Genomic DNA, 55,015 nt, shown 5'->3' with positions numbered 1-55,015 from the left:
GGCTCGATACAGAGGCCGCACGCTTGAAGGCTATGTCGTGTCGAACGGTGGCCAACGTGCCGCGCTTGAGGCTTCAAGGGAGTACTTGCAGACAATCTGCGAGAACGACGACAGTGGTGCAAACCTGCTTTTCTACGGCACGTCTGGAACGGGTAAGACGCACCTTGCCATAGGAATCGCGCAGGCGTTGATCGAGCACGGCGGCTCTGCGCTCTATACGCGAGCGTCTCGGATCGCTCAGCGAATCAAAGAGACCTACGGACGCCAGTCGGATCGAAACGAGCGCGAGGTGTACGAGTCCTTTGCTACGCCTGACCTTCTTGTCATAGATGAAGTCGGCAGGCAGTTCGGGACCGATGCCGAGAAGCTGATGCTTTTCGAGGTGATCAACTCACGCTACGAGGCGCTGAAGGCGACGATCGTCATCAGCAATCTCTCTGGTGAAGCCTTGATGGACTACTTGGGCGAGGCGGCGATGGACCGGCTTCGCGAAGGAGGCCGTTCTGTGCTCTTCGACTGGACGAGCTATCGACGCCGAGGATATTGAATTACACGAGACCCCTTCGCGGGTCTCTTTTTGCATGGAGGCTTCGATGAACTGGAAGCTTTTTGTGCCGCTCGGGCTGTTTGCTGCGGGCGCTGTCGGCGGGTACATGTACGCGTCGCACGAGTACGGCGAGGAGATCGCCAATGTCAAACTTCAGGCCGCGATTGTTCGCGCAAACGATGGGAGAAAGGCTTATGAAAAACTTGTTGCTGCGCAAAACGCGCTTGATGCTTCTCGGCGCGATGCTGTGCGCCTCTCTGACGACCTTGACCGGGTGCAGCGTGCCTACAAAGATCGTGAGCGACGAGCCTCTGCCGACGCCTGCCGAGTGGAACGAGCCGCAGTCTCCGCGTGCGAAAAGCTACTCCTTGAAGGCGCAGGCTTGGTTGAAGGAGGTGGACGCATACTTCAAGACGTATCCGCGATTCACGACGCCAGAGTAACCCTGAACAAATGACCCCCCGTCTGGATGTTCAAACGGGGGCTATGGCGTATCTGTTGGGGATTAGGCGCGGTCTTCAAGGCGGGCAGCGATTTCGTCGCGTTCGTCGCAAAGCGCCAGGAATGCCTTGACAAGGCTTCGCCATTCTACTTTTTTCCCGGCTGCGTAAGCGTCAGCAGCCTCGTCGCTCTTGAGATCGATGGCGAGTTCGAGCTGTTCTAGGGCTTTTTCGAGTTCGCGGCGGCTGGTGTTGTTCGTCATGATTGTCTCCGGTGTTTGTGTTTCGGTAAGGTCATGTTCGCTCTGCACATCGGAGACATCAAGTTGGAATTAAACTTTCTTGCTGTGAATCATTCTTTCATGTCGGCAGGATCGCGTCTGCCCACTGCTGCATGACTGGGCGACGTTGCTCAAGGAGGTCGGAGCGTTGGTAGGCTTGCACGACCTTGTCGCCCCGGACGTGCGCAAGTGCACGCTCTGCAAGGGCCTCATGTATGAAGTTCTCCTCGCACCAGTCTCGGAACGTTGATCTGAAGCCGTGCATCGTAAAGGCCTCACCGGTCGCCTTGCGGATAAAAGCCCGGGGGCTGTCGATGACCATTTCCTTACTTGATCGAGGCGCAGGGAAGAGAAGCTCAGACTTGTGTTCACAACGCTCGAGGACTGCTAGCGCCTGACGGGAAAGCGGAACACGGTGTTCAAGCCCGCACTTCATCCTGGAGGCGGGGATCGTCCAGATCGCGTGCTGGATGTCGATCTCGTCCCAACGTGCACACAGGAATTCCTGCACGCGTGTAGCTGTAAGAATGCCAAAAAGCACTGCGCGAGATACGACAGAAGTCTTTTTCGCCGTCTCCGGTGCAAAACTTTTCAGAATTTCAAGAGGCATTGCCTCATGGTGCTTGACTTCGTGGACTTTTGAGATCGGCGGCAGGAAGAAAGCTAGCCCGTCTTTCCAAGTGGCAGGGTTTGTTTGTATGAGTTCTTCAGCGATTGCTTGAGAGAAGAGACTTTCGAGGCGGCCTCGTAGGCGGCTGGCTGTCTCTGGCTTTTCTGTCCAGATCGGTTTGAGGACTTCGAGGATGTCTCCTCGCGTGATGTCCTTTACGCGAAGAGCACCGAGAACCGGGACGGCATAGGTTTCGATTGTGGACACCCACTGCGATGCGTGCTTTTCGTTTTTCCAGCGCTTGACGTTTTGAATGGTCGCGATTGCACCAGGATAGAACTCTTTGAAAGTGATGCTTTCTCGGGCGTCTTCTTCTGAAAGCTTTGATGATGACGGATCGATGCCGTCGGCCGCCATTGAGAGAATTTTTGCTGCCCGCGCTTTTGCAGACGTGATTGAAATGCGCGAGGCGCCACCGATCGACAAGTCTTTCCGTGTCCCCGCGAATCGGTAGCGGACAACCCACTGCCGGGAAGACTCAGAACGCACGAGAAGCATCAACCCACCGCCGAGCGAGTACCGGCCGGGTGGCAGCGTCATGAAATTTTTCGACGTGACTTGATCTTTCATATCTACCTTTGGGCGGTGAATCGCGTAAGACCCACCAGAGACCCACCGAAAAAAGACCCACCAAAAGACCCACCTCCACAGTCTATCGCATGGCGTAATATGTCGCAATCTGGCGGATTTTGGCGGAATCGACGAAAGTAGAATTCTGGAATGCGCTTGGTACTCAAGGTAAATAAAGAAAAACCCCGGAGCCTGAGAGGCTTCGGGGTCTGTGTTCTGGCGGAAGGGGAGGGATTCGAACCCTCGATACGGAATTTCCGTATGCCGCCTTTCCAGGGCGGTACATTCAACCACTCTGCCACCCTTCCAAGATGGAGCGAGCTGACGGTTTCGTCAGAGAGCGCAATTGTACAGTATATTTTTAAAGTCGTGTGAACTTTTTTCGGCTCCTGCCTCAAGGGCGTGCGGGAGGACGGTGATGGGAATCAAGATCTGCAACCTGTGCTGCGGTCACGGACATGTGTTCGAGGGATGGTTTCGCTCCGATGAGGAGCTGGAGGCGGACCTGAAGGAAGGCCGCATCGAGTGTCCCGTGTGCGGAGATCCGTGCGTTGCCAAGCGCCCGAGCGCTCCCAACTTTGTCAGAGTGCAGGGGACGACGAGGACGGACGTTGCGGCCGACGTCGCCGCCCGCGGCTGGGAGAGGGCCCGCGAAATGCAGGCGGACGCCATGAAGGTGCTGCGTGAGGCCGCCGCGATGGCCGAGGACGTCGGCGAGCGCTTTCCCGAAACTGTGAGAGACATTCATGACGGGCGCGCCGAGAGGCGCCTGGTGAAGGGCACCTGTTCGGGCGAGGAGGCTCAGGCGTTGCATGAGGAGGGCATTCCCGTGATGCCTCTCCCTGATGCGGTCTCTAGGCGGCTCAACTGAGCTCCTTTTCTGCAGCGCAGCGCGGCGTTGTACAATGCCGATACCCTTTCAAAACACTCTTTGACTTCGGAGACAGACATGCCCCAGCAAGCCCGTGACGCTGAATTCGCGCCTCACGCCGCCATCGACCTTCGCGACCAGAACAGCATGTTCCTTGCGCTCGAGGAGCTCGGAATCGCCTGCATGCAGGACGCCTGGATCCGCAGCAACGACCCCGGCCACAAGGATGCGGCCGCCGTCCACGAGCAGGCCGAGGAATTCCTCGCCGACATCCTGATGCTTCTTTCGACGGGCGGTGACGAGTCCCGCATCGTGCAGAACGGCTGGGCGGGCGCCGAGCTTGCGAAGCACCTGCGCACCTCGCTTCGTCAGGAACTTGCCGCCGAGACGGCCGCTCAGGGTCTTGAGGGCGGCACGGACGCCATGTCCGATGAGGCCGTGATCCGTCTTGCGCTCTCCTGCTATCTCAAGGACCTCGAGCTTCTGACGGCGCGCGATGCGCATGAGAAGATGCTCGGCCGCAAGATCGAGCCCAAGGAGTACATCGACTTCATGATCGGCTGGAGCGGTGTTTTCAGTGGTGCAAAGCCCTCTCTTGAGCTCCCGATGGCATTCATGATCTTCAAGGGTGCGCAAAAACACTGAGGAAAAAATCACGCGCACCATTTGCGCGCAAAACCTTGAAAACGATAGACTGACAGGCAGATCGGCGAGTTTGAGAGCGCCGGGCCCGTCAATATGGCCTGGGATCCGCACCTACCGGATCCTTCAGGCCATTTTTTCGTGTTCCGGAAAGACGCTTGAAGCCGACGAAATCCCCCCAAAGCCAACCCGGAGAAAAACATGGAAACAGGAACGGGAGTCAACGCACTGACAATCGTCTTTGCCGCGCTCTGTATCTTTGCCATTGCTTACCGCTTCTACGGTCTCTTCATCGCGACCAAGGTCCTCAGCCTCAATGAAGCCCGCAAGACGCCTGCCGTCAAGTACAGCGACGGGCAGGACTATGTCCCGACCAACAAGTACGTGCTCTTTGGCCACCATTTCGCAGCCATTGCGGCAGCCGGCCCGCTTCTCGGCCCAGTTCTCGCAGCGCAGTTCGGCTACATGCCGGGCCTGCTCTGGATTCTGATCGGCTGCGTGCTCGCAGGCGGCGTGCACGACATGGTCGTGCTCTTCTGCTCCGTGCGCCACCGCGGCCGCTCGCTCGCCTACATCGCGACGCAGGAGATCGACAGGACGACGGGCTTCGTCGCCTCGTGGGCCGTCCTCGCGATTCTGATCCTGACGCTCGCGGGCCTCTCGATCGCCGTGGTCAACGCCATGCACAACTCGCTCTGGTCGACCTACACGGTCGCCGCGACGATTCCCATCGCCATTCTGATGGGCCTCTACATGCAGATCTGGCGCAAGGGCGACGTGGTCGGCGCGACGGTCATCGGCGTCGTGCTCCTCTTCCTCTGCATCCTTTCCGGTCCGTGGGTCGCCGCCCATCCCGAATACTTCGGCTGGCTCGACATCGACCGCAAGGCGATGAGCATCCTCATCCCGATCTACGGCTTCTTCGCCTCCGTTCTTCCCGTGTGGCTCCTGCTGCTGCCGCGCGACTACCTCTCCACCTTCCTCAAGATCGGCACGATCGGCGCCCTCGCCATCGGCATCGCCTTCGTGATGCCGAACTTCCAGATGCCGGCCTTCACGGACTTCATCCACGGCGGCGGCCCGATCGTGGGCGGTCCCGTCATTCCGTTCATCTTCATCACGATCGCCTGCGGCGCGCTCTCGGGCTTCCACGCCACGATCGGCACGGGTACGACCCCGAAGATGGTCGGCAACGAACGCGACGTGCTCTTCGTGGGCTACGGCGCCATGCTGATGGAAGGCTTCGTGGCCATCATGGCCCTTGTCGCCGCCTGCGTGCTGGTGCCCGCCGACTACTTCGCCATCAATGCGCCCGCCGAGAAGTTCCAGGCGCTCGGCATGGCCGTGCAGGAGCTTCCGCGCCTTGAAGCCGAGGTTCAGGAAAGTCTGATGGCCCGTCCGGGCGGCAGCGTCTCGCTCGCCGTCGGCATGGCCCACATCTTCTCCAAGATCCCGTTCATGGAACACCTGATGGCCTACTGGTACCACTTCGCCATCATGTTCGAAGCCGTCTTCATTCTGACGGCCGTGGACGCCGGCACCCGCGTCGGCCGCTTCTTCCTTCAGGAAATGATCGGCAAGGTCATCCCGAAGTTTGCGGACAAGGAATGGGTTCCGGGTGTGATCATCACCTCGGTGCTCTTCACGGGCTCCTGGGGATATCTCGTTTACTCGGGCGACATCGGCTCCATCTGGCCGCTCTTCGGCATCTGCAACCAGCTGCTCGCCAGCGTGACGCTTCTGATCGGCACCACCGTGATCCTGCGCATGAACAAGGCGAAGTACGCCTGGATCACGGGCGTGCCCGGCCTCTTCATGACCGTCATCACGTTTTGGGCGGGCATCTGGCTCATCGTCAACCAGTACCTGCCAGGCGGCAAGATCCTGCTTGCCACGCTCTCCGTGATCGTCATGCTCCTCATGCTCTTCGTGATCTACGGCACGCTGCGCCGCTGGTTCGCGCTCCTTGCGATCCACACGACGACGAAGGACGAGTACGGCGAAGACGTGAAGGTCGTGGTTCAGGAATAATCCTCCAGACTTCCGCTTCGTGAAGCATGCAGGCCCGCCGGTCGAAGGACTGGCGGGCCTGCTTTTGGAGAGTCCGATTTTCGGTAAACTGTGGTCACCTATCATTCGGGTCCCGCCATTCCGGAGGGACCTTCCAGCATTCGGGAGACAGCACCGTGCCGAGCAATCAGTACGAGACCCTGATGCGCCACGTATACGAACACGGCACGCACAAGTCCGACCGCACAGGCACCGGCACGCGATCCGTCTTCGGCTACCAGATGCGCTTCAATCTGGCGGAAGGCTTTCCGCTTGTCACGACGAAGAAGCTTCACCTTCGCTCGATCATTCACGAACTGCTCTGGTTCCTTCAGGGCAGCTCCAACATCAAGTACTTGCACGACAACGGCGTGACGATCTGGGACGAGTGGGCCGACGAGAACGGCGACCTCGGCCCCGTCTACGGCGTCCAGTGGCGCAGCTGGCCCGCACCCGACGGCAGCCACGTCGACCAGATCGAGAACCTGATGCAGCAGCTCAGGACCAATCCCGACAGCCGCCGCATGATCGTGTGCGCCTGGAATCCGGGCCTCGTGGACCAGATGGCGCTTCCGCCCTGCCACTGCCTTTTCCAGTTCTACGTGGCCGACGGCAGGCTCTCCTGCCAGCTCTACCAGCGCTCCTGCGACATCTTCCTCGGCGTGCCCTTCAACATCGCGAGCTACGCGCTGCTCACGCACATGGTGGCGCAGCAGGCGGGCCTCGAGGTCGGAGACTTCGTCTGGACGGGCGGCGACTGCCACCTCTATGACAATCACATGGAGCAGACCGAGCTTCAGCTCTCCCGCGAGCCGCGTCCCTATCCGCAGCTCGTGATCAGGCGCAAGCCCGACTCCATCTTCGACTACAGGTTCGAGGACTTCGAAATCACCGGCTACGATCCGTGGCCCCACATCAAGGCGCCCGTCGCCGTCTGAGGAGAGACTCATGAAGATCGCACTCATCGTCGCAGCCGCACGCAACGGCGTCATCGGCAGCGGCAACAAGATGCTCTGGCGCGTGCCCGAGGACTTCGCCCACTTCAAGCGCACCACGATGGGCCATCCCATCGTCATGGGCCGCAAGACCTGGGAGTCCATCGGCCGTCCGCTTCCCGGCCGCCGCAACGTGGTCGTCACGCGCAATGCGGACTACCGCGCCGAAGGCGCCGAAGTGGTTCCTTCCCTCGAGGAGGCCTTCAGGACGCTCGCTGACACGGACACCGTCTTCGTGATCGGCGGCGGCGAGATTTACCGTCAGGCTCTTCCGTCGGCCGACGTCGTGTGGCTGACGAAGATCGACGCCGACTTCGAGGGCGACACGACCTTCCCCGAGCTCCCCGAGTCCGAATGGACCACCGAGGTGCTCGAAATGCTCGAGCCGACCGAGTCCCGCTCCTTCGAGGTGACCTTCTGCCGCTGCGAACGCCGCGCCTGACGACCTCCTGAGGACGGACGCAGGAAAAGACAGGGCCCGCATGGAACGCAGCTTCCACGCGGGCCTTTTCATGCGAATGAAGACCTCATGCACGGGGTTGTGGGTAAGTTATCCACAGAAAATGTGCATAAAGGTTGAAAAAGCGGGGTCTTCTACGGGGATAACCCTGCAAAATATGATTGATGCAGTTTGCATAAATTTTGTGCAAACGTGGGTTGTCCACAGGAGTTTCGTGCTGAAAAATTAGAAGGCCTGAAATCGCCTGAAAAAGTGTAACGAAAAAGCCGCTGTTTTCAGACGAAAACAGCGGCTTTGGAATGGCTGGTGCGGTAGGCAGGATTCGAACCCACGACCCTCTGGTTCGTAGCCAGATACTCTATCCAACTGAGCTACTACCGCACACTTGTGTTCTACAGAGTTGATGGTGCGGTAGGCAGGATTCGAACCCACGACCCTCTGGTTCGTAGCCAGATACTCTATCCAACTGAGCTACTACCGCGTCAAAACTGTAGGAGCAGAATATTAGCGAACCCGAAGAAAAAAGGCAAGGCTTTTTGTGAAAATACCGCAAATGTGGTATCTGTTTCCTTCCTGTTCAGTCGATTTGCTTGCGGGACAGTCTTTTCGGACGGGCATGAAAAAAGGCCCCCGAAGCGGATGCTTCAGGGACCTTGATCAGGGTTCGGACCGGCCGGAGGTCAGTCCTCGCGGCGCCTGATGACGGTGACGTATTCGCCCGCCGCCTCGTCCGTGTTTTGGCTCACGAGCTCGTGGCCCGTCTGGCGGCAGAATTCCGCCAGATCGGCCAGGCTGTGCCTGTCGGTGCTGACGACGCGCAGGAGGGTGCCGCCCGCCATCTTGGCGAGGGCCTTCTTGGCGCGCAGCACCGGCATCGGGCAGTTGAGGCCGGGCAGGCAGAGGTCGACGACTTCGAGCGTTTCGGTCATCGTGCGTCCTCAGAGCTTGGCTTCGACCCAGGCCTGAACGTCGGCGAGCGCGGCGTCGAGGCCTTCGGCGCTCTGGGCGCCGGCCATGGCCATGTCGGGCTTGCCGCCGCCCTTGCCGCCGAGCTTCTGCGCGACGGAGTTGACGAGTTCGCCGGCCTTGACGCGGTCGGTGAGGTCGCGGCTGACGCCCGCGGCGAGCTGGACGCGGCCTTCGGCGCTGACGGCGGCGAGGACGGCCACGGCGGTGCCGAGCTTGTCCTTGACCTTGTCCATTGTTTCGCGCAGGGCCTTGGCGTCGGCGCCGTCCATGCGGGCGGCGAGGACCTTGATGCCCTTCACCTCGATGGCCTTTTCAAGGAGCGTGTCGCCCATGCGGTTGGCCATCTGGCTCTTGAGCTGTTCGAGCTGCTTTTCGAGGGCCTTGACGTTGGCCATCATGTCGTCGATCTTGGACGGCAGGTCGCAGGCCTTGACGTTGAAGCGGAAGGCGGCCTGGCCGAGGAGGGCGGCGTTCTTCTGGGCTTCGGCAAGGGCGTTCATGCCCGTGACGGCCTCGATGCGGCGGATGCCGGCGGCAACGCCCGCTTCGCCGAGGATCTTGAAGGAGCCGATGTCGCCCGTGCGCACGACGTGCGTGCCGCCGCAGAGCTCGACGGAGTTGCCGATCGTCTCAACGCGGACGATGTCGCCGTACTTTTCGCCGAAGAGCATCGTGGCGCCGGTCTTGCGGGCTTCTTCAAGCGGCAGGACTTCGGCCTTCGTGGCCGTGTTGGCGAGGATCTGCTCGTTGACGAGGTCTTCGACGCGGGCGATCTGCTCGGTCGTCATGGCCTGGCTGTGGGAGAAGTCGAAGCGCAGCTCGGTCGGGGAGACGAGGGAGCCCTTCTGTTCGACGTGCTCGCCGAGGACCTTACGCAGGGCCTGCTGGAGAAGGTGGGTCGCTGAGTGGTTGCGCTGCGTGGCGTGGCGGCGGTCGGCGTCGACCGTCAGGCGGAACTTGTCGCCCACGGCGATGCGGCCTTCCTCGACGTGGCAGGAGTGGCCCGTGACCTTGCCCTTGACGCGGATCGTGTCGAGCACGCCGGCGAGGGAGGCGTCGTTGCGACAGTGGCCGCGGTCGCCGACCTGGCCGCCCTGTTCGGCATAGAACGGGGTGCGGTCGAAGACGACGATGCAGTCGTCGCCCGCTTCGGCGAGTTCGACGGCCTGCCCGTCCTTGTAGACGGCGAGAACCGTGGCTTCGTTCTCTTCGAGCGTTTCGTAGCCGGTGAAGACCGTGTCGGCGCCCGTGTATTCGAGGCCGGCGGCCATCTTGAACTTGGCGCTGGCGCGGGCGGCCTCGCGCTGGCGGGCCATGGCGGCGTCAAAGCCGTCGAAGTCGATCTTGACGTCGCGTTCGCGGCAGACGTCGCCCGTCAGGTCGGCGGGGAAGCCGTAAGTGTCGTGCAGCTTGAAGACGACTTCGCCGTCAAGCACGCCGTCCTTGGAGCCGGCAATGGCGGCGTCGAGGATTTCCATGCCCTTGGAGAGCGTGAGGAAGAAGCGGCGTTCCTCTTCTTCGATGACCTTCTCGATGCGCGGATTGTTGATTTCCGGATAGGCTTCGGCCATTTCGGCGCGAACGGCGTCGACGAGCTTGTAGAAGAAGGGCTTGCGGGCGCCGAGCTTGTAGCCGTGGCGGATGGCGCGGCGGCAGATGCGGCGCAGCACGTAGGCGCGGCCTTCGTTGCCCGGGACGATGCCGTCGGCGACGGAGAACGTGCAGGCGCGGATGTGGTCAGCGATCACCTTGAGGGACGGGGATTCCGGATCGACGGCTTCGCCGCTCGTCTCCTCAAGGACGCGCTTGACGCTGGCGAGCAGGTTCTTGAAGAGGTCGATGTCGTAGTTGTTGTGCACGCCCTGGAGAACGGCGGCAATGCGCTCAAGACCCATGCCCGTGTCGACGGAGGGCTTCGGAAGCTTGTGCATGACGCCGCGCTCGTCGCGGTTGAACTGCATGAAAACGAGGTTCCAGATCTCGATGTAGCGGTCGCCGTCTTCCTCGGGGCTCCCCGGAGGGCCGCCCTGGATCTTGTCGCCGTGGTCGTAGAAGATTTCGGTGCAGGGACCACACGGCCCCGTGTCGCCCATCATCCAGAAGTTGTCGGACATGTAGCGGGCGCCCTTGTTGTCGCCGATGCGGACGATGCGCTCGGCGGGAACGCCGACTTCCTCGTGCCAGATGTTGTAGGCCTCGTCGTCCTCGGCATAGACCGTGACCCAGAGCTTTTCGGCGGGCAACATGAAGTGCTTCGTCAGGAGCTCCCAGGCGAAGTTGATGGCGTCATGCTTGAAGTAGTCGCCGAACGAGAAGTTGCCGAGCATCTCGAAGAACGTGTGGTGGCGGGCGGTGTAGCCGACGTTGTCAAGGTCGTTGTGCTTGCCGCCGGCGCGGATGCACTTCTGGGACGTCGTGGCGCGGGTGTACGGGCGCTTGTCGAAGCCGAGGAACACGTCCTTGAACTGGTTCATGCCGGCGTTCGTGAAGAGAAGCGTCGGGTCATGGGCGGGGACGACCGGGCTCGAGGCGACGATCGTGTGGCCCTTGCTTTCGTAGAAGTTCAGAAAGGTGCGGCGAATGTCTGCGACTTTCATAAATGGGTTTTCGGGACTCCCTGTCAGGCGGCGTGCGCCTGGTCAGGGCCGTTCCATCTCCTATAGGTTTTTGTCAATTCGGTGCCGTGCAGCTGCATCCGGAGGCGGGATGCTCCGGCCGGCGGCGGGAACGGAGGTCGGTCTGCCTGTGGCGGCGACGGCGAGCTCCGAGGCGGCCCGCTCTGGCTGACGGCCGGCAGTGCCGGCCGCGGCATGAACGGTGTGTCGGGAGCCTTCGTGAAGACTCGGGACGAAAACTCATATTTTACCCCCATCGCATGGGTTCGGCCCTGCAACTCCCTGTCGGAATGCGGATTTTCATGCCCTGAGGGTCGAAACGGGGGCCGGATCGTGCAAAAAGGAGACGCCCGCCTCACGGGAGGCGGGCGTCGGAGGGTGCGGGCGTCGTCTCCGGGCGTCCTGAGACGCCCGGCGGGACGCGCCGTGCCGGGCCGCTTAGGCGATGCGGGAGTAGCCGCCCGCGCGGGTGGATTCGCGCAGGTAGCGGTCGAAGTGCATCGCGACGGCGCGCACGAAGATCTTGCCCTTGGCGGAGACGACGAGGCGGTCGTCGTAGAGCTCGACGAGCTCGTGCTTCACGTAGGGCTTCATCTTGCCGAGCTCGTAGGCGAACGTTTCGTCGAACTTGATGCCGAAGCGTTCCTCGACGTCGCGCTTGCGGAGCTCGAAGTTGCACATGATCGTCATGATCACGTAGCGGCGCATTTCGTCGTCGGCGTTGAGCAGGTAGCCGCGGTTCGTGGCGAGGCGGCCCTCGCGGATGGCGGCGTAGTAGTCCTCAAGCTCGCGCGGGTTGCAGGCGTAGGCGCTGCCGATCTTGGAGATGCTCGAGACGCCGAGGGCGATCATGTCGCATTCGGCCTTTGTCGAGTAGCCCTGGAAGTTGCGCTGCAGGGAGCCTTCCTTCTGGGCTACGGAGAGTTCGTCGGTCTCCTTGGCGAAGTGGTCCATGCCGATGTAGCGGTAGCCGTTGGCCGTCAGGCGCTTGATGGCGTCGAACATGATGTTGACCTTTTCGACCGTATCGGGAAGGTCGGCGGGCAGGATGCGGCGCTGCGGCTTGAAGTGGTTCGGCAGGTGGGCGTAGTGATAGAGCGCGATGCGGTCGGGGGAGAGCTCGAGCACCTGGTCGATCGTCTTCTCGAACGTGCCGCGGTTCTGCTTGGGCAGGCCGTAGATGAGGTCCATGTTGATGGACTCGAAGCCGTTTTCGCGGGCGGCCTCCATCGTGGCCTTCGTCATCTCGAAGGGCTGGATGCGGTTCACGGCCTTCTGGACGTCGGGGTTGAAGTCCTGGACGCCGAGGGACATGCGGTTGAGGCCCAGATCGTGCAGGTGCTTGACCTTGTCGGCGTCGCAGGTGCGCGGGTCAACCTCGATCGAGAACTCGCCGCCCTGGGCGAGCGGGAAGCGCTTCGTGAGCGTCTCCATCATGAGCGTGAGCTCGTCGTTCGTGAGGAAGGTCGGCGTGCCGCCGCCGAAGTGGAGCTGCTCGAGCTCGGTGGAGCCCGTGACGGCCTCTTTCACGAGGTCGGCTTCGCGGCCGATCATCTCGATGTACTCGGCGCTGCGGGAGTGGTCGCGCGTGACGATCTTGTTGCAGCCGCAGTAGAAGCAGACGTCGTTGCAGAAGGGAACGTGCACGTAGAGCGAGAGGTCGGCGGGCTCCTTCGCGTCAGCGCGGCCGGCGAGGGCCTTGCGGTAGTCTTCGGCACCGAAGCTCGCGTTGAATCGGTCGGCGGTCGGATACGACGTGTAGCGGGGGGCGGGCACGTCGAATTTGCGCAGGAGGTCCATTTCGGGCAGTTCAACGCCGCTGGTTGCAGGATTCGTCATCTGAGGATTTTCCTTGGTCTGTGACTTAAGTTAAACTTCCTGATATTATTGAGGCCGTAGATCGCTTTTCTTTGACTCACGTCAACAAGCGCTCGCGTCGGAAGTGCTGTGTGACGGCACTTCGACGACAGAAAGGGTCCGTGCTTCAGGATGCATGTGGGCATTCTAGACGCGGCAGATTATTTCTAGATTATTGAACGCGAGAACGCGGCCGCGGACTGGGCGGCCGGCGGTCTTGGTTTCATCGAGGGGAGTGGCCTGACTTCGGGCCTTCCTCAGCAACGGGGGCAAGATGAATATCACGACACTGCGCATTGGCTGTTCGAACTGCAACCTGAGAGAGGTCTGCATGCCGCTCGGCCTTACGCTCAAGGATATGGAGACGGTGGAGGAGCTTGTCTCCGCCCGCCGCCGCATCCGTCGCGGCGAGGCGCTCTACCGTGCCGGCGACTACTTCAACAATCTCTATGTGGTTCGCCTCGGCTTCCTGAAGAGCACCGTCATGAGCAGCGACGGTCGCGAGCAGGTCACCAACTTCTTCATGGCCGGCGAGATGATCGGCCTTGATGGCATTTCGAGCAACGTCTACTCCTGCGACGTCGTCGCGCTCGAGGACACGGAGGTCTGCGTCCTCCCCTTCGACCGCGTCGAACAGGCGACGACCACGATCCAGACGATGGGCAAGCACTTCCAGAAGCTGCTCTCTCGCGAAATCGTGCGCCAGCACGGCGTGATGCTGCTGCTCGGCTCCATGCACGCCGAGGAGCGTCTTGCCGCCTTCCTCCTGTCGCTCTCCCAGCGCTTCGAAAACCGCGGCTACTCCCGCAGCGAGTTCGTGCTGCGCATGACGCGCGCCGAAATCGGCTCCTACCTCGGCCTCAAGCTCGAGACCGTGAGCCGCGTGCTCTCGCGCTTCTCCCATGACGGCCTCATCGAGGTCAACCAGAAGCACGTCCGCATCTTCGACCCCGAGGGCCTGCGCGCCATCGTCTCGGCGGTCGACCTCGACCACTCGCCCTCGCCCGTCACGGCCTCGCCCATGAAGATCCAGAAGGCCTGATGGCCACGCCCTGCAGGACATGAAGAAGCCCGCCTTTCCTGATGGAAATGGCGGGCTTTTGAGTCTTCATTCGGGCCCTCATTCAGGCCCTTCCTGAGACTTCAGACGTCGGGTGCGTGCCTCAGAGCGACGGGCGCACCAGGTCGAGCCTGTCGGTGCACAGGCCGTCGACGCCCCACGAGAAGAGCTCGCGGGCGCGGCGCGGATCGTTCACCGTGTAGCAGAAGAGCCAGTAGCCCAGGGCCTTCACCTCGCGTGCGAATTCAGGCGTCAGGCGGCGCTGGTTGCAGTGAAGCGCCACGCACTTCATCTCCTCGAGCACCTCGCGCCAGTTTTCGGGCAGCTCGTCGACGAGGAAGCCGCGCGGAATGTTGGGGGCGGTCTCCATCGCGCCGCGAAGGGCTTCGGGCTTGAAGGACGAGAAGAGCGGAGCATCGGGCACGATGCCCGCCTGAGTGGCGCCGCCCTCGCGCACGAGGTCGGCATAGAGCTCGCCCGTCAGGCGGCCGACGACGCGGCCCGTCTCGAGCTCGGCGCCCTTGGCAGGCTTGATCTCGATGTTGAGCCAGACGCGGTTGGCGCGGCACCAGCGGACGGCCTGCTCGAAGCCTGCGGGAGGCACGCCCGTGTACTGCGGCGCAAACCAGCTGCCCGCGTCAAGCGACCTGATCTCGAGGCTCGTGAGCTCGGGCACGGAGCGTGTGTCGCGGATCGTGCGGCCGAAGCGCTCGTCGTGCATCAGGACGGGAACGCCGTCCTTGGCGAGCATGGCGTCCGTCTCGAAGGCGTGGAAGCCGTGGTGAAGACCGGCGCGGAAACCCTCGAGGGTGTTTTCAGGCGCCATCGTGCCCGCACCGCGGTGGGCGGAGACGCGGGCATAGGGCCAGGGATGAACGGATTGCATGATGATGTGTCCTCATGTCGGGGCGACGGTCGGGATCCGCCGCCTTTTTCAACAAGGCAATTGTAGGCTCGCCAACGATTTTCATAGTGGTGAATACCTAGGGCGAAAACCCTAATATGCGCTCGAAACGCCTGTGATAGAGGTTGTTGCGGGTGCGCCTAAAACAAAGTGCCTAGTTTTGCCATTTCCCGTCCATAGCGTATATGCTTGGAACAACTTCATCTCTCAGAGGAGAAATCAATATGATTCAACGTCGCACTCTTATCGGTGCCATCGGCGCGGTGGCACTCTCCAGTGCCTCCTATTTCCCGATGACAGCCTGTGCGGCCATGCCTCGGGGTGAAGGTTCGGATCCGATCCGCATCGTCGTGCCGTACCCGCCGGGAGGTCCTCTCGACGTCTCCGCCCGCACGATCGCGGAAGCCGTCGTCGACACGCTCGGCAACGTCATCGTCGACAACCGTCCCGGTGCGGGCGGCGGCGTCGGCATGGGCTACGTCAAGCGTCGTCCCGGCGACGGCCGCACGCTTGTCGTGGGCGCGGTCGCCACGCATGCGATCAACCCGCATCTCTACAAGCGCCTGCCCTATGACGCGAAGAAGGACTTCAAGGCCGTGACGCTCATCGCCCACGTGCCCAACGTCCTCGTCGTCACGCCCGAGTTCTCGCAGAAGACGGGCGTCAAGACGGTCCAGAATCTCGTCGAATACGCGAAGAAGAACCCCGGCAAGCTCAACTACGCCTCCGGCGGCAACGGCAGCGCGGGCCACATGGCCGGCGAATGGCTCAAGCAGATCAAGGACATCGACATGGTCCACGTCCCGTTCGCGGGTGCCGCCGCCGCGCAGCTCTCCGTGCTCGCGGGTCAGACCGACCTGATCTTCGACAACCTCGCGAGCGCCACCGCCAACATCCGCGCGGGCAAGCTCCTGCCGCTCGCCGTCACGACGAATGTGCGCGCAAAGGCGCTGCCCGACGTCCCGACGATGCAGGAGGCGGGTGTCCCCGACTTCGACATCTCCACGTGGTACGGCCTCTTCGTGCCCGCCTCCACGCCCGACGACGTGGTCGCGCACCTCAACAAGGCGATCACGGGAGCCCTCAGGTCCGCGCCCGTTCAGGAAAGGCTTGAAAAGCTCGGCGGCGTCGCCTCTCCGACAACGCCCGAAGAGTTCCAGGAGCTCGTGACAAGCGAAAGCGAGAAGTACGCAAGGCTTGTCAAGCTTTCCGGCGCACGCGTCGACTGACGCAGGGCGCAGCTCGAATGGAAGGCCTCGAATCCCAAGGAATCGAGGCCTTTTTTCTCATTCGCTAGAATCAAGGCTCGCTGTTCAACGAAAACAATGACTAACGCACGGCGCAGCCGCGCGGCCCGGACGGCCGTGCGGCTGACGCAGACCCCTTGAAATGATGATCAAAAACAAAAAGGACTTCTGGGCAGGCATATTCTTCATCGCTTTCGGCGCCGGCGCCGCGGCCGTTGCCCAGGAGAATGCGCTCGGCACGCTCTCGCGCATGGGGCCCGGCTTCTTCCCGACGGCCCTTGGCGTCATTCTGGCCCTGCTCGGCTGCTGCCTGAGCCTTCGCGCTCTGCTCTTCTCCGGTTATGGCGACGGCTCCCTCGAAGGCGTCAACTGGGGCGTACTCGGATTCATCCTCGGCAGCGTCGCGGTCTTCGCCGTCTCGCTCCTCGAGCTCGGCGTCCTGCTCTCCATCGCCCTCATGATCGTGATCTCGTCGCTTGCCAGCGGACGCTTCCGTGCAAGGGAGGTGGCGGTGCTCACGGTCTTCATGTGCCTTCTCTGCTGGGTGATCTTCATCTTCGGCGTGGGCCTTCAGGTGCCGGTTCTGCCGGCCTTCCTCTGAGGGAGGTGCGCACATGGATCTCGTCTCCAACCTGCTGCTCGGCTTTCAGAACGCCGTCACGCTTCAGAATCTTCTCTACTGCTTCACGGGCGTCTCCGTGGGCACGCTCATCGGCGTGCTGCCCGGCATGGGGCCCGTTGCCACCGTGGCGATGCTCCTGCCGATCACGTACGCGCTCGACCCGTCGGCCGCCCTCATCATGCTTGCGGGCATCTACTACGGCGCCCAGTACGGCGGCTCCACGACGGCCGTCCTCGTCAACATTCCGGGCGAGGCCGCCGCAGTGGTGACCTGCATCGACGGCCACAGCATGGCCAAGAAGGGTCGCGCGGGCGCGGCGCTCGGCATTGCGGCCATAGGCAGCTTCATCGCGGGCACCTTCGCCACGATGCTGATCGCGGCCTTCGCGCCGCCCCTGACCGAGCTCGCCTTCGAGTTCGGCCCCGCCGAGTACTTCAGCCTGATGGTGCTCGGCCTCGTGGGCGCCGTGGTGCTCGCCAACGGCTCGCTTCTCAAGGCCGTCTGCATGATCTTCGTGGGCCTCATCCTCGGCCTCGTGGGCTCGGACATCAATTCGGGCGCGCTGCGCTACACGTTCGGCGTCGACGAGCTGATGGACGGCATCGACTTCGTGGCGATCTCGATGGGCATCTACGGCTTCGCGGAGATCATGAAGAACCTCGAGATCAGCCAGACGCGCAGCCTCGTGCCCGTCAAGGTCGAGAGCGTGCTCCCGACGAAGGAGGACCTCAAGGTGTCGGCGGGCCCGATCGCCCGAGGAACGCTGCTCGGATCCTTCCTCGGCATCCTGCCGGGCGGCGGCGCGCTTCTCTCGTCCTTTGCGTCCTACACCCTCGAGAAGAAGCTCGCGGGCGAACGCGCAGAACCCGCCTTCGGACAGGGCAACATCCGCGGCGTGGCGGGCCCCGAGTCCGCCAACAACGCGGGCGCCCAGACGAGCTTCATCCCGATGCTCACGCTCGGCATCCCGTCCAACGCCGTCATGGCGCTCATGATCGGCGCCATGATGATCCATGACATTACGCCTGGCCCCCAGGTGATGAACACCGACCCCGAACTCTTCTGGGGCCTCATCGTCTCTATGTGGATCGGCAACCTCATCCTGATCGTCCTCAACCTGCCGATGATCGGCGTCTGGGTGCAGCTCCTGCGCGTGCCGTACCGCTGGCTCTATCCCGCGATCCTCGCCTTCTGCTGCATCGGCGTCTACTCGATCAACAACAACGTCTTCGACGTGTGGATGACGATCGGCTTCGGTGCGCTGGGCTATCTCTTCAACAAGCTCGGCTGCGAAAGCGCGCCCCTCATTCTGGGCTTCATCCTCGGTCCCATGATGGAGGAGAACATGCGCCGCGCGCTTCTGCTCTCGAGGGGCGACATGAGCTGCTTCCTCACGAGCCCGCTCTCGGCGGCGTTCCTTGCGCTGAGCGTCCTTCTGCTGCTTCTCGTGCTCGCCCCGGCCGTGCGCTCGGGCCGCGAGACGGCCTTCAGGGAGGACTAGCTTCGGTCGAGACATGAACGAGCACGACGAACCTGAGGCAAGGGGGCCGGCGGAATGATCCGCCGGCCCCCTGCCGTTTTCAGGGCGAAAAAAATCCCCGCGTCCTTTCGGAACGCGGGGCAAACCCTCATTGTTAGCGGTATCCAACCGATTCAGGAGACTCAGCACTTGCGTGCTTCGTTGAGTAGAAGATTACAGGCAGAGGGCTCCGGGATGTTTTTCCTTGAGTCATTGTCCGTAAGAGAATGTAATTCCCGTTTTCGGTTGAAATTTGCTCGAATTGCTGGACATCAGGTGTTTTCGACGTCCGGCTGCGCAAAACTTTGTTGCGCGGCGGGGATTCGTGAAACAAGCTGTCCGATCGTCAGAGGTCGTAGCTCACCCTGGCGTCGTGCACGAGGGCCATGGCGTTCGGAGCGATTTCGCCTGCGGTGAAGCCCGCTTCGAGGCCCTCGGCGGAGAGGCCGTGGAAGTAGACGGCGGCGAGCACGGACTCGACCATGTCGTAGCCCTGGGCGAACATGGCGCCGATCATGCCGGCGAGGACGTCGCCCGAGCCGCCCGTGGCGAGCATGGGGCTGCCGGTCGGGTTGATCCAGGTGCGGGAGCTGCGCATCGAGATGACGGTGCCCGCGCCTTTGAGGACGACGATGGCGCCAGTCTGGACGGCGAGCTCGCGGCAGGCGGCGACGCGGTCGGCGGTGACGCCGGCGGTGTCGCGGCGCAGCAGGCGGGCGGCTTCGCCCGGGTGCGGCGTGAGGACGGTCGGGGCGCGGCGGGCGAGCACCATGTCCTGAAGCTTGATGTCGGCGGCGATGATGTTGAGCGCGTCGGCGTCAAGGATGAGCGGCTTCTGGCAGTTGAGGGCCTCGATGACGCGGGCCTTCGCTTCGGCGGAGGTGCCAAGGCCGCAGCCGAGGACGATCGCGTCGAAGTCCTCAAGATTGACGGGCTTGGTCGCGAACATAATTTCCGGATAGACCATGTCGACGTGCGGCGCATGCTCGGCGCGGCATTCGAGCGTGACGCGGCCGGCGCCCGAGATCAGGGCGGCGCGGGCGGCGAGGATCGAGGCGCCGATCATGCCGTCGGTGCCGCCGATGACGGCCACGCTGCCGTAGTCGCCCTTGTGGGAGTTCTTGACGCGGGGACGAAGAACGCGCGGGAATTCGTCGGTGCCGATCACGGAGAGCGGGGAGAGCGGAACGGAGACGTCGAGCTCGTTGAGGACGATCTCGCCGGCGGCGTCGGCGCCTTCGCACATGTAGAGGCCGGATTTGACGCAGAGGAACGTGATCGTCACGTCGGCGCTGCAGCCGGGATAGCTGCCGGTCCAGTGACCCGTGACGGGGTTGAGACCGGACGGAATGTCGAGCGAGACCTTGAGGGCCTGGCGTTCGTTGAACCAGAGGACGGCGTCGAGGCAGTCACCCGTGATCGGCTTGGCAAGGCCCGTGCCGAAGAGACCGTCGACGACGCAGTCGGCCTTTTCCGTCATGTACGGATCGTCATAAGTCGTGCCGCCGGCCTGCGTCCAGCGTTCGAGCTGGGCGAGTGCGAGGGCGGAGGTCGGGCGGCGGCCGCCCGGGAGCACCACGTTCACGACGGCGCCCTTCTCACGGAGCTCGCAGGCGCAGGCAAGGGCGTCGCCGCCGTTGTTGCCCGGACCGACGAGCAGGGTGACTCGGCGCTGTTCGACGCCGGCATCCTCGAGACGCTTCATGATGAGTTCGGCGGCGGCCGCGCCGGCGCGCTTCATCAGCGTATCGGCGCCGAGCTGGTTGGCGGCGCGCATTTCCAGATTCTGCAGTTCGTCTGCGGTGAGAATGGTAAGGCTCATGATCGGGTTCCTTGGGTCCTGAAAGGAAAATGTGCGGGTTATTGTACTCGCACATTATTGATGTTGACGAATGGCCGCGGCGCCCGCACGCGGCACAGGAGGCTTCTCAAAGGCCGCCTTATCCAACGGGCCGTAAAACCTCTCCATTCATGGGGAGGATATAAGGCCCCAATGGGCATTTGGTTGAAAAACACGCATTCCTGAAGGAAGTGTGCCATGATGTTCGTATGAAGATCACCTGCGCCTTTCAATACGAACTCTACGTTGACGAGACCCGACGTGCGGCCTTGAGTCGAAACGCCGGTTGCCGCAGGTTTGTCTTCAACAAGGCGTTGGAGATCCAAAACGAGCGCAAGTCCAAAGGTGAAAAGCTTCTCACTTACAAGGAGCTCGCTCACGAGTTGGTGCTCTGGAAAAAAAACAACCCGAGACCGCCTTTCTTCGAGAGGCGATGTCCCAACCGCTCCAGCAGGCCCTGCGCGATCTCGATCGCGCCATCGGCGACAGCTTCCGTCCAATAGCGATCCGGCACACAAAGGGTGGCCGAAGTTCAAGGCGAAAGACATCGGTGACGGCTTTCGGATTCCGCAATTTGCTCCTGAACACATCGACGATGCCAACGGGCGAGTCAAGCTCCCAAAGATCGGTTGGATTCGATACCGCAGAACGCGTCCCATCGCGTTCGAGTGTGCGGACGGGATGCTCGTTCCCGGTGTCGTGAAGCAGATTCACGTCAGGAAGGACTGCGGCCACTGGTTCGTGATCTTCACGGTTGAGTTCGAAGTCAAGGTCCCCGACATGAAGGCGCTCGATGTTGGAATCGACGTCGGCGTCGTGCATGCCGTCGCGACGAACGACGGACGATTCTACGATCTCGACACGGCGAAGATTCGCTCGATCGAGAAACGCATTGCGGGCTTGAAACGCAAGCTTTCGCTCAACCAGGAGTCGCGAAAGAAACTCGCGAAGTTGGGACTGGCGGAGCCTTTTGACAAGAAGTAGCCGAGTTGCAAGCGGCGTCGGCTCAAGGAGAAGCTTCAAAAGTTATATCGAAAGATTCGTTGCATTCGACAGGATTTCAACAGGAAGACGGCGCATGCGCTCGCGCAGGAGTACGGCTGCGTGTACGTCGAGGACCTGAAGGTGAAGAACATGACGGCGTCCGTCAAGGGCACCGTTGAGAACCCCGGCAAAAATGTGAAGCAGAAAAGCGGGCTCAACCGCGCCATCCTGCGCACGGGGTTCTACAGTCTTCGCCAAGCAATCGAATGGCAACTTCTGAAAATGGGTGGTGTGGTGATTCCCGTCGATCCGAGAGGGACGAGCATCACCTGCCCGCACTGTCAGACCAGGGACAAACGCAACCGCCCGACTCAGGCGATTTTCAAGTGCGTCAACGAAAGTTGCGGCTTCAAAGCGAATGCCGACGTGGTGGGCGCCCTGAACGTGTTGAGGAAGGGCCGGACAGGCCCGAGTGCACACAACAAAAAGCACATCGCCCATGTAGTGAGTATTGGGGAGCAAGGCTTTCGGCCGGAGGACTCGATGCCATCAATGGGAGCCATCCTCAAGCCACGCGATCGCGTGGCCCAAGGAATCCCCGCCCTTTAGGACGGAGGAGGAAGTCAAGCGCCGAATCGCCGCCATGAGAGGCGTTCGGAGAAGGGGTTCTCGCGTCCGAGGACGCCGTCGGAGACGACGTCCGCCACGGCCGTGCAGAAGTCGGCGCCGTGGATGCCGCCCGCAATGCTCAGGTGCAGCCCCGGCATGCCGGAGGCGCCTGCGACGGGCAGGCCGTCGGGGCTCGAGAGCACGGTGTGCGAGAGATAGCGCCCCTGAGACCAGTCGGTGGCGGCGGGGAAGAGCTTCACGCCCATTTCCCAGAGCGCCTTGTACTCCTTGTCGACGGGGCAGTGCTCCTGGGCGCCGAGATGCCAGCGGCCCATGATGCGCACGAACGTGTCGAGCGGCAGTGCGATGCGTCCCTCGGGCGTCCTCACGGCATGGCGCATCACGCAGGCGTCGCCCGAGAGGCTCACGTTGAGCACGGAGCGGGTGACGGGCGCAAGCGGCACGCCGCCGTAGGCATGTTCGGGAAGAATTTCAAGGGCGCCCGTGCCGCAGGCGACGACGACGGCGTCGGCCCTGACGGGCTCGTCCGCCGCCACGCCGCAGATGCGGCCGTTGTCGGAGATGAGGCCCGTCGCCTTCCTGCTGCAGAGGATCTTCACTCCCGCTTCGGCGAGGTGTTCCCTGAGCTGCTTGGCGTAGTAGCTCACGGACCAGGTGGTCGCGCGCGAGAATGAGAAGCTCCCGACGTCCGTGGCCGCATAGAGCGAGGGCTCGATGGCAGTGACGTCCTCAAGCGTCGCGGGGGACGCTTCGCCGGCCTCGGGCGAGACGATGATCGTGCCCGCGCTTTCCTGAAGAATGAAGCCGTGCTCCTGCGCCTCGGCCCTGAGCATCGACGTCGAGGCCTCGGAGAGCTCCGCGGCGAGCGCGTCCCTCGCCTCGCATCGCGCGGGCTCGCGGCATGCGGTCATGGCGGAGATGAAGCTCGGGTGGCGAACGGCCGCGCCGCTGCCGTAGACGAGTTCCGAGGTGTTCGAGGCGAGCGCCTTGAGGCGCGCAAGACGTCCTGCCGGACGTGCGATCGGCGCGGGTGCGGGGTCGCCGAGAACGGCGCCCGCACAGTAGCTCGCGCCCTGGCAGGGCGCGCGCTGGGCTTCGATGACGGTGACGTCGGCACCTTTTCTGACGAGGGACAGGGCGGTCTGCAGGCCCGTGAGGCCCGCTCCAACGACTGCGGCGTGCATGTACTGGTATTTTTTTTGGGAAAAAAGGAATCGGTCATTGTAGCCCAGTCCGCCGGCATGGGCCTCCCCCGCACGTACGGCTGGCATATACTGAAGGAACCGCTTTTTTCCGGAACATCCGCCATGACCGAACATACGACCGCCGAGTGCCCCTATCCGAAGCTTGAGGCTCCCGTTCCCCGCGCCGAGCGAGAGAACGATCCGCTCACCGAAACGTCCGTCGCCGAGCGCGTGCTCCTCGACGGCCGCTTCATCAAGGTGGTCGAGGAGGACGTCGTCCTTCCCGACGGACGTCCGAGCCGCCGCTTCGGCCTGCGCCACGGCGGCGCGGCCGGCATGATCGCCCTGGGGGCTGACGGCACGATCGTCCTCGAACGCCAGTGGCGCCATCCGCTGCGCAGGGCCTTCTGGGAGATTCCTGCGGGCAAGCTCGATCAGGGCGAGGCCGAGCTCGACTGCGCGAAGCGCGAGCTCGTCGAGGAGTGCGGCATTCACGCAGCGCGCTGGACGCGACTCGGCGAACTCAACAACGCGATCGGTTATTCCAATGAACGCATCGTCGTGTTTCTGGCCGAGGACCTCTCCTGGGGCACGCAGGCCCTTGACGAGGGCGAGCATCTCGAGGTTGTCCGCGTCGATCTGAAGGAGGCGCTCGACATGTGCGCCGACGGCCGCATCACGGACGTCAAGACCATCGTCGGCCTCTTCTGGCTCGAACGCCTTCTCGCCTCGCGCAGCGCCTGAGGCGCACGGTCCGCAGGGCTTGGGTGTTTGGCAATTCGACGGGCTCTGTGGTAAGATTCCAAAACTCTCGAAGCGGGTGTCGTATAACGGCTATTACCCCAGCCTTCCAAGCTGGAGACGAGGGTTCGACTCCCTTCACCCGCTCCATGAAAATCGCCTCGCAGGCAGTCGGCCCGCGGGGCTTTTTTGTTTTCTGCGCTCTTGTCGGGAGATCAAGAGCGCCGTCGGTTGCGGAAGAGTTTGAGCTTCGCAGTCAGCCTCAGAACGCCGTCATGGGCGGAGGATTGGATCGTGTTCTGCAGATGCGTGCCACACCTGAGTGGAAAGCCGCACGAGCCATGCCGAAGGGCAGGGAAAGGACAAAAGCTTTCCGCGATACTCGTGTGCGGTTCCGCTTGACGAATACGACTTGTTGGTGAAAGTCGTATCGACAAAGAAGCTCAAGCCTACGCAGCACGATCTGCTGACGGGGCAATTCGTCAAGCACGAACTTTGGGAGCGACGCGTCGTGGCGGCTTGGCTTAACCTGTTGTACGCAGGTCTTGACAAACAAACCTACGCCCCGGAACAAGGCTCGGCTATATCGAAACTCTCCCGATTCACCGACGAGGTTTGGTTGCCTGACGAATGGCGCCCGTGCCGTGGTGGCAATTGAAAAGCTGTCGCCATGTTGCGGCAGCTGCAGGATCAAATTGGTGGATGGTGGAGAGCCGCCCATTCGCGAACGTGACACGCGTAAAAAATGGAAATGATGACAAACCGTTCATCACCCTCTATGATGAAAACTAAGGAGCAGGTGCATCGCCAAACAATCAGATCAGCTCATGAAGAGATACGGGTGCGACGCAGATCTCGGTGTGGTGATGAGGGCTTGGTTCCTGCGAATCTTTCATGATGCGACTTCGGGCCGCAAGGGTTTTTGCGTGCTTTGCTCTCATCTTTTTCATGAAAAAAAACAGGGCTCGGAACTTAGTCCAGAGCCCTGTTCAGAAACTGGCGGAGAAGGGGGGATTCGAACCCCCGAGGCCCTTATTCGGACCTGCACCCTTAGCAGGGGTGTGCATTCGACCTCTCTGCCACTTCTCCGCAGAAATCCTTCCGCATGCGATCGCGGTCGATGCGTATCACAGGCGGGATGTTCTTGTATCTGCCGTCGGATCGGATTAGTCATTTCCGTCGACCCTCGAACATCAGGAATGAAAGCATAGCATGCCAAAAGGGAAAAAGCAAAAAAAACTTAAAAAAAGTCCGACGCTTCCCTCCAAGGCCGCCTGCAATCGCCGGACGCCCTGAAAACGGTTGCCCGACAAAGATAAAGCCGCCGATGCTTTTGCATCGACGGCTTCTTAATTAGGTGGTGCGGTAGGCAGGATTCGAACCCACGACCCTCTGGTTCGTAGCCAGATACTCTATCCAACTGAGCTACTACCGCACTCGAGGATTTGAATGATACAGAGGTTTTGGGAAAATGCAAAATCGCATATGCAACAAAATGTTTCTGCGTTTTGGGCGTCCAATCCGTTTTCGGAGGCTCCATGGGAGGCGGATGAACGGAATTGACATCCTCCCGGCGTATAAATACGCGGGATTCCTCTTCACTTCGCGTCAAGACGCGACGAAAAGGACGGTTCCCGTTGCTGTCTTGTTGCCAAGCTCACTACACGGGCGAACTGAGCCTGTCCGGCTCTTCTTGAGGACATTGGTTGCCCCCACGACGTCGGCATTCGCGGTGTACCCGCATTTCTGACAACCGAAATGCGCCTGCGAAGGTCGATTTGACGAACTCGTGCATCCGCAGATTGGGCAGGTCTGGCTCGTGTATTTCGGATCGACGAGAATGAGTCGTCCATTGGCCTTGAATACAGCCCAGTGGATGGCCATTCTCATCGCGTAGGGCGCAACGCGCGCCAGAGACCGGTTCAAGCCCGTCTTCTGCCTCACGTTTTTGCCAGGCTCCTCAACCGTGCCTTTGGCCGACTTCGTCATGTTCTTCAGCTTCAGATCTTCCATGGCCACCCCTCCGTAATTCTGTGCGATGGTGTGAGCCGTCTTAAGCATGAAGTCCCGACGAATGTTGCGGATACAACGATGGTGATTCTGAATCTTCGCCTTCAGTCTTCTGCGCTTGCGGCTGGGCTCCCGCTTGTCGAACGGGTTTGCCTTGCCCAACTTGGCAAGCTTTTGACGAGCTTCCTTGTTGCGGCAGAGCTGGCGCTGAAGTACGGCGATTTGCTTTTCGTGCTTCTTGATGGATTCGACATCGAGCTGGAACACCGTCCCGTCCGAGAGCGTCACCGTCTGGGCAATGCCCAGATCAATGCCGACCTCGCCGGGACGACGCGGACCGTCGTTGGCGAAATCCATCTCCGTCACGACCGAGACAAACCAATGCCCGCATTCGACGGAAACCGTCATCTGCTTGATCTAGCCTTGAATCGGACGCGACTTTCTGAATCGCACGAAGCCTGCCTTCGGGATGCGGACTCGACCGTTGGCCTCGTCCCAATCCGTCGGGCGAACTTGCGGAATGCGGAAGGAATCCCCGTCGCCCCGAGCTTGGAACTTTGGGAAGCCCTTTTTTCTTAGCCTTGAACGCTTGGATTGCAGCAGACGCGTCCATCAGGCACTGTTGAAGTGCCTGAGAAGGCGTTTCCAGCAACCACAACATGTCGTCTTCCTTTTTCCACAGCACCAACCGTCCGGCCAACTCCGTGTACTTGAGAAAAGGAACCTCTTGTTCAAGGCACCGCTTCTGCAGTTCTATCGCCTTGTTCCACACGAAACGCCGCCACCCGGCAGCTTGAGCGAAGATTCGCTTCTGCTCCCGGGTAGGCATCAGTTCGAACTTGTAGGCGATGTTGGCTTTCGTGACCTCAATCCTACACCGTCCTTTTCGAGGACGCATGCTTCGCACGAGTTTGTGCGAAGGGGATTTGAGCGCCTATCATCCCGGCAGTTAAAACCGCGGGTTTTCTCGGCTCGACTTTATAAGGGGTGCTTGATGTTAGACAACGTGTCTGCGGAACGATAAAATTACGTGTTTAAATCCGGGGTCGCCCGCCTTGCGGCGGCGGGGCCGGACCGAACAAGTTTTTGACACGGACGCCCGACCCTGCGTCCTGCCTCAGCATGCATCCACGTCTCAGCCTGAAAAATATCACCAAGCGGTACCCGGGGATCGTTGCCAACGACGGCATCAACATGGATATCGCGCCCGGTGAAGTGCTCGCCGTCCTCGGAGAGAACGGCGCCGGCAAGTCCACCCTCATGAAGATCATCTACGGCTCGGTGCGCCCCGACGAGGGGAGCCTCGAGTTCGACGGCAGGCCCCTCGACGTATCGAGTCCTGCCGAAGCGCGTGCGAGCGGCATTGCGATGGTGCACCAGCACTTCGCGCTTTTCGACACGCTGACGGTGGCCGAGAACGTGGCCCTCGGGCTTCCGCCCGGCCGCTCCACGGCCGAAATCTCCGAGGAGGTGAAGACGCTCGGCGAGAAGTACGGCCTTGAGGTGGATCCCGCTGCGGTCGTCTACGAGCTCTCGATGGGTGAGCGCCAGCGCGTGGAGATCATCCGCGCCCTGATGACGAATCCCAAGCTCCTCATTCTTGATGAGCCCACCTCGGTGCTCGTGCCCCAGGCCGTCAGGAAGCTCTTCGTGACGCTCCACCGTCTGGCTGAGGAAGGCGTCTCCATTCTCTTCATCTCCCACAAGCTTGACGAAATCCGCGAGCTCGCCGACCGCTGCGTCGTGCTGCGTGCGGGCAGGATCGTCTCGTCCGTCAATCCGAAGGCCGAGACCGAGGCGTCGCTTGCCCGTCTGATGATCGGCGCCGAGCCGCCCGCGATCCGCGAGGCCTCGGGCACGCCGGGCGAAGTGGTCTTCGAGATGAAGGATGTCAGCTATCCAGGCTCGCTGCGCGTGTGCGGCATCGAGAACGTCTCCGTGGCCGTGCGCAAGGGCGAGATCGTCGGCGTCGCCGGCATCTCGGGCAACGGTCAGGCGCGCCTGATGGCGGTCGCTGCGGGCGAGGCCCCCGTCGCCGACGAGGGCGTCATGCTCTTCGGCAAGCCCGTCGGCAGCCTCGGCACCCGTGACCGCCGCCGCCTCGGCCTACGCTACGTGCCCGAGCAGCGCCTCGGCCACGCCGCCGTGCCCGAAATCTCGCTCCAGACGAACACCTATCTCACGGGCGACGACCTCGTGAAGCACGGCTTCATTCTCGAGGAGAAGGCCCTGCGCTTCACGGAGAAGATCATCGAGCGCTTCCACGTGAAGACCCCGTCCCCGCAGAAGCATGCGGGCGGCCTCTCGGGCGGCAATCTGCAGAAGTTCATCATGGGCCGCGAGATTCTTCAGAATCCGGGCGTGCTCATCGTCAATCAGCCCACCTGGGGCGTCGACGTCGGCGCCGCCGCCACGATCCGCAACGCGCTGATGCGCTTGCGCGAGGACGGCGCGGCCGTGCTCGTCGTTTCCGAGGAAGTCGACGAACTCTTCGAGATCTGCGACCGCATCGCGGTCATGTACCGCGGTCATCTCTCTCCCGCCGTTCCCAAGTCTGAAATGAACATTGAAATCGTCGGTCGCTGGATGTCCGGTCTCTGGCCCGACGGCCCCGCCGGCGCGTCCGGTCATGAAGGAGGCGAAGCATGAATTTCCCCATTGCCATGACCTCGCGTCAGGAGCCCGCCCGCAGCCTGCGCTGGCTGTCGCCCGCGCTTGCACTCCTGCTCACGGTCGTCGCGGGCGCCGTGATCTTCGCCGCGCTCGGCAAGGATCCCGTCGAGGCCCTCGTCACCTTCTTCATCTCTCCGCTCGACAGCCTGAGCGGCTGGGCCGAGGTGTGCGTCAAGATGACGCCGTTGCTGCTCTGCTCCGTGGGCCTCGTGGTGTGCTTCCGCGCCAACGTCTGGAACATCGGCGCCGAGGGCCAGCTCGTTGCGGGCGCCATTGCGGGCGGCGCGGTCGCCCTGATGTGCAACGACACGACGGGCCCCTGGTTCGTCGTCCTCGTCATGCTGGCCTCTGCGCTCGGCGGCGCTCTCTGGGGCGCGATCACGGCGCTTCTTCGCCACAAGTTCCACGCCAACGAGATTCTTGTCTCGCTCATGCTCGTCTACGTGGCGCAGTTCCTGCTCTCCTGGGCCGTCCAAGGGCCGCTTCGCGATCCCGACGGCTTCGGCTTCCCGCAGACCGCGCTCTTTGAAAGCGGCGCGCTCCTGCCCGTCATCCTCGAGGGCACCCGCCTGCACGCCGGCGCCCTGATGGCCGTCATCGCCGCGCTCGGCATCTGGGTCCTCATGGACAAGATGGAGATCGGCATGGAGTTCAAGATCTCCGGCATGGCGCCGCTCGCCGCCCGTTATGCGGGCTACCGTCCGGGTCACCTGATCTGGATCTCGATGCTCATCTGCGGCGCCCTCGCGGGGCTTGCCGGCGGCATCGAGGCCGCGGGTCCGCTCGGCCAGCTCACCCCGACCATCTCTCCGGGGTATGGCTTCGCAGCTATCATCGTCGCCTTCGTGGGGCGCCTGACGCCGCTGGGCTGCGTGCCCGCCGCGTTCATCATGGCGCTCTTCTATCTAGGCGGCGAGCTCGCGCAGAGCCGCCTCGGCCTTCCGTCCTCGATCACGGGCGTCTACCAGGGCCTTCTTCTCTTCTTTATACTCGCCTGCGATACGATGATCTTCTATCAGTTCAAGTGGATCGGCTTCAAGAAGGAGGCTGCCTGATGAGTCTCGCCGCATCGATCATTTCCTCCACGCTCAACGCGGGGACGCCCCTTCTCATCGCCGCCGTCGGCATCATCATTCATGAGAAGTCGGGCGTGCTCAACCTCGGCATTGAGGGCATCATGCTCATGGGCGCCGTTTCGGGCTTTGCGGTGACGCATGCCACGGGCAGCTTCGAGCTCGGCTTTCTCGCGGGCATGGGCGTAGGCCTTCTGCTCGGCCTGCTCTTTGCGTTCTTCACGATCGGCCTTCGCGCCAACCAGTACGCTGCAGGTCTTGCGCTCACGCTCTTCGGCACGGGGCTCTCGGCCTTCCTCGGCCAGTCCCTGCAGGGCGCCGCGCTTCCCGGCCGCGCTCCGCTCGGCATTCCGGGCCTCGAGGGCATTCCGTTCCTCGGCGAGGCGTTCTTCTCCCAGCACTGGCTCGCCTATGCCGCGCTTGCGATGATCGCGGGCGTCTGGTACTTCCTCTTCAAGTCTCGTCCCGGCCTCATTCTCCGAGCCGTCGGCGAGTCTCCCGAATCTGCATTCGCGCTCGGCTATCCCGTGCGCCTCATCCGCTTCTGGGCCGTGCTCTTCGGTGCCATGATGGCGGGGCTTGCGGGCGCCTACCTCTCGCTCGTCTACACGCCGCTCTGGGTCGAGGGCATGGTTGCGGGCCGAGGCTGGATCGCACTTGCGCTCGTCACGTTCGCCACCTGGCGTCCCGCGCGCGTGCTCGTCGGCGCCTACCTCTTCGGCGGCGTCACGATGCTTCAGTTCGCGGTTCAGGGCATGGGCATCGACATCGCGCCGCAGTTCATGGCCATGACGCCATACATCGCGACGATTCTCGTGCTGGTTCTCATCAGCCGCAATCCCGCCTGGATCCGCCTCAACGTGCCCGCCTCGCTCGGCAAGCCGTTCGCGCCGCGCAGCTAAGAATTTCACCTGGCGAGAAGGTAGGCATGTCCTGCCTTCTTGGCTAAACTAGCCATTGATTCTTTTACTTCTGTCTTCAGGAGAATTCATCCATGCAAAAACGTACTGCCTTCAAGCTCTGCCTCGCCGGCGCCACCGCCGTCGCGCTCAACGCCGCCCCGGTCGCCGTCTTCGCCAAGGACGAGCCGCTGAAGGTCGCCTTCGTCTACGTCAGCCCGGCCAACGAGGAAGGCTGGTCCTCCCAGCATGACATCGCCCGCAAGTTCGTCGAAGAGAAGTTCGGCGACAAGATCAAGGTGACCTGGATCGAGAACATCCCTGAAAATGCCGACGCCCAGCGCGTCATCCGCGACCTCGCCCAGCAGGGCAACAAGATCATCTTCGCGACGTCGTTCGGCTACATGAACTCCGTCATGAAGGTCGCCAAGCAGTTCCCGAACGTCTACTTCGAGCACGCCACGGGCTACAAGACGAGCAAGAACGTCAAGAACTACACGGCCCGCTTCTATGAAGGCCGCTACCTCGCCGGCATGCTCGCCGCCGCCACGACGAAGACCAACATCCTCGGCTACGTCGCCGCCCTTCCGATTCCCGAAGTGTTCCAAGGCATCAACGCCTACACGCTCGGCGCCCGCGCCGTGAACCCGAACATCGAGGTCCGCGTCGTCTGGACGTCCTCCTGGTACGATCCGGGCAAGGAAGCCGACGCCACGAAGGCCCTCATCGGCATGAAGGCCGACGTGATCACGCATCACACGAACTCCACGGCCGTCGCCTCCACCTGCGAAGAAGCCAAGGTTCCGGTCATCTCCTACAACTCCGCCATGCACAAGGCTGCTCCGACGATGCTTCTCGGCGGCGTCGTGCACCGCTGGGAGGAGTACTACACGAACGAAATCCAGAAGGTGCTTGACGGCAAGTGGGACAACACCCCGGTTTGGGGCGGCGCGAACGTCCACATGATTGAGCTTGCCGACATGACCCCGAAGGCTCCGGAAAACGTCGCCTCCCGCATCAAGGCCACCTACGCCAAGCTTGAAAAGGGCGAGTTCCATCCGTTCACGGGTCCGGTTGTCAGCAATGAAGGCAAGGTCATGATTCCGGAAGGCAAGGTCGCCACCGACGAAGAACTCCAGCAGATGATGTACTTCGTTGAAGGCGTGGCCAGCAAGGTCCCGACCGCCAAGTAATCCGCTCTCAAGGGCTTGATTCAGGGCCTCTTCCTCCTTCGGGAGGCGGAGGCCTTTTTGCATTCTCGGCACGCGTCGTGCGAGGCATGAGTCTTTTCGCAGGCTCGGCTAAGATAGCGTTCCGAACGGGGCGAGCGCCCCTGCATTTTTTCCGGATGCCGACATGACGACCGACACGCTTCTTCTGATACTTACGGGCCTGTGCGCCTTTCTCGCCGCCGCTGTGGTCTGGCTCGTGCTCGAAATGCGCCTTCTGAAGATCCAGACTTCGGAGAACCTGCGGCGCGACGAGCAGGACGAGATGATTGAGGCGATCCTCACGGGGGTGAGGAGCGAGCGCCAGGAGGTGCAACAGGCGGTCCTCAACGTCGAGCGCGGCGTCTCGCAGACGCTGGCGGGGCTGACCGGCTACCTCACCGAGCAGCAGAACAGGAGCGCGGCCGAGGTGCGTACGCTCAACGAGACGGCCAGACAGTCGCTTGCCGAGACGCGCGAGGTGATGAACCGCCAGCTCCTTGAGCTGCAGGGGCTGGTGGACGCGCGCTTCGCGAAGATCATCGAGACGAATGCATCGGCGAGCGAAGCGCTCGGCGCCAAGCTCGAGTCCAAGTTCTCCGAGATCCGCACGAGCGTGGACGCCAACCTTGAGAAGGTGCGCGCAGGCAACGAGGCCCGCCTCGAGGAGATGCGTGCGACGGTTCAGGAAAAGCTCGATCGCACGCTCTCCGAGCGCCTTACGGCGAGCTTCAGGACCGTGGACGAGAAGCTCGGCCTCGTGCAGACGGGGCTGGGCGAGATGCGTACGATGGCCGAGAGCGTCAGGGACCTCAAGGGCATCCTCGCAAACGTGAAGACCCGCGGCACCTTCGGCGAGACGCAGCTCGCCGCCATCCTCGCCAACATCCTCACGCCAGCGCAGTACGGCGCTCAGGTGAGGGTCGTGCCGGGCAGCCGGGAGGCGGTGGACTTTGCGGTGAGGATGCCGGGCGCTTCGGGAGACGGCCCCTGTTGGCTCCCTATGGACTCGAAGTTCCCTGTCGAGGACTATGCACGCCTGCTTGATGCCGAGTCGAGGGCGGATGCGGCTGCGGCCGCCCAAGCGAGGGTGGCGCTTGAGAGGGCCGTCCTTGTGCAGGCAAAGTCGATTCATGACAAGTACGTCAGGCCGCCCTACACGACGGAGTTCGCCGTGATGTACCTGCCGAGCGAGGGACTTTATGCGGAGGTGATCAGAATTCCGGGGCTCTTCGAGAAGCTTCAGCGCGACTGGCGGATCACGCCCGCGGGGCCGACGGTCGTATCGGCGCTCGTCAACAGCCTGCAGATGGGCTTTGTGACTCTTGCGCTTCAGGAGCGTTCGAGCGATGTCTGGAAGGTGCTCGGCGAGGTCAAGGGTGAGTTCCTGCAGTTTGCCGAGGGCTTCGCGAAGGTGCAGAAGAAGTTCTCCGAGGCGCAGTCGAGCCTCGATGCGATGAAGACGCGGCAGAACGTGATGCAGAAGAAGATGAGTTCGATTGAGGCGGCTGGTCTTCTCGAGGAAGATGGGCAGGAAGAGACGGGCGCCGCGGACAAACTGTCTCAAGGCGTACGAGGTTCGAACGCGAGCGTTGCGGCTGGGCTAAACTGAACGCATGGCCGCCGCGGGTGCGGCGCTTTCAAGGAGTAAATATGAAGAAGATCATGCTTGCCGCCATGATGATCTGCGGCGCCGTTGCGCTTGCCGGATGCAACACTGTCGCCGGTTTCGGCACCGACCTCAAGAAGGGTGCCAACCACGTCGGCACGGCGCTTGAGAGCATCGGTTCCAAGGGCCAGAGCAGTCAGGCGCCTGCCAAGTCGGCAGAATCCAAACCGGTCGAGGACAAGTAAGTCCTTTCCGTCAAGCGAATGAACGGGACCCGCTTCGAATGTCGAAGCGGGTCCTTTTTCTAAGCGCGGGGTTCAGGTCTGGGTGAGGGCCGTGCTTACGCGTCGTTTTCCTGCGCATTGTGCGGACGACGGCGGAAGCGGTTGCGCAGGCCGCCAAGGCGACGGTGATGCTGCGGCTTGGGTTCGAGCGCGGGGTCCTGGGCCGGGACGCCGTTGTAGCGCGGGATGTCGGCGGGGACCGGGGCGAGTTCGCCGAATTCGGGCGTTTCGCCTGCGAGGAACTTCTTCTCGTAGTCTTCGAGCGCGCGGCCCACGACCTTCGACAGACCGATCAGGGCGATGATGTTCGGGATCGCCATCAGGCCGTTGAAAAGGTCGGCGAGCTCCCACACGAGGGTGACGTGGAGGAAGGAGCCGGCCATGATGAAGGCGAGGACGAGCACGCGGTAGATCGAGACGTAGCGCACGCCGACGAGGTACTTGACGTTCTGCTCGGCGAAGAAGTACCAGCCGACGATGGTCGTGAAGGCGAAGAAGAGCAGGCAGACCGCGACGAAGCCGTTGCCGATCGTGCCCAGACCGAGCGTGAAGGCCTTCTGGGTGAGCGCGATGCCTGTTGTCGTGCCGTCAAGCGCACCCGTGCAGAGGATCACGAAGGCGGTCATGTTCACGACGATGAACGTGTCGATGAAGAGGCCGATGATGGCGGCGAGCCCCTGTTCGGCGGGGTGCTTGACGCGGGCCACGGCGTGGGCGTGCGGGGTCGAGCCCATGCCGGCTTCGTTCGAGAAGAGGCCGCGGGCGACGCCGTAGCGGATGGCTTCCTTGATGCCCGCGCCGATGACGCCGCCGGTGGCGGCCATCGGGTCGAAGGCGCCCACGAAGATCATTTCAAGGGCATGCATCACGCCTTCGAGGTTCGTGAAGATGATGGTGAGCGAGCCGATGACGTAGATGAGGGCCATGATCGGGACCATCTTTTCGGCGAACGAGGCGATGCGACGGATGCCGCCGATGAAGATGAAGCCGGCGATGATGAAGGTGAAGATGCCGGTGACCCAGGTCGGGACGTTGAAGGCCGTGTAGAAGGCGCCGGCGATCGAGTTGGCCTGCACCATGTTGCCCACGAAGCCGAGCGCGATGATGATCGCGACCGAGAAGAAGGCGGCGAGCGTCTTGCTGCCGAGACCCTGGCTGATGTAGTAGGCCGGGCCGCCGGTCAGGTGGCCGTGAGCGTCGCGGGTGCGGTAGAGCTGGGCGAGGACGGCTTCGGAGAAGATGGTCGCCATGCCGAAGAAGGCAGCGATCCACATCCAGAAGATGGCGCCCGGACCGCCCATGGCGATGGCGGTGGCCACGCCGGCGAGGTTGCCCGTGCCCACCTGGGCCGAGATGGCCGTCGCGAGCGACTGGAAGGAGGACATGCCGTCCTTGTCGGCCTTGCGGCCGAAGAGCGTGATGCCGCCGAAGACGTGCTTGACGGCCATGACGAAGCGCTTGATCTGAACGAATCGAAGCTTGAAGGTGAAGTACAGGCCCGTGCCGACGAGCAGCGGAATGAGGCCGTACATGCCCCAGAGCAGGCTGTTGATGCTCTGAATGATTTGAGTGGTCTGATCCACGGTGATGACTCCGGTTTTTGCTTGAAAAGTGGGGCAGTCTTCGGGCGGAGTTTGTCCGAATCTAGGCCTTATGATTCTGACCGGGGAGGCAGGATGCGGGCACTTGGAAACGATCCTGCGGACAAGCGGTTGAAGAATAATGATTCGCCCGGTCCCGGGTTCTCAGGCGGAACCCGAGCCTTCATTCTATGAATTGGTTCGGGAATCGCGGGATGCCCCGGGACGTATTCAGGGGATGGGCATTCTGCCTAGATTCGGGGGAAACGCCTGTGCGTGTGGCGTTGGTGGAATTTCGTATCGTTTCGGACGATTTCGTGGTTCGTTGATGCGCGTCAAGTTGGTTAGGGAGACTCGGCGGATGGCCTGCGGCACAGGCTAAGGTGTATTCTCTAGGTGGTTCCGACGGGATTGGGGGACACGAAACGGGGGCTTCTCAGACGGAGTGGAAACGGCTAAAATGATCGGCCTTTTTCTTCCTCTGTTTTTTTGGAGTCGTACATGTTGCGAAAGTTCATGCGCGGTGCGCTTTACGTCGCCTTCGCCATGGTGGCCCTCTGGATCATCGTCAACGTCATTGCCATGGCGAAGTACGCGCTCAGCTGAGCGCGTCGAGCCTCGCCGCCGTCTCTTCGGGACGGAAGGCGCAGGCGCCGTATCGCTTCATCTTGCGGCCGGCCTTGAGCACGAGCTTGTCTTTGCTCACAAGAAGCTTTGCGCCGCCCGCAAGCGTGAGCGTGAAGAACTTCTGGTCAAGGGGGTCCCTGCACTGGACCGTGATGATGTCGGCCGCCTCCCTGATCTTCTCCTCGTCGACGGGCACGCTCATCGAGCACCAGAGCGCTGCGAGTCTCGCCGCCTCGTCCTCGTCGCCCGTGAACGCGGGGCGCGAGAGCACTTCCGCAAGCTCCATGACCGCCTCGCCCGAGCGCAGCGCATGGATGCGTCCCTCCTCGAGGGCTCGTCTCAAGTCCTCAGAATGTGGGTCTTCCCAGTAGATGAGGTCGAGCACGACGTTGGTGTCGATGACGGCGGGGACGCCCCTCGGTTCGGAACCTGCCAGGGCAAGGGCTTCGGCAGCCACGCGGCTGCTCAGGCGTTCGGTAAGCGGCATGAAGATCTTTTCAGAATGTTGCTGGGCCGTGAATAAGGTCGCTGTGGGGGACTGACGACCGATGAAAGTATGGTAATTTTATCGGACGCGTCCGTCATCGTGCGCTTCTCTATCAGGAAAGCCTGCGGTCGCGCTCCGGGCATCCGCGGGTCGGGTGCTTAATCCCTCAATTGCACATGGAATTTCTGCTTGATCCGACCATCTGGGTCGGTCTTCTTACGCTTGTCGTTCTTGAAATCGTCCTCGGGATCGACAATCTCGTCTTTATTGCCATCATCGCGAAAAAGCTTCCCGCCTCACAGCAGGACAAGGCCCTCTACGTGGGCCTCGGACTTGCGCTCGCGATGCGTCTGGGCCTTCTCTCCATCATGTCGTGGCTCGTGGCCCTCACGGACCCCGTCTTCTCCGTCTGGGGGCACCCGTTCTCGTTCAGGGACCTGATCCTTCTGGGGGGCGGCCTCTTCCTGCTCTTCAAGGCCACGACCGAGCTGCACGAGCGCCTCGAGGCGTTGCCGCACTCGGAAAAGCACGGCAGCGGCAGGGCCGGCTTCTGGGTCGTCATCGCCCAGATCCTGCTTCTTGACGCGGTCTTCTCGCTCGACTCCATCATCACCGCCGTCGGCATGGTCGACAACCTCTACGTGATGATGAGTGCCGTCGTGATCGCCATGATCGTGATGATTGCCGCGAGCCGTCCGCTCACGGACTTTGTCAACCGTCATCCGACGGTGGTGGTGCTCTGCCTCTCGTTCCTGCTGATGATCGGCTGCAGCCTCATCGCCGAGGGGCTCGGCTTCCACATTCCGAAGGGCTATCTCTACGCTGCGATCGCCTTCTCGATCCTCATCGAATTCTTCAACCAGCTTGCCGCGCGCAATGCCTCGAGAAACCTCGACCGCGTGCCGTTCCGCGAGCGCACGACGGACGCCATCGTGCGCCTGATGTCTCGCCAACCGCGCAGGGATGATGAAGAGGCGACCGAGGACCGTGTCGTTCACGAGAGCTTCGGGCGCGAGGAGCGCCAGATGGTCGAGGGCGTGCTCACGCTCGCCGACCGCAACATCAAGACCATCATGACGCCGAGAAGCGAGATTGCCTGGCTCAACTCCCGCCGCAGCTTCGAGGAGAACATGAAGCGCGTGCAGGACATGCCGCACAGCAGCTTCCCCGTCTGCGACGGCACGCTTGAGAACGTGATCGGCGTCGTCAAGGCCAAGGACCTCATCGGCATGGAGCCCTCGCCCGAGGCGCTCGTGCGCTGCGCTTCCGAGCGCCAGCCGCTCACCGTGCCCGAGACGATCAACGTCATCCGCCTCATGCAGGACATCAAGAGCTCCCAGGCCTCGCTCGTGCTCGTCACGGACGAGTTCGGCGTGATCCAGGGCCTCACCACCTCCCACGACATCCTCGAGGCCATTGCGGGCGACTTCCCCGACGAGGGCGACAGGCTCTCGATCGAGGCGGTTGAAGGCGGCTGGAGCGCCGAGGGCAGCGTCGAGCTCTTCCTCGTCGAGCAGACCTGCGGCGTCGACGGCCTGATGAGCGTCGACGGCGAGTACGTGACGCTCGCGGGTCTTCTCCTCGACAGGATGGGCCGTCTCCCCGCCAAGGGGGACAGGCTTGAGGAGGCGGGCCTCGTCTTCGAGGTGACCGACGTCTCGCGCCACCGCATCGAGCGAGTGAGGATTACCCGCAGCCCCGTGCCCGCCGAGGCGTAAGGGCGCCCGACACCACGCGAAAAACGCGGCTCCGTTCAGGACGGGCCGCGTTTTGCACATCCGCCTCATCCTTTCGGACTGATGCTTCCGGACGATTGCAACCGCTTCTTGCAGGGACTCTGCGCGAGGCGACTTTCGTCATAGAATGGAAAACAGACCGTCGGGAGCCCCTCCCTGCGGCACTTTTCAAAAGAGGTGAACATCATGGACATCGTCGAGCTTGTGCGCACGCGCTACACGACCAAACACTACGATCCGGCCCGCAGGATCAGCGACCGCGACATCGCGGACCTCATGGAGGTTCTCCGCCTGTCGCCGTCCTCCGTCAACTCCCAGCCCTGGCACTTCTTCGTGACGGGCACGGACGAAGGCAAGGCCCGCGTGATGCCGGCCGTGCTCGACTTCAACCGCCCGCGCGTGGCCGATGCGAGCCATCTCGTCGTCTTCGCGGTGCCCGTGGAGTTCACCGAGGAGCGCTTCCGCCGCCTCGTCGCTCAGGAGCTCGCCGACGGCCGCGTGACGGCCGAGGATGCGGCTTCGGGTGCCGCCGATGCGGGACGCCGCCACTTCGTGGGGCTGCATCAGGTCACGCAGGAGGAGCTCCTTTCCTGGGAGACGCGCCAGGCCTACATCGCCATGGGTTTCCTGCTCTGGGCCGCCGCCGAGCGCGGCATCGACTCGACCTGCCTCGAGGGCCTCGACATGGCTAAGATGGACGAATGCCTCGGACTCGCTGAAAAGGGCCTGCGCACCGTCTGTGCCGTGAGCCTCGGCTACCGCCTGCCCGAGGACAGCAACGCCGCCCGTCCGAAGTCCCGCCTGCCCATGGACGAGGTCGTGACCGTCTTCTGACGCACGAGAATCCGCCGGGCGCTCCCGCGCCTGACCCGATCCAGTCTTTCGGCCCGAACTTTCTCCCGGAAAATGCGGGCCGAGCCGTCTCTGGCGGGAATGCGGGCGCAGGGCCTTAATCATGATCGTGATTGAGACGGCATCGTTCGACATTCAGAAGATCAAAAATACGACTGTTGAAGGCACGGACTATCAGCAGGGCGATCTGCTCGGCTTTTGGAACGTGCTTGAATACGTTATCTTTAGAGACGGTCGAGAGCGTCAGAAATTTTGTGTCCATGGGATAATCGGAGCCCGCCAATCGGGTGCATCCAATGAACACGAATACCAAACGCAATTCTCGTAAGAAGTCCACCAACCCCCTCGATAACCATATCGACCAGTACGTTTCCGAGCTTCGAGCATCGGGCCGCCCGCTGGGCCCCGAAGCCTTCTCCGAGGCCGTCCGTACCTTCTCCCAACGCTTCGTCGAAGCCATGCTGCAGGGAGAAATGGATGCCCATCTCACAGGCTGTCAGCCCACTGAAACGCCTCCTGAAGAGGTCGCCGCTGACGAGCTTCCCCAGCTTTCCAACAAGCGCAACGGCTTTAGCCACAAGACCCTGAAGACCGAGTTTGGTCCTCTGCCGCTGAGCGTTCCGCGCGACCGACAGAACACTTTCGACCCGATCATCGTGCCCAAGCACAGCCGCTCGTTCGGCAAGATGGACGAGCAGATCATCGCCATGTACGCCAGGGGCATGAGCACCCGTGACATCCAGGCCTTCATCGACAACCTCTACGGGGTGGACATCAGCCCCGACTACGTCAGCAAGGTTACTGACAGAGTGCTTGAGGACGTCCGGGAGTGGCAGAATCGCCCGCTCGCAAGTGTGTATCCCGTCGCTTTCTTCGACGCCCTTCGAGTCAAAATCCGCAGCGGCGCAGCCGTAAAGAACATGGCTGTTCATCTCGGGATTGGTGTTCGCACGGACGGTACGCGTGAGGTTCTGGGCATGTGGATCGCCGAGAACGAGGGCGCAAGCTTCTGGGCGAGCGTGTTCAACGGGCTCAAGGCCCGAGGCGTGGAGGACATCCTCATCGCCGTTACGGACGGCCTGAAGGGCATGACGGAGGCTCTTGAAACCGTGTATCCGCAGACCCTCCACCAGACCTGCATCGTCCACCTTATCCGCGCATCCACCTCATTCGTCTCTCAGAAGGACAGGGCGGCCGTATGCAAGGAGCTGAAGCCCATCTACCAGGCAGTGGATGCCGACGCTGCAGAACGCGCTCTGGAGCGTTTTGGAAGCACGGACATGGGCAAGAAGTATCCAGCCATCATCCAGATCTGGGAACGCGCCTGGGCGCAAGTGATCCCGTTCTTCCAGTTCCCGCCAGAGATCCGTACACTGATCTATACGACCAATGCGATTGAAGGGCTAAACCGCGCTGTCAGGAAGGTGATCAAGACGCGCACTCTATTCCCTAGTGAGGACGCAGCCCGGAAGCTGATCTACCTGGCTATCATGAATTTCACGACCTCCTGGAAGCGTGCTACAGCCAGGTGGTCTGCTGCCATGCCTCAGTTCGCTCTGCTGTTTGGCGAGCGCTTTACAGGTGCCATGGAGTAAGACAAGGGGTATGATTAGACTACCCGCGCTATCGCATCAGGTCTGGCATACTGCATCACAAAAAACAAAGGGCAGCCTCGTTGGGCTGCCCCTGGAATAACCTCCCCAGACACAGAAATCCTGACACTCCCGAGACGGTCACTTTTGCCAGCACTGTCACGGTCATTCGAAGGACAAGATCCTCAACGTGCACCACCTCGAAAGCCGTTAAATCGGCGGCGATGCCCCCAACAATCTGATCACGCTCTGCGAGATCTGCCACAAGGCCTGTCACGCAGGGAAGATCAAGTTGAAGGTCAAGCGCGCTCATTCGTTCAGAGCGGAAGCCTTCATGGACATCGTGCGTTGGACATTGCTCGATCGCGTGCGCAAGGCGCATCCCGGCTTGCCTGTTGAGAACACCTGCGGCTATCTGACGAAGAACACGCGCATCACCCCGGGACTCCCCAAGGCGCATTGCGTCGATGCTTGCTGCATCGCGGGGAACCTCAAGGCCGTACGAAGAGGCGTCTGCCTCCATCAGCGGCAGATGCGCAAGCACAACCGTCAGATTCACAAATGCACGATACTCTTGCAGACGCTTGAAGACGGAACGAAGATCGGATACCGTAAGCTCAACCAAACACCGCATATGGTCAAGAACTTCAGGCTCTTCGACAAGGTGAGATGTCTTGGGCAAACCGGCTTCATCTTCGGCCGAAGATCGTCCGGTTGCTTCGATGTCCGGAGGCTGGACGGCGTAAAGCTTTCTTCCGGCATCAGCTACAGGAAGCTCACGCTTCTCGAAAAGAGAGGCACCCATTTAACCGAACTTATCAAGGAGGACGGCGCTTCCTCCTCTGTCAGAAGACAGAGGTTTCTGCGCCGAGTTTCTATGAACAAGCCGTGCACTTATCTTCTTTCCGCTCTGATGGCGTCCGCCGTGCTGGCGCCTGTCGCCGCTTCGGCCGCCGACAAGTCCGAGCTCGAGGTCCGCATGGAGGCGGCGCAGAAGGTGCTCGCCGACCGCTCCTACTACGAGCGTTGGTCGCCCGAGGCCGCCCTGAAGACGGTTGAGGATGCAAAGGCCGCCAATGAGGCGGGTTCGGCCAGGCAGAAGGAGATCGACGGTGCGCTCGACGTCATGAAGGACTGGTGCCACACGCGCTTTCTCGTTAACGCCTGCATCAAGGACGCGAGGGACCTGCATCACGAGCGTGAGAAGGAGATCCGTAGCGTACGCCTCAAGGCCGACGAGATGATCCGCCTCGACCGCGTCGAGCAGCGCAGGGCCCGTCAGGAAAGCCAGAAGCAGAACGTGAAGCAGCCCATGAAGCTCGGCGGCTCCACCGAGTCTCCCGAAAGCCGCAGCGAGTCGCGCGCCGAGGAGGTGAAGACCAAGCAGAGCCGCGCCGAGGAGCGCAGGGCCCTTGAGGAGGCGAACGTCCGTGCCTACGAGGAAAAGCAGGCGAGGGCCGCCAGAAAGGCGGAGGAGCGCCACGATCCCATCAGGGTGAAGAGCCGCGTGAAGGCTCCGTCAAGTCCCATTGAAGGACATCTCGGCCGTACGGCGGCTGACGTTGAGGCGGGCAGGGCCGAGGCGGCCGAGCGCATGGCTCAGGAGGACGCCAACATTGCGGCCTTCAATGCCAAGCAGGCCGAGGCGAAGAAGCGCCTTGAGGAGGCCGAGGCCACCGCCGCCGAACGCAAGGCGAGCCGCGAGGCGCGGCAGGCGAACTTCAACAAGACGCTCGAGGAGCGTCGCGCCGCACAGAAGCGCTATGAGGAGTCCAGGGAGAACAAGGACTCTGGCCTCAAGAAGTATTTCTGAGTCGAAGGAAAGAGATGGTTGCTGCTGAAATAAATCCGCGTCTCTGGGACGCCTCGACGCCGCTTGTCGAGCGAGTTGCACTCGCCTTTGATGAAAAGGGCCCGCTCACGAAGGCCGTCAAGGGCTTCTGCGTGCGCGAGGGGCAGCGCGAGTTCGCCGTCGAGGCGGCCCGCGCGGTCGAGGAGAAGACCATTCTCGTCGCCGAGGCGGGGACGGGCACGGGCAAGACCTTCGCCTATCTGACGCCCGCGCTTCTTGCAGGCGCGACCTGCGTCATCTCGACGGCAGGCAAGTCGCTTCAGGACCAGCTCTGCGCCAAGGACCTTCCCGCCCTGCGCGATGCGCTCGGCGTGCCCGTCAAGGTCGCGCTTCTCAAGGGACGCGCCAACTACGTCTGCCACTTCCGCCTCGAACTCACGGCCTCCGAAGGCAGGCTCCCCGAGCAGGACTCCTATCTGAAGCTCAGGAAGATCCAGCGCTTTGCGGCGGTCAGCCGCACGGGCGACCGAGCGGAACTCCCCGACGTGCCCGAGGACGACCGCCTCTGGCCCCTCGTGACGAGCACGCGCGAAAACTGCCTCGGCAAGGACCGCTGTCCGAACTACGACGACTGCTTCGTCAAGAAGGCCCGCGAGGACGCCATGCAGAGTCAGGTCGTCGTGGTGAACCACCATCTCTATCTGAGCTCGATGGCCCTCAAGCGCGAGTCCGATGCGATCGACGGCATGCTGCCGCAGGCGGCACTCACGGTGATCGACGAGGCGCACCAGCTGCCCGGCATCGCCTCGAGCTTCTTCGGCACGAGCTTCTCGACCTATGACGTCGAGAACGTCTCGATGGAGGCCCGCAGGCTCGGCCGCACGAAGTGCAACGACGGCGCCGAGTGGGAGATCCTCTACGACCGCGTGCTCAAGGCGGGGCGCGAGTTCAGGCTCGACGCCCAGCGCATCGGTCTTGCCGAGGGCGAGAGGCTCGATGTCGACGAGATCGAGGGCTTCGGCGAGCTTTATCCTGGCTTCGAGCGCCTGCGCGCGGCCTTTGCGGCCATGGGCGAGGCGATGAGGGCCAATGAGGGCCGCGACAATGAGCTCGACACGCTCGCCGAGCGTCATGCCGAGCTCATGGAACAGATGGAGGCTTGGACGGCCATCTTCGTGAAGTGCCGCAACGGTGCGGCCGATGAGGCTTCCGAGGGTGAAGCCGCCGGAGATGCCGAGGTTGGGGGAGAAGCAGGGCCCGAAGCGGGTGCGGCTTCCGGAGCGGACGCAGAGGTGCGCTGGCTCGAGGTGAGCCAGCACGGCATTCGCTTCAACCTGACGCCGCTTTCCTTTGCGGAGGAATTTCGCGAGATGCGAGAGCGCGAGGGCGGCGCCTGGGTCTTCACGTCGGCCACGCTTTCGAGCGCGGGCAGGTTCGACCTCTTCAAGCAGAGGCTCGGCATCGGCGAATGCGTCGAGCGCACGTGGGAGAGCCCCTTCAACTACTGGGAACAGGGGTGCTTCTATCTGCCGCAGATGCCGCCGCCCGCGAACAACACGGCGGTGCACACGCACAACGTCATTGAAAAGGTCTGGCCGCTCATCAACGCGGCGGGCGGACGCACGTTCGTTCTCTGCACGTCGCTCGCGGCCGTGAGGGCCGCGGCGGACGAGCTTCAGGCGAGGCTCGAGGCCAACGGGAATCCCTATCCGCTCTTCGTTCAGGGCGACGGTCCCAAAATGCGCCTCATCGAAGAGTTCAGGGCGCACGGCAACGCCGTGCTTGTGGGCTCGATGAGCTTCTGGGAGGGGGTCGACGTCAAGGGGGAGGCGCTTTCGCTCGTCGTGATCGACAAGATTCCCTTCGCGCCGCCCAACGATCCCGTGATGATGGCGCGAAGTCGCGCCGTCGAGGCTTCGGGCAGGCGTCCCTTCGACGAGATCACGCTGCCCGAGGCGGTCATCACGCTCAAGCAGGGTGCGGGACGCCTCATCCGCTCGGAAGGCGACAGGGGCATGCTCGTCATCTGCGACCCTCGCATCCTCAACAAGGGCTACGGCAAGGTCGTGCGCGACAGCCTGCCCGACTTCTACTGCACGCGCAGGGAGGAGAAGGCGCTAGAGTTCTTCCTCAATCCCGAGCGCTTCAGAGAAGGTCTTTACCGAGGCTGAGCGTCGCGGACGAACTTCGCAACCGTCTCGACGTGGAGTGCGCCCGGGAAGAGGTCCACGGGCGCGAGCCTCTCGATGCGCCAGCCGAGCTCGATGAACTTTGCCGCATCGCGCGCGAAGGTCTTCGGGTTGCAGGAGACATAGACGAATCGCGTGAGCGGCAGGGCCGTCAGCATGGCGGGCACCGTCTCCTCGAGCCCCTTGAAGGCGGGGTCGAGAATGGCCGCGGCGGGCCTGATGCCCGAGGCGATGAGACGGGGCAGCTCGTCCTCGACCGCACCCGCGTGGAAGACGGCGTTTTCGATGCCGTTTCGCTTGGCGTTGAGTTTGGCGCGCTCGATCGAGGCGGCGACGATGTCGACGCCCACGGCCTTCGCGCAGGTGCGGGCGGCAAGGAGCGTCATCGTGCCCACGCCGCAGTAGAGGTCGAGCAGGACCTCGTCCTTTTCGGGCGCAACCCACTCAAGCGCCATGGCGTAGAGCCTCTCCGTCTGTCCCGGATTGACTTGCAGGAAGGTTTCGGGACGCACCGTAAAGCGCAGCCCCCCGATCGTCGTTTCGATGCCGTCCGTGCCCGCAACGTGCAGGCTGTGGCGTCCGAGCACCGCATTGCCGGGCGTCGGGTGCAGGTTGAGGAAGACGCTCGTGATGCCTTCCTCCATGAGCTTCTTCGCAAGCTTCCCGACAAAGATCCTGACTTCGGGCGTCTCGCCGTGCACGCAGAGCGTGAAGAGGCGCTGCGGCTTCTCTGAATCCACGCCGTCCCTCATGACGATCGTGCGCACGTCGCCCTCGCGGTGCGATTCGTTCCAGGGAGAGAGGTCCGAGAGCGAGAGCATGCGGGCCGCGGTTTCGGCGGCCTTGGCCATCCACTCGGGCGTCTGCGGGCAGAAGCAGGATTCGGGCACGGGAAAGTGCGAGCCCTGAGCATACATCGCGAAGTACCAGCGTCCCTCGGGATCGACGCCCGGATAGAGCACGGCCTTGTTGCGAAAGCCCTGCGTGAACGCCTCGGCGTCGTGCGGCGCCTCGACGAGGGGCAGGGGCTCGGGGGCTTCGACGCCCGATTCGGAGAGCGCCCTTTCGAGCAGTCCGCGCTTGACGACGGCCTGGCCCTCTGGAGTGAGGCTGCCGAGCGCGCAGCCGCCGCAGGCGGGCCTGGCCACATGGGCGGGACACGGGGAGGCGGCCCACCAGGGGCTCTTCCGGGTGATCTTCACGTACTGGGCGACGCTCGATCGCGTGCCGCGTGCGGGCGGATCGACCTCCGCGGTGACCTCGTCGCCGGGGAGCGCCCCCGGCACGAAGACGCGGAGTCCGTCCTCGTAGGCGATGCCTGCGCCCGTCGAGGCGATGTCGGTGATGGTGAGATGCCTGGTCGTCATCGGAGGAGAATGCGTTGTCAGAAGAAGAATTCGGGGAACTTCGGAGCCTCGCAGGCGGGGCGGATGCGCTCGCGCACCTGGGCCATGGCGGCTAGGACGGGCTCGGGGAAGTTGCGGTGGCTGTCGGGGCAGGCGTCGATGCAGGCGCGGCAGCCGATGCACTGCGAGGGATCCTTCACGCGCATGCTGAAGGGATCGATGATGTCCATCGGGCAGACCTCGGCACAGCGGCCGCACATGCGGCAGACAGGGTCGGGCATGGGCACGAAGCCGGTCTTCGGATAGGGACGGAGCTCCCCTTCGCCCGGAAATTCGGGGGCGAACCTCGCCGTGCCGTCCCTGAGCGCCTCGAACACCCTGCGTGCGAAGTCGCCCGCTGAGAAGCGGTCGGCTTCGTTGGGACGGCCTGCACCGAACTCGGGGAACTGGCTGTGCTCGACGGGGAAGGCCGCGCCTGCGGGCACGACGAAGCCCGCGGCGCGAAGCACGGCTGCGAGCTCGCGGAGCGTGTCCTCATGCGCGCGGCAGCCGTAGGCGGCGACGGGCACTGCAGCCGCACCGTTGCCCGTCCACTTGGCGAGGGACTGCATCGGAAGGGGCACGCGGCCGAAGTAGACGGGTACGCCCAGAAAGACGAGATCGCCTTTGCCGAAGGTGCGGGCCTCCTCGCGTTCCCAGCGGTCGGTGAGGTCGAGCTCCTCGACGGGAAGGGCGGTGCCTGCAAGGCCCTGAGCGATCATGCTCATAAGGCGGCGGGTGCGGCCCGTCGGGGAGAAACGGGCGACGATGATGCGGTTGGGGGACATGGTTCTGATTCCTCTGCGTGAGGCTCCCGCACAGGGGGGGCGAGAGCCGGCGTCCGTCCCGTGGTGTGAAGGATCAGAGGACGAGAAGCGCCGTACTGCACACAATGATAGCCAAGACGGCGGGTGCGCACGCACGGAGAAGTCCCGAGGTGAGGCCTTTGCGGAAGGCGATGGCCTCGTCGGGCGGCAGACCTGCCGAGCGGGCTGAAAGCTCCTGCCGGAGTACGAGGAGGACCATGAGATAGAGGGCGCCGAGGACGATGACGATGCTCGCGGCGTTTCGAAGTGAGGAGGCCCCGTCGACGACGAGGCCCGAAATCATGGCGGCGCCGAGCGCGAGGCACAGGGTGCCGATCCAGAGCGACCTGTGTGCGCGGTACTCCTGTGCGAGCACCGCGTACACGAGGCGGCGTGCGGAATCCTCGGTCATCAGAGGCTGCCGCCGGCGACGACAAGCACGAAGAGCGGGCTGACGACGCCGATCATGATGCGGATGAACCAGAGGCCTGACTCGGAGACGGGGCGGGCGGCCGTGAGCTCGCGCTTCATCGTGGGCCATGCCACCCAGGCGGCAGCGATGGCGATGCCGAAGGTTGAGAGCGGCATGCCGACGTTGGACGTGACGTAGTCGAGGATGTCGAAGATCGTCCTGTTGAAGAACTTGACGTCGCTCCAGACGCCGAAGGAGAGTGTGGAGGCAAGGCCCACGACCGTGCAGCTCGCGACGGTGAGCAGGATGGCCGGCGTGCGGCGCATGTTGAACTGGCGGGTGAGGAGCGCCGTACAGGCTTCGAGCATCGAGACGGACGAGGTGAGGGCCGCAACGACGAGACAGACGTAGAACATGACGGCGAAGAGCTGGCCGAGCGGCATCTTCGAGAAGACGGCGGGCATCGTCACGAAGGTGAGGCCGGGGCCGGCGCTCGGGTCAAGACCGAAGGCGAAGACGGCGGGGAGCACCATCAGACCGCCGAGAATCGAGGACATGATGGCGAGGACGGCGACCCATCCCACTGCGCCCGGAAGGTCGGCCTTGGGACTCAGGTAGGAGCCGTAGGTGATCATCGTGCCGGCGCCGAGCGAGAGCGAGAAGAAGCAGAAGCCCATCGCGTTGAAGAGCGCGGAGGCGTTGAAGTCCTCCCAGCGGGGCGCGAAGAGGTACTCGAGGCCGGCGAGGCCGCCAGGCAGCGTGAGGCCGCGCACGATGATGATGAGCATCAGGATGAAGAGCGCGGGCATGAGCACCTTGGCGACGCGTTCGATGCCGCCCTGAATGCCGCGGAGCACGACGACGGACGTGATGCCGAGGAAGATCATCATGTAGAGGAAGCTCATCGAACCGTCGGAGACGAAGGCGCCGAAGTGCGTGCCGAGGAGTTCGGGATCGCTGATGAGGCCGCGGCCGATGACGGCGTCGACCATGTACTTGATGCACCAGCCGCCCACGCCCGAGTAAAACGAGAGGATCAGGAAGACCGTGAAGACGCCGACGCCGCCGAAGAAGCCCCAGCCCCTGCCGCAGACCTTGGTGAGCGAGGCCATCGGGCCCTCGCGTCCGGCGCGGCCCATGGCGAATTCGGCCACGAGCAGCGAGATGCCGACGGTGAAGGTGAAGAAGATGTAGGGCAGCATGAAGACGGAGCCGCCGTTCGTGCCCGCCATGTACGGGAACTTCCAGATGGCGCCGAGGCCGACGGCCGAGCCTGCGCTTGCAAGAATGAAGCCGAGGCGGGAGCCCCAGCTTGTGGTGGTTTGGTTTTCAGACATTGGGTTGGACTCCGATCTTGTGCTTTTTGCCCGCCGTTCGCATCGGGTGGCCTGACGGCGTGGAATTTATTGGAATGAGGTCAAATGGACTCAGAAGACGCCGAGGCCCTTGAGCATCACGATGAGGATGAGGATCGGTGCGAAGATGCCGGCCATCACGCGGTAGCTCTTGAGGAAGAAGCCGGAGACGGGCTTGACGAGCGAGAGCTGGTTCACGGTCGTGGGCCAGGCGAGCCAGGCCGTGACGATGGCGATGCCGATCACGCCGATCGGCATGCCGATGTTGGACGTGAGGTAGTCGAAGAAGTCGAAGAAGCTCTTGCCGAAGATCGTCACGTGCGAGAGCGTGCCGAAGCTGAGCGCGCAGAGCGTGCCGAGAACGGCGAGGATCGAGCCCGTGATCGTGACGCCGGCGGGGCGGCTGATGTTGAACTCGTCGTGGAGGAACTGCACGGACATCTCCAGAATCGAGATCGAGGACGTGAGGGCCGCAACGAAGAGGCACACGTAGAAGGTGATCGCGAAGAAGTGGCCGAACGGGAGCTGCGCGAAGACGGCGGGCATCGTCGCGAAGGTGAGGCCGGGGCCAGCGTCGGGCGAGAGGCCGAAGGCGAAGACGGCGGGCATGATCATCAGACCGCCGAGAATGGCCGAGAGAATCGCGAGGAAGACGATCCAGGAGACGGACGACGGAAGGTGAACGCGGTCGCTGAGGTAGCTGCCGTAGTTCATCTGGGAGCCCGAGCCCACGGAGAGCGAGAAGAAGGCGAAGCCCATCGCGTTGAGCAGCGACTCGCCCGTGAAGGCGGAGAGGTCGGGCTTGAAGAGGAATTCGACTCCCTTCATGGCGCCGGGGAGCATGAGGCCGCGCACGATGAGGATGAGCATCATGAAGAAGAGGAGCGGCATCAGGACCTTGGAGACGCGCTCGATGCCCTTTTCAACGCCGAAGTAGACGACGAAGGCGGTGGCGCCGAGGAAGGTGAGGTGCGAGAGCACGGGGGCGACGTCGGAGGAGGCGAAGGACTCGAAGGCGCCGCGCATCATGGACGGATCGTTGATGATGCCGTTGCCCATGAAGGCCTGAATCATGTAGTAGACGCACCAGCCGCCCACCACGGAGTAGAAGGCGAGCACGAGGAAGCCCGTGAGCACGGAGATGTATCCGATGATGCCCGTGAAGGGACCGCCGAGCCTTCGGAAGGCGCCTGCGGCGCCTGCGCGTACCGAGCGGCCCATGCACATCTCGCCGATGAGAAGCGTGAGGCCGATCGTCACGGTGAAGAAGATGTAGGGGAGCATGAAGATGGAGCCGCCGTTCGTGCCAGCCATGTAGGGAAACTTCCAAATGGCACCGAGACCGACGGCGGAGCCTGCGCTCGCGAGAATAAACCCCAGGCGGGACCCCCATACTGAACGTTCTGTCATTTTTTTTGCTTGTATTTCTAATGGTCAAGGCGGTTCGGCTTTCTGGAGCCGGACCGCCGCGGGTTGTGTTTGGGTGCGGTGTCGCCGCGGGCCGTCAGACAAGGCCCGAGACGAGCACCACAAGCACGAGGACCGGAGAGAAGCCGATCATCATGAGGCGGAGGAACTTCACGGCGCCCTCGGAGAGAGAGGTGTTTCGCGTGATGTTCTCGCGGATCTGCGGCCAGCATCTGACGCCTGCGAGCCACAGGATGATCAGGCCGCCCACGGGCAGGGAGATGTTGCTCGTGAAGAAGTCGAAGAGGTCGAAGATCGTCTTGCCGCCGAAGAAGGTGACGTCGGAGAGCTTGCCGAACGAGAGGCAGGGCAGGGCGCCGACGACGGCGAGCGCGAGCGTGGAGAGCATGGCCGCGCCCGCACGCTTCATCTTGTGCTCGTCGACGAGGAAGGCGACGACGATCTCGATCATCGAGACGGACGACGTGATGGCCGCCACCGCGATGCACAGGTAGAAGATCACGGCGAAGACCTGACCGAATGGAAGCTGCGCGAAGACGGCGGGCATCGTGATGAAGGTGAGGCCGGGACCTGCGGACGGGTCGAGTCCGAAGGCGAAGACGCTCGGCATGATCATCAGGCCGCCGAGAATGGAGGCGATGACCGCAAGGAACGTGATCCAGAGGCAGCCGTTGACGAGGTTCGAGTTCTGATCAAGGTACGAGCCGTAGGTGAGCATGCACCCGCAACCCACGCACAGCGAGAAGAAAGTGAAGCCCATGGCCTGCAGCAGGGCGCTCCAGGTGAAGGCGTCGGGATCGAACTTGAAGAGGAACTCAAGGCCGCCTATGGCGCCGGGGAGCATCAGGCCGCGCACGATGAGCACGAGCATCATCACGAAGAGGAGCGGCATCAGGAACTTGGAGATGCGCTCGATGCCCTTCGTGACGTCGAGCGCCACGATGAGGCCGTTGAGCAGCAGGAAGAGCCACTGGAAGCCGAGTGCCTGGACGGGATCGGAGACGAAGCTGCCGAAGTGCTTGCCGAGCTCGGCCTGGTCGGTGATGAGGCCCGAGCCCGTGGCCGCTTCGGCGAAGTAGGCGAGCGTCCACCCTCCGATGGCCGAATAGAAGCACAGGACGAGGAAGCCCGTGAGAACGCCGAGATAGCCTGCGGGCACCCAGGCGCGGCCCGCGAGGTTGCGGTAGGCCGTCACGATGCCGCCGCGGCCCGCACGGCCGAGCGCCACTTCGGCGATCAGCAGGGCGGCGCCCACGGTGAAGGTCATGAGGATGTAGGGGAAGAGAAAGGCGCTGCCGCCGTTCGTGCCCGCCATGTAGGGGAACTTCCAGATGGCCCCCAGACCCACGGCAGCACCGGCGCTGGCGAGCACGAAGCCGATTCGGCTCGTCCAGGTCTTTCGCTGTTCTCCGGACATAAGTACACTCCTTGATCCGCAGTCCGCCCCATCGGGAGGCGCGCGGAAGGCAGAGGCGGTCTTGATGCCGCCTGATTGACTCTTTTATGCGACAGGTCCTTCGGAAGCGGTGTCCCGGTTGCAGTTTGCTCATGAGGCTTCTGCTGCTTTTTTGGGCGGACGACGCGCGTGAGGACTTTGCCTGACTGTAAGAATCGTAACAGGTCGGACGGGTTTGCAACTAGGGAAAAAGGCTAAGGTGTCGCCGATGGGATCAAACGGCGGGCAGAGAAAGCGGCGTTTTCGGAGCGGCGCAGGCTCGAAAAACGCAGGGCGCGGGCGTGCCCTTCAGGTCCGCAGGCGGAAAATCCGGGGATGCTCCTCAATAAATCGTTGCAAACGTGCCTGCGAAAGGGTATCGCTGGAACTCATAATGAAAGAAACGGCATTCGCTGCCGTGACTCAACAAGGAGAACCTCGAATGAAGAAGACCGTTCTTGCCCTCAGCGCAGCCGCCGTCTGCGTCGCATCAGCCGCTCCCGTCCTCGCCGAAGGGCAGAATCCGATGACGGCGCCCGTCCAGATCTCGATGCAGGGCGAGGCGAGCATGACCGTCGCCAACGACGAGGCCGTCATTCTCTTTTCGGCCGAAAGCCGCAGGCCCGATGCGGTCTCGGCCTCGAACGATGCGGCCAAGCGCGGCAACGCGGCGATCGAGGCGCTCAAGCGCTTCAGCGACAAGATCGACGTCGGGACGACGGGGCTCTCGACCAATCCCGTCTATACCCGTGCCAAGGAAGGCGAGGTTTCCGAGATCGGAGCCTGGGAGGCCCGCGAGACCCTGCGCGTTACGGTGCGTGACGTGAGCGTCGTCTCGGACGTGCTCGCCGCCGTCGTCGGCCACATGAACTACGAGGGCATCACCTTCCGCGTCTCCGACAAGGCCGAGCGCGCCCAGCGAGACGAGCTCCTCAAGGCCGCCGTAGCCGATGCGCTCCGGCAGGCGGGAATCGTTGCTGAGTCGATCGGCCGCAAGTCCTCCGACGTGAGCGTCGCCTCGGTGCGCATCGGGTCGCACAGCGCGGGCGGCCCTCGCTACTACGCGGCCCCCATGATGAAGGCCGAGCGCGCCTCGGCAAACGTTGCGCCTGCAGTGATCGCAGGCACGGCCGAGGTATCGCTCACCGTGACGGTCGAGGCCCGGTTGCCCCGCTGAGCCGGGTTCGTCTCAAGCCCCTGAATCTCCGTGCCGGACGCCCGAAGGGGCGGCCGGCGCCTTCGTTCAGCCGAAATCCGCGCACAAGACGGCTTTTTTCATTAAAATGGGCGCACTTTCCACAAGCTCTCTCCGGAGATCGAATTGAACTCGCGAATCTATCCGCATCCCTTCTTCGCCCGTGAAGGGCGCCCCTTCATCATCGGCACGTTCGCCGTCACGGCCGTGCTCTGGCTTCTCGACTGGAACTTCCTCGCCTTCCTCTCGCTCGTCCTCTTTGTCTTTTGCGTTCAGTTCTTCCGCGATCCGGCCCGTGAACTTCCCACCGATCCGAAGGCCGTGCTGAGCCCGGTCGACGGCCGCGTCTGCAAGGTCCAGAAAGCTCAGGATCCTCTTACCGGCGAGGATGCGATGATGATTTCGATCTTCATGAACGTCTTCAACGTCCACAGCCAGAAGTCCCCCGTCGCTGGTCGCGTCGAGGAGATCGTCTACAAGCCCGGTCTCTTCCTCAACGCCGATCTTGACAAGGCTTCGACTCATAACGAGCGCAACGCCGTTCGCGTCACGACTGACGAGGGGCGAAGCGTAACCTTCGTCCAAGTGGCCGGCCTTGTTGCCCGTCGCATCCTCTGCTATGCCAAGGTGGGCGAACGTCTCGAAAAGGGCGAGCGTTATGGCTTCATCCGTTTCGGCTCTCGCGTTGACGTCTATCTGCCGCTCGACGCCGAGATCACCGTTTCGATCGGAGACAAGGTCACCGGCGTGATGTCCACGATCGCGCGTCTCTGATCAGTCAGGAATGTGAACCACTGACAACCGTCCAAAAGAGCCTGTTCGACTGCGAACGGGCTCTTTTGGTTTGCTTGGCATGGGCACACCCAATGAGCACGAACACCAAACGCAATTCTCGTAAGAAGTCCACCAATCCCCTCGATAACCACATCGAACAGTACGTTTCCGAGCTTCGAACATCGGGCCGCTCCCTGGGTCCCGAAGCCTTCTCCGAGGCCGTACGTACCTTCTCCCAGCGCTTTGTCGAAGCCATGTTGCAGGGAGAAATGGATGCACATCTCACCGGCTGTCAGCCCACCGAAGCGCCTCCTGAAGAAGTTGATGCTGACGAGCTTCTCCAGGTCCCCAACAAGCGCAACGGCTTTAGTCACAAGACCCTCAAGACCGAGTATGGTCCTCTGCCACTGAGCGTTCTGCGCGGTCGCAAAAACACTTTCGACCCAATCATCGTGCCCAAGCACAGCCGGTCGTTCGGCAAAATGGACGAGCAGATCATCGCCATGTACGCCAGAGGCATGAGCACCCGTGACATCCAGGCTTCATCGACAATCTCTACGGTGTGGACATCAGCCCCGACTACGTCAGCAAGGTTACCGACAGGGTGCTTGAAGACGTCCAGGAGTGGCAGAATCGCCCGCTCGCAAGTGTGTATCCGGTCGCTTTCTTTGACGCCCTCCGAGTCAAAATCCGCAGTGGCGCAGCTGTAAAGAACATGGCCGTTCATCTCGGGATTGGGGTGCGAACAGACGGTACGCGTGAGGTTCTGGGCATGTGGATCGCCGAGAATGAGGGTGCAAGCTTCTGGGTGACCGTCTTTAGGGGCTGAAGGCCCGAGGCGTTGAGGACATTCTCATCGCCGTTACGGATGGCCTGAAGGGCATGACTGAAGCTATAGAGGTCGTCTATCCACAGACCCTCCATCAGACCTGCATCGTTCACCTTATTCGCGCCGACATCATTCGTTTCTCAGAAGGACAGAGCGGCCGTGTGCAAGGAGCTCAAGCCCATCTATCAAGCAGTGGATGCCGACGCTGCAGAACGTGCTCTGGAGCGTTTTAGGAATACGACCATGGACAAAAAGTACCCTGCCATCATCCAAATCTGGGAACGGGCCTGGGCACAGGTGATCCCGTTCATCCAGTTCGCGCCTGAGATCCGTACGCAGATCTATACGATCAATTCGATTGAAGGGCTCAACCGAGCTGTCCGGAAGGTAATCAAGACGCGCACTCTGTTCCCCAATGAAGAGGCTGCCAAGAAGCTGATCTATCTGGCCATCATGAATTTCACGGCCTCCTGGAAACGTGCTACGCCCAAGTGGTCTGCTGCCATGCCCCAGTTCGCTCTGCTGTTTGGTGAGCGGTTTACTGGTGTCATGGAGTAAGCTAACGCGCCTGCCGCTTCGCGGCGCGCGATAGTGGGGGCTAAGGAGGATCCTCCCGCGCTCCGCGCGGGCCCCTCCACCATATCCCCTGCTATCGCATCAGGTCTGGCAGACTACATCACAAAAAGGAAAGGGCAGCCTCGTTGGGCTGCCCCTGGAATAACCTCCCCAGACACAGCAATCCTGACACTCCCCGGAAGCGAAGCAAAGCGGTGGTTCGCCCAGAAGGCACTCGACAGAAGAGCCGCGCGGCTACGTCGCTCGTCAGGTACACCTCCATTTGGAGGTCCGAATAATTGAGAGAAATCTGCAGGAGGTGGAGGCGGACCATCATCTCCAATCGCATGTACGGACGTCCAGCCTGAACTGCGAGCCCGTTCTTCTTGTGGGAGAAGGGCAAGCACAGTTTAACGAGCTCATCAACCACATCATCCGGAGAGCGTCAGAAATTTTGTGTCCATGGGATAATCGGAGCCCGCCAAACGGGTGCATCCAATGAACACGAACACCAAACGCAATTCTCGTAAGAA

General features: G+C 62.4%; 49 protein-coding genes, 6 tRNA genes and 1 pseudogene (1 of these 56 only partly in view). 31 read left to right on the top strand and 25 right to left on the bottom strand.

Annotated elements, in window-relative coordinates:
- Positions 1–547: the 3' portion of an ATP-binding protein gene (locus tag HMPREF9465_RS00935; RefSeq protein ID WP_005433228.1), read on the top strand. The gene continues 242 nt to the left of window position 1, outside the view; only the last 547 of its 789 coding nucleotides appear in the window; the start codon falls outside the window, past its left edge; the stop codon is at positions 545–547.
- 46 nt (positions 548–593) lie between these two features.
- Positions 594–1,004 (top strand): hypothetical protein, encoded by a 411-nt coding sequence (locus tag HMPREF9465_RS00930; RefSeq protein ID WP_147645192.1) that lies wholly within the window; start codon positions 594–596, stop codon positions 1,002–1,004.
- 48 nt (positions 1,005–1,052) lie between these two features.
- Here HMPREF9465_RS00930 and HMPREF9465_RS00925 read toward each other — a convergent pair whose 3' ends face one another.
- The 3 genes from HMPREF9465_RS00925 to HMPREF9465_RS00915 all read right to left on the bottom strand — a co-directional run bounded on the left by HMPREF9465_RS00925 (position 1,053) and on the right by HMPREF9465_RS00915 (position 2,816).
- Positions 1,053–1,250, bottom strand: coding sequence for a hypothetical protein (locus HMPREF9465_RS00925; RefSeq protein ID WP_005433226.1), 198 nt, complete (start codon positions 1,248–1,250; stop codon positions 1,053–1,055).
- 97 nt (positions 1,251–1,347) lie between these two features.
- The gene (locus HMPREF9465_RS00920) at positions 1,348–2,508 is read right to left on the bottom strand and encodes a tyrosine-type recombinase/integrase (protein ID WP_038006037.1); all 1,161 of its coding nucleotides are present in this window, start codon (positions 2,506–2,508) and stop codon (positions 1,348–1,350) included.
- A 217-nt stretch (positions 2,509–2,725) separates the two neighbouring features.
- Positions 2,726–2,816 (bottom strand) — tRNA-Ser (locus HMPREF9465_RS00915).
- A 110-nt stretch (positions 2,817–2,926) separates the two neighbouring features.
- Here HMPREF9465_RS00915 and HMPREF9465_RS00910 point away from each other — a divergent pair.
- From HMPREF9465_RS00910 to HMPREF9465_RS00890, 5 genes are all read left to right on the top strand, one after another.
- Positions 2,927–3,379, top strand: coding sequence for a DUF1178 family protein (locus HMPREF9465_RS00910; RefSeq protein WP_005433225.1), 453 nt, complete (start codon positions 2,927–2,929; stop codon positions 3,377–3,379).
- 78 nt (positions 3,380–3,457) lie between these two features.
- Positions 3,458–4,024, top strand: coding sequence for a hypothetical protein (locus HMPREF9465_RS00905; RefSeq protein WP_005433223.1), 567 nt, complete (start codon positions 3,458–3,460; stop codon positions 4,022–4,024).
- Between the two features lie 198 nt (positions 4,025–4,222).
- Positions 4,223–6,052 carry a carbon starvation protein A gene (locus HMPREF9465_RS00900; protein WP_005433221.1) on the top strand — a complete coding sequence of 610 codons (1,830 nt, stop codon included), beginning with the start codon at positions 4,223–4,225 and terminating at the stop codon, positions 6,050–6,052.
- Positions 6,053–6,207: 155 nt separating this feature from the next.
- Positions 6,208–7,008: a thymidylate synthase gene (locus tag HMPREF9465_RS00895; RefSeq protein WP_005433219.1), complete on the top strand. Its 801-nt coding sequence runs from the start codon at positions 6,208–6,210 to the stop codon at positions 7,006–7,008.
- Between the two features lie 10 nt (positions 7,009–7,018).
- Positions 7,019–7,507 (top strand): dihydrofolate reductase, encoded by a 489-nt coding sequence (locus HMPREF9465_RS00890; protein ID WP_005433217.1) that lies wholly within the window; start codon positions 7,019–7,021, stop codon positions 7,505–7,507.
- Positions 7,508–7,829: 322 nt separating this feature from the next.
- On the opposite strand, the gene HMPREF9465_RS00885 is transcribed toward HMPREF9465_RS00890, so the two are convergent.
- The 5 genes from HMPREF9465_RS00885 to hemN all read right to left on the bottom strand — a co-directional run bounded on the left by HMPREF9465_RS00885 (position 7,830) and on the right by hemN (position 12,948).
- Positions 7,830–7,906 (bottom strand) — tRNA-Arg (locus tag HMPREF9465_RS00885).
- 23 nt (positions 7,907–7,929) lie between these two features.
- A tRNA-Arg gene (locus HMPREF9465_RS00880) sits at positions 7,930–8,006 on the bottom strand.
- 199 nt (positions 8,007–8,205) lie between these two features.
- Positions 8,206–8,454, bottom strand: coding sequence for a sulfurtransferase TusA family protein (locus HMPREF9465_RS00875; RefSeq protein WP_005433215.1), 249 nt, complete (start codon positions 8,452–8,454; stop codon positions 8,206–8,208).
- Positions 8,455–8,463: 9 nt separating this feature from the next.
- Positions 8,464–11,091, bottom strand: a complete 2,628-nt coding sequence (alaS, locus tag HMPREF9465_RS00870) for an alanine--tRNA ligase (protein ID WP_005433213.1) — start codon at positions 11,089–11,091, stop codon at positions 8,464–8,466.
- A gap of 456 nt (positions 11,092–11,547) precedes the next feature.
- The gene (hemN, locus tag HMPREF9465_RS00865) at positions 11,548–12,948 is read right to left on the bottom strand and encodes an oxygen-independent coproporphyrinogen III oxidase (RefSeq protein ID WP_005433206.1); all 1,401 of its coding nucleotides are present in this window, start codon (positions 12,946–12,948) and stop codon (positions 11,548–11,550) included.
- Between the two features lie 292 nt (positions 12,949–13,240).
- On the opposite strand from hemN, the gene HMPREF9465_RS00860 reads away from it, so the two are divergent.
- Positions 13,241–14,008 (top strand): helix-turn-helix domain-containing protein, encoded by a 768-nt coding sequence (locus HMPREF9465_RS00860; protein ID WP_038006035.1) that lies wholly within the window; start codon positions 13,241–13,243, stop codon positions 14,006–14,008.
- A gap of 121 nt (positions 14,009–14,129) precedes the next feature.
- Here the strand turns inward: HMPREF9465_RS00860 and ugpQ are convergent, their stop codons facing one another.
- The gene (ugpQ, locus tag HMPREF9465_RS00855; protein WP_005433204.1) at positions 14,130–14,912 is read right to left on the bottom strand and encodes a glycerophosphodiester phosphodiesterase; all 783 of its coding nucleotides are present in this window, start codon (positions 14,910–14,912) and stop codon (positions 14,130–14,132) included.
- A gap of 242 nt (positions 14,913–15,154) precedes the next feature.
- Between ugpQ and HMPREF9465_RS00850 the strand changes: the two genes are divergently transcribed.
- The 3 genes from HMPREF9465_RS00850 (at position 15,155) to HMPREF9465_RS00840 (ending at position 18,300) form a co-directional block, all read left to right on the top strand.
- Positions 15,155–16,159, top strand: coding sequence for a Bug family tripartite tricarboxylate transporter substrate binding protein (locus tag HMPREF9465_RS00850; protein ID WP_005433203.1), 1,005 nt, complete (start codon positions 15,155–15,157; stop codon positions 16,157–16,159).
- Between the two features lie 160 nt (positions 16,160–16,319).
- Complete coding sequence (locus HMPREF9465_RS00845) at positions 16,320–16,778, top strand: tripartite tricarboxylate transporter TctB family protein (RefSeq protein WP_005433202.1); 459 nt, start codon at positions 16,320–16,322, stop codon at positions 16,776–16,778.
- Between the two features lie 13 nt (positions 16,779–16,791).
- Complete coding sequence (locus HMPREF9465_RS00840; RefSeq protein WP_005433201.1) at positions 16,792–18,300, top strand: tripartite tricarboxylate transporter permease; 1,509 nt, start codon at positions 16,792–16,794, stop codon at positions 18,298–18,300.
- A 364-nt stretch (positions 18,301–18,664) separates the two neighbouring features.
- Here the strand turns inward: HMPREF9465_RS00840 and HMPREF9465_RS00835 are convergent, their stop codons facing one another.
- The gene (locus HMPREF9465_RS00835) at positions 18,665–20,140 is read right to left on the bottom strand and encodes a bifunctional ADP-dependent NAD(P)H-hydrate dehydratase/NAD(P)H-hydrate epimerase (protein WP_005433200.1); all 1,476 of its coding nucleotides are present in this window, start codon (positions 20,138–20,140) and stop codon (positions 18,665–18,667) included.
- A 227-nt stretch (positions 20,141–20,367) separates the two neighbouring features.
- Between HMPREF9465_RS00835 and HMPREF9465_RS13600 the strand changes: the two genes are divergently transcribed.
- From HMPREF9465_RS13600 to HMPREF9465_RS13590, 3 genes are all read left to right on the top strand, one after another.
- Positions 20,368–20,661 carry a helix-turn-helix domain-containing protein gene (locus HMPREF9465_RS13600; protein WP_038006028.1) on the top strand — a complete coding sequence of 98 codons (294 nt, stop codon included), beginning with the start codon at positions 20,368–20,370 and terminating at the stop codon, positions 20,659–20,661.
- A 178-nt stretch (positions 20,662–20,839) separates the two neighbouring features.
- Positions 20,840–21,142, top strand: a complete 303-nt coding sequence (locus HMPREF9465_RS13595) for a hypothetical protein (RefSeq protein ID WP_005433198.1) — start codon at positions 20,840–20,842, stop codon at positions 21,140–21,142.
- Between the two features lie 54 nt (positions 21,143–21,196).
- On the top strand, positions 21,197–21,751 hold the full coding sequence (locus HMPREF9465_RS13590) for a transposase (protein WP_331270978.1): 555 nt from the start codon (positions 21,197–21,199) through the stop codon (positions 21,749–21,751).
- A gap of 14 nt (positions 21,752–21,765) precedes the next feature.
- On the opposite strand, the gene HMPREF9465_RS00815 is transcribed toward HMPREF9465_RS13590, so the two are convergent.
- On the bottom strand, positions 21,766–22,956 hold the full coding sequence (locus HMPREF9465_RS00815; RefSeq protein ID WP_005433196.1) for an NAD(P)/FAD-dependent oxidoreductase: 1,191 nt from the start codon (positions 22,954–22,956) through the stop codon (positions 21,766–21,768).
- Positions 22,957–23,079: 123 nt separating this feature from the next.
- On the opposite strand from HMPREF9465_RS00815, the gene HMPREF9465_RS00810 reads away from it, so the two are divergent.
- Together HMPREF9465_RS00810 and HMPREF9465_RS00805 are read left to right on the top strand one after the other, a co-directional pair.
- On the top strand, positions 23,080–23,700 hold the full coding sequence (locus HMPREF9465_RS00810; protein ID WP_038006025.1) for an NUDIX domain-containing protein: 621 nt from the start codon (positions 23,080–23,082) through the stop codon (positions 23,698–23,700).
- A 72-nt stretch (positions 23,701–23,772) separates the two neighbouring features.
- Positions 23,773–23,847 (top strand) — tRNA-Gly (locus HMPREF9465_RS00805).
- A gap of 847 nt (positions 23,848–24,694) precedes the next feature.
- Here HMPREF9465_RS00805 and HMPREF9465_RS00795 read toward each other — a convergent pair.
- From HMPREF9465_RS00795 to HMPREF9465_RS13985, 4 genes are all read right to left on the bottom strand, one after another.
- Positions 24,695–24,786: transfer RNA gene (locus HMPREF9465_RS00795), tRNA-Ser, on the bottom strand.
- Positions 24,787–25,055: 269 nt separating this feature from the next.
- Positions 25,056–25,132: transfer RNA gene (locus HMPREF9465_RS00790), tRNA-Arg, on the bottom strand.
- A gap of 173 nt (positions 25,133–25,305) precedes the next feature.
- Positions 25,306–26,115 carry an RNA-guided endonuclease InsQ/TnpB family protein gene (locus tag HMPREF9465_RS12075; RefSeq protein WP_005433194.1) on the bottom strand — a complete coding sequence of 270 codons (810 nt, stop codon included), beginning with the start codon at positions 26,113–26,115 and terminating at the stop codon, positions 25,306–25,308.
- Positions 26,015–26,536, bottom strand: a complete 522-nt coding sequence (locus HMPREF9465_RS13985) for a helix-turn-helix domain-containing protein (protein ID WP_196793837.1) — start codon at positions 26,534–26,536, stop codon at positions 26,015–26,017. Before HMPREF9465_RS13985 ends, HMPREF9465_RS12075 begins: the two co-directional genes overlap by 101 nt.
- Before the next feature lie 293 nt (positions 26,537–26,829).
- Between HMPREF9465_RS13985 and HMPREF9465_RS00780 the strand changes: the two genes are divergently transcribed.
- The 6 genes from HMPREF9465_RS00780 to HMPREF9465_RS00755 all read left to right on the top strand — a co-directional run bounded on the left by HMPREF9465_RS00780 (position 26,830) and on the right by HMPREF9465_RS00755 (position 33,414).
- Complete coding sequence (locus HMPREF9465_RS00780; protein WP_005433191.1) at positions 26,830–28,356, top strand: ABC transporter ATP-binding protein; 1,527 nt, start codon at positions 26,830–26,832, stop codon at positions 28,354–28,356.
- Complete coding sequence (locus HMPREF9465_RS00775; protein ID WP_005433190.1) at positions 28,353–29,435, top strand: ABC transporter permease; 1,083 nt, start codon at positions 28,353–28,355, stop codon at positions 29,433–29,435. Before HMPREF9465_RS00780 ends, HMPREF9465_RS00775 begins: the two co-directional genes overlap by 4 nt.
- Positions 29,435–30,355, top strand: coding sequence for an ABC transporter permease (locus HMPREF9465_RS00770; protein WP_005433188.1), 921 nt, complete (start codon positions 29,435–29,437; stop codon positions 30,353–30,355). Before HMPREF9465_RS00775 ends, HMPREF9465_RS00770 begins: the two co-directional genes overlap by 1 nt.
- Before the next feature lie 92 nt (positions 30,356–30,447).
- Positions 30,448–31,545 carry a BMP family ABC transporter substrate-binding protein gene (locus tag HMPREF9465_RS00765; RefSeq protein ID WP_005433186.1) on the top strand — a complete coding sequence of 366 codons (1,098 nt, stop codon included), beginning with the start codon at positions 30,448–30,450 and terminating at the stop codon, positions 31,543–31,545.
- A gap of 163 nt (positions 31,546–31,708) precedes the next feature.
- Positions 31,709–33,172 carry a DNA recombination protein RmuC gene (gene rmuC / locus HMPREF9465_RS00760; protein WP_005433184.1) on the top strand — a complete coding sequence of 488 codons (1,464 nt, stop codon included), beginning with the start codon at positions 31,709–31,711 and terminating at the stop codon, positions 33,170–33,172.
- 41 nt (positions 33,173–33,213) lie between these two features.
- Complete coding sequence (locus HMPREF9465_RS00755; RefSeq protein WP_005433182.1) at positions 33,214–33,414, top strand: hypothetical protein; 201 nt, start codon at positions 33,214–33,216, stop codon at positions 33,412–33,414.
- A gap of 95 nt (positions 33,415–33,509) precedes the next feature.
- Here HMPREF9465_RS00755 and HMPREF9465_RS00750 read toward each other — a convergent pair whose 3' ends face one another.
- Both HMPREF9465_RS00750 and HMPREF9465_RS00745 read right to left on the bottom strand, forming a co-directional pair.
- Positions 33,510–35,036, bottom strand: a complete 1,527-nt coding sequence (locus tag HMPREF9465_RS00750; protein ID WP_005433181.1) for an alanine/glycine:cation symporter family protein — start codon at positions 35,034–35,036, stop codon at positions 33,510–33,512.
- Positions 35,037–35,631: 595 nt separating this feature from the next.
- Positions 35,632–36,147 (bottom strand): PIN domain-containing protein, encoded by a 516-nt coding sequence (locus HMPREF9465_RS00745; protein ID WP_005433177.1) that lies wholly within the window; start codon positions 36,145–36,147, stop codon positions 35,632–35,634.
- A gap of 176 nt (positions 36,148–36,323) precedes the next feature.
- On the opposite strand from HMPREF9465_RS00745, the gene HMPREF9465_RS00740 reads away from it, so the two are divergent.
- The 4 genes from HMPREF9465_RS00740 (at position 36,324) to HMPREF9465_RS00730 (ending at position 40,330) form a co-directional block, all read left to right on the top strand.
- Positions 36,324–37,865 carry a TerC family protein gene (locus tag HMPREF9465_RS00740; RefSeq protein ID WP_005433175.1) on the top strand — a complete coding sequence of 514 codons (1,542 nt, stop codon included), beginning with the start codon at positions 36,324–36,326 and terminating at the stop codon, positions 37,863–37,865.
- 204 nt (positions 37,866–38,069) lie between these two features.
- Complete coding sequence (locus HMPREF9465_RS00735) at positions 38,070–38,717, top strand: nitroreductase family protein (protein ID WP_005433173.1); 648 nt, start codon at positions 38,070–38,072, stop codon at positions 38,715–38,717.
- 121 nt (positions 38,718–38,838) lie between these two features.
- Positions 38,839–39,063, top strand: coding sequence for a hypothetical protein (locus tag HMPREF9465_RS13585; RefSeq protein WP_005433171.1), 225 nt, complete (start codon positions 38,839–38,841; stop codon positions 39,061–39,063).
- Positions 39,032–40,330, top strand: coding sequence for an IS256 family transposase (locus tag HMPREF9465_RS00730; protein ID WP_005433166.1), 1,299 nt, complete (start codon positions 39,032–39,034; stop codon positions 40,328–40,330). Before HMPREF9465_RS13585 ends, HMPREF9465_RS00730 begins: the two co-directional genes overlap by 32 nt.
- A 55-nt stretch (positions 40,331–40,385) precedes the next feature.
- Here the strand turns inward: HMPREF9465_RS00730 and HMPREF9465_RS13030 are convergent, their stop codons facing one another.
- Positions 40,386–41,132, bottom strand: a complete 747-nt coding sequence (locus HMPREF9465_RS13030; protein WP_155994185.1) for a hypothetical protein — start codon at positions 41,130–41,132, stop codon at positions 40,386–40,388.
- A 72-nt stretch (positions 41,133–41,204) separates the two neighbouring features.
- Between HMPREF9465_RS13030 and HMPREF9465_RS13025 the strand changes: the two genes are divergently transcribed.
- Together HMPREF9465_RS13025 and HMPREF9465_RS00720 are read left to right on the top strand one after the other, a co-directional pair.
- Positions 41,205–42,140, top strand: coding sequence for a hypothetical protein (locus tag HMPREF9465_RS13025; protein ID WP_155994184.1), 936 nt, complete (start codon positions 41,205–41,207; stop codon positions 42,138–42,140).
- Positions 42,141–42,154: 14 nt separating this feature from the next.
- Entirely contained in the window at positions 42,155–44,290 is a 2,136-nt protein-coding gene (locus tag HMPREF9465_RS00720) for an ATP-dependent DNA helicase (RefSeq protein WP_005433163.1), read from the top strand.
- Here the strand turns inward: HMPREF9465_RS00720 and rlmD are convergent.
- From rlmD to HMPREF9465_RS00690, 6 genes are all read right to left on the bottom strand, one after another.
- A complete protein-coding gene (rlmD, locus tag HMPREF9465_RS00715) occupies positions 44,278–45,675 on the bottom strand; it encodes a 23S rRNA (uracil(1939)-C(5))-methyltransferase RlmD (RefSeq protein ID WP_005433161.1) in 1,398 nt (465 codons plus the stop codon). The genes HMPREF9465_RS00720 and rlmD overlap by 13 nt on opposite strands.
- A 17-nt stretch (positions 45,676–45,692) precedes the next feature.
- A complete protein-coding gene (locus tag HMPREF9465_RS12070; RefSeq protein WP_005433159.1) occupies positions 45,693–46,481 on the bottom strand; it encodes a 4Fe-4S binding protein in 789 nt (262 codons plus the stop codon).
- 73 nt (positions 46,482–46,554) lie between these two features.
- Positions 46,555–46,911: a hypothetical protein gene (locus HMPREF9465_RS00705; protein ID WP_005433157.1), complete on the bottom strand. Its 357-nt coding sequence runs from the start codon at positions 46,909–46,911 to the stop codon at positions 46,555–46,557.
- Positions 46,911–48,248: a sodium-dependent transporter gene (locus HMPREF9465_RS00700; protein ID WP_005433155.1), complete on the bottom strand. Its 1,338-nt coding sequence runs from the start codon at positions 48,246–48,248 to the stop codon at positions 46,911–46,913. The genes HMPREF9465_RS00705 and HMPREF9465_RS00700 overlap by 1 nt, the downstream gene beginning before the upstream one ends.
- Before the next feature lie 90 nt (positions 48,249–48,338).
- Positions 48,339–49,676, bottom strand: coding sequence for a sodium-dependent transporter (locus HMPREF9465_RS00695; RefSeq protein WP_005433153.1), 1,338 nt, complete (start codon positions 49,674–49,676; stop codon positions 48,339–48,341).
- 94 nt (positions 49,677–49,770) lie between these two features.
- The gene (locus HMPREF9465_RS00690; RefSeq protein ID WP_005433151.1) at positions 49,771–51,111 is read right to left on the bottom strand and encodes a sodium-dependent transporter; all 1,341 of its coding nucleotides are present in this window, start codon (positions 51,109–51,111) and stop codon (positions 49,771–49,773) included.
- A gap of 460 nt (positions 51,112–51,571) precedes the next feature.
- Between HMPREF9465_RS00690 and HMPREF9465_RS00685 the strand changes: the two genes are divergently transcribed.
- The 3 genes and pseudogenes from HMPREF9465_RS00685 (at position 51,572) to HMPREF9465_RS13980 (ending at position 54,485) form a co-directional block, all read left to right on the top strand.
- Positions 51,572–52,306: an SIMPL domain-containing protein gene (locus HMPREF9465_RS00685; protein ID WP_005433149.1), complete on the top strand. Its 735-nt coding sequence runs from the start codon at positions 51,572–51,574 to the stop codon at positions 52,304–52,306.
- Positions 52,307–52,450: 144 nt separating this feature from the next.
- Positions 52,451–53,098, top strand: a complete 648-nt coding sequence (locus HMPREF9465_RS00680; protein ID WP_005433148.1) for a phosphatidylserine decarboxylase — start codon at positions 52,451–52,453, stop codon at positions 53,096–53,098.
- 92 nt (positions 53,099–53,190) lie between these two features.
- Positions 53,191–54,485, top strand: a pseudogene (locus HMPREF9465_RS13980) (IS256 family transposase).
- A gap of 118 nt (positions 54,486–54,603) precedes the next feature.
- Here the strand turns inward: HMPREF9465_RS13980 and HMPREF9465_RS13975 are convergent.
- Positions 54,604–54,831, bottom strand: a complete 228-nt coding sequence (locus HMPREF9465_RS13975) for a transposase (RefSeq protein ID WP_038006020.1) — start codon at positions 54,829–54,831, stop codon at positions 54,604–54,606.
- Positions 54,832–55,015 lie beyond the last annotated feature (184 nt).

This window comes from Sutterella wadsworthensis 2_1_59BFAA, assembly GCF_000297775.1.
Taxonomy (GTDB): domain Bacteria; phylum Pseudomonadota; class Gammaproteobacteria; order Burkholderiales; family Burkholderiaceae_F; genus Sutterella; species Sutterella wadsworthensis_A.
The sequence above is the reverse complement of the archived record's forward strand: the minus strand, read 5'-3'. Positions and strand labels throughout refer to the sequence as shown.

What these genes read in the sequence shown, in the direction of transcription:
- HMPREF9465_RS00930 (WP_147645192.1), top strand. Translation starts at nt 594, where the DNA reads ATGAACTGGAAGCTTTTTGTGCCGCTCGGGCTGTTTGCTGCGGGCGCT.
- HMPREF9465_RS00925 (WP_005433226.1), bottom strand. Translation starts at nt 1,250, where the DNA reads ATGACGAACAACACCAGCCGCCGCGAACTCGAAAAAGCCCTAGAACAG.
- HMPREF9465_RS00920 (WP_038006037.1), bottom strand. Translation starts at nt 2,508, where the DNA reads ATGAAAGATCAAGTCACGTCGAAAAATTTCATGACGCTGCCACCCGGC.
- HMPREF9465_RS00910 (WP_005433225.1), top strand. Translation starts at nt 2,927, where the DNA reads ATGGGAATCAAGATCTGCAACCTGTGCTGCGGTCACGGACATGTGTTC.
- HMPREF9465_RS00905 (WP_005433223.1), top strand. Translation starts at nt 3,458, where the DNA reads ATGCCCCAGCAAGCCCGTGACGCTGAATTCGCGCCTCACGCCGCCATC.
- HMPREF9465_RS00900 (WP_005433221.1), top strand. Translation starts at nt 4,223, where the DNA reads ATGGAAACAGGAACGGGAGTCAACGCACTGACAATCGTCTTTGCCGCG.
- HMPREF9465_RS00890 (WP_005433217.1), top strand. Translation starts at nt 7,019, where the DNA reads ATGAAGATCGCACTCATCGTCGCAGCCGCACGCAACGGCGTCATCGGC.
- HMPREF9465_RS00875 (WP_005433215.1), bottom strand. Translation starts at nt 8,454, where the DNA reads ATGACCGAAACGCTCGAAGTCGTCGACCTCTGCCTGCCCGGCCTCAAC.
- alaS (WP_005433213.1), bottom strand. Translation starts at nt 11,091, where the DNA reads ATGAAAGTCGCAGACATTCGCCGCACCTTTCTGAACTTCTACGAAAGC.
- hemN (WP_005433206.1), bottom strand. Translation starts at nt 12,948, where the DNA reads ATGACGAATCCTGCAACCAGCGGCGTTGAACTGCCCGAAATGGACCTC.
- HMPREF9465_RS00860 (WP_038006035.1), top strand. Translation starts at nt 13,241, where the DNA reads ATGAATATCACGACACTGCGCATTGGCTGTTCGAACTGCAACCTGAGA.
- ugpQ (WP_005433204.1), bottom strand. Translation starts at nt 14,912, where the DNA reads ATGCAATCCGTTCATCCCTGGCCCTATGCCCGCGTCTCCGCCCACCGC.
- HMPREF9465_RS00850 (WP_005433203.1), top strand. Translation starts at nt 15,155, where the DNA reads ATGATTCAACGTCGCACTCTTATCGGTGCCATCGGCGCGGTGGCACTC.
- HMPREF9465_RS00845 (WP_005433202.1), top strand. Translation starts at nt 16,320, where the DNA reads ATGATGATCAAAAACAAAAAGGACTTCTGGGCAGGCATATTCTTCATC.
- HMPREF9465_RS00840 (WP_005433201.1), top strand. Translation starts at nt 16,792, where the DNA reads ATGGATCTCGTCTCCAACCTGCTGCTCGGCTTTCAGAACGCCGTCACG.
- HMPREF9465_RS00835 (WP_005433200.1), bottom strand. Translation starts at nt 20,140, where the DNA reads ATGAGCCTTACCATTCTCACCGCAGACGAACTGCAGAATCTGGAAATG.
- HMPREF9465_RS13600 (WP_038006028.1), top strand. Translation starts at nt 20,368, where the DNA reads ATGAAGATCACCTGCGCCTTTCAATACGAACTCTACGTTGACGAGACC.
- HMPREF9465_RS13595 (WP_005433198.1), top strand. Translation starts at nt 20,840, where the DNA reads ATGCTCGTTCCCGGTGTCGTGAAGCAGATTCACGTCAGGAAGGACTGC.
- HMPREF9465_RS00815 (WP_005433196.1), bottom strand. Translation starts at nt 22,956, where the DNA reads ATGCACGCCGCAGTCGTTGGAGCGGGCCTCACGGGCCTGCAGACCGCC.
- HMPREF9465_RS00810 (WP_038006025.1), top strand. Translation starts at nt 23,080, where the DNA reads ATGACCGAACATACGACCGCCGAGTGCCCCTATCCGAAGCTTGAGGCT.
- HMPREF9465_RS12075 (WP_005433194.1), bottom strand. Translation starts at nt 26,115, where the DNA reads ATGACGGTTTCCGTCGAATGCGGGCATTGGTTTGTCTCGGTCGTGACG.
- HMPREF9465_RS13985 (WP_196793837.1), bottom strand. Translation starts at nt 26,536, where the DNA reads ATGCCTACCCGGGAGCAGAAGCGAATCTTCGCTCAAGCTGCCGGGTGG.
- HMPREF9465_RS00780 (WP_005433191.1), top strand. Translation starts at nt 26,830, where the DNA reads ATGCATCCACGTCTCAGCCTGAAAAATATCACCAAGCGGTACCCGGGG.
- HMPREF9465_RS00775 (WP_005433190.1), top strand. Translation starts at nt 28,353, where the DNA reads ATGAATTTCCCCATTGCCATGACCTCGCGTCAGGAGCCCGCCCGCAGC.
- HMPREF9465_RS00770 (WP_005433188.1), top strand. Translation starts at nt 29,435, where the DNA reads ATGAGTCTCGCCGCATCGATCATTTCCTCCACGCTCAACGCGGGGACG.
- HMPREF9465_RS00765 (WP_005433186.1), top strand. Translation starts at nt 30,448, where the DNA reads ATGCAAAAACGTACTGCCTTCAAGCTCTGCCTCGCCGGCGCCACCGCC.
- rmuC (WP_005433184.1), top strand. Translation starts at nt 31,709, where the DNA reads ATGACGACCGACACGCTTCTTCTGATACTTACGGGCCTGTGCGCCTTT.
- HMPREF9465_RS00755 (WP_005433182.1), top strand. Translation starts at nt 33,214, where the DNA reads ATGAAGAAGATCATGCTTGCCGCCATGATGATCTGCGGCGCCGTTGCG.
- HMPREF9465_RS00745 (WP_005433177.1), bottom strand. Translation starts at nt 36,147, where the DNA reads ATGCCGCTTACCGAACGCCTGAGCAGCCGCGTGGCTGCCGAAGCCCTT.
- HMPREF9465_RS00740 (WP_005433175.1), top strand. Translation starts at nt 36,324, where the DNA reads ATGGAATTTCTGCTTGATCCGACCATCTGGGTCGGTCTTCTTACGCTT.
- HMPREF9465_RS00735 (WP_005433173.1), top strand. Translation starts at nt 38,070, where the DNA reads ATGGACATCGTCGAGCTTGTGCGCACGCGCTACACGACCAAACACTAC.
- HMPREF9465_RS13585 (WP_005433171.1), top strand. Translation starts at nt 38,839, where the DNA reads ATGATCGTGATTGAGACGGCATCGTTCGACATTCAGAAGATCAAAAAT.
- HMPREF9465_RS00730 (WP_005433166.1), top strand. Translation starts at nt 39,032, where the DNA reads ATGAACACGAATACCAAACGCAATTCTCGTAAGAAGTCCACCAACCCC.
- HMPREF9465_RS13030 (WP_155994185.1), bottom strand. Translation starts at nt 41,132, where the DNA reads ATGGGTGCCTCTCTTTTCGAGAAGCGTGAGCTTCCTGTAGCTGATGCC.
- HMPREF9465_RS13025 (WP_155994184.1), top strand. Translation starts at nt 41,205, where the DNA reads ATGAACAAGCCGTGCACTTATCTTCTTTCCGCTCTGATGGCGTCCGCC.
- HMPREF9465_RS00720 (WP_005433163.1), top strand. Translation starts at nt 42,155, where the DNA reads ATGGTTGCTGCTGAAATAAATCCGCGTCTCTGGGACGCCTCGACGCCG.
- rlmD (WP_005433161.1), bottom strand. Translation starts at nt 45,675, where the DNA reads ATGACGACCAGGCATCTCACCATCACCGACATCGCCTCGACGGGCGCA.
- HMPREF9465_RS12070 (WP_005433159.1), bottom strand. Translation starts at nt 46,481, where the DNA reads ATGTCCCCCAACCGCATCATCGTCGCCCGTTTCTCCCCGACGGGCCGC.
- HMPREF9465_RS00705 (WP_005433157.1), bottom strand. Translation starts at nt 46,911, where the DNA reads ATGACCGAGGATTCCGCACGCCGCCTCGTGTACGCGGTGCTCGCACAG.
- HMPREF9465_RS00700 (WP_005433155.1), bottom strand. Translation starts at nt 48,248, where the DNA reads ATGTCTGAAAACCAAACCACCACAAGCTGGGGCTCCCGCCTCGGCTTC.
- HMPREF9465_RS00695 (WP_005433153.1), bottom strand. Translation starts at nt 49,676, where the DNA reads ATGACAGAACGTTCAGTATGGGGGTCCCGCCTGGGGTTTATTCTCGCG.
- HMPREF9465_RS00690 (WP_005433151.1), bottom strand. Translation starts at nt 51,111, where the DNA reads ATGTCCGGAGAACAGCGAAAGACCTGGACGAGCCGAATCGGCTTCGTG.
- HMPREF9465_RS00685 (WP_005433149.1), top strand. Translation starts at nt 51,572, where the DNA reads ATGAAGAAGACCGTTCTTGCCCTCAGCGCAGCCGCCGTCTGCGTCGCA.
- HMPREF9465_RS13975 (WP_038006020.1), bottom strand. Translation starts at nt 54,831, where the DNA reads ATGCGATTGGAGATGATGGTCCGCCTCCACCTCCTGCAGATTTCTCTC.